At 67.2% G+C, this 57,671-nt stretch carries 33 protein-coding genes (2 of these 33 only partly in view); 17 read left to right on the forward strand and 16 right to left on the reverse strand.

Annotation, left to right across the window (positions count from 1 at the left end; all coding sequences use genetic code 11):
• The 10 genes from ACEN9Q_RS13710 to ACEN9Q_RS13755 all read left to right on the forward strand — a co-directional run.
• Positions 1–1,091, forward strand: partial view of a radical SAM protein gene (locus ACEN9Q_RS13710; RefSeq protein ID WP_495628846.1) — the 3' portion only. The gene continues 409 nt to the left of window position 1, outside the view; only the last 1,091 of its 1,500 coding nucleotides appear in the window; its start codon lies off the left edge, out of view; the stop codon is at positions 1,089–1,091.
• A 28-nt stretch (positions 1,092–1,119) separates the two neighbouring features.
• Positions 1,120–1,839 (forward strand): 2OG-Fe dioxygenase family protein, encoded by a 720-nt coding sequence (locus ACEN9Q_RS13715; protein WP_495628847.1) that lies wholly within the window; start codon positions 1,120–1,122, stop codon positions 1,837–1,839.
• 60 nt (positions 1,840–1,899) lie between these two features.
• Positions 1,900–2,856, forward strand: coding sequence for a TauD/TfdA family dioxygenase (locus ACEN9Q_RS13720; RefSeq protein WP_495628848.1), 957 nt, complete (start codon positions 1,900–1,902; stop codon positions 2,854–2,856).
• A gap of 16 nt (positions 2,857–2,872) precedes the next feature.
• Positions 2,873–4,405, forward strand: coding sequence for a threonine ammonia-lyase, biosynthetic (gene ilvA, locus ACEN9Q_RS13725; protein ID WP_495628849.1), 1,533 nt, complete (start codon positions 2,873–2,875; stop codon positions 4,403–4,405).
• Positions 4,406–4,441: 36 nt separating this feature from the next.
• A complete protein-coding gene (locus tag ACEN9Q_RS13730) occupies positions 4,442–16,303 on the forward strand; it encodes a non-ribosomal peptide synthetase (protein ID WP_495628850.1) in 11,862 nt (3,953 codons plus the stop codon).
• A gap of 11 nt (positions 16,304–16,314) precedes the next feature.
• A complete protein-coding gene (locus ACEN9Q_RS13735; RefSeq protein WP_056435430.1) occupies positions 16,315–16,524 on the forward strand; it encodes an MbtH family protein in 210 nt (69 codons plus the stop codon).
• Between the two features lie 21 nt (positions 16,525–16,545).
• Complete coding sequence (locus ACEN9Q_RS13740; protein WP_495628851.1) at positions 16,546–17,796, forward strand: HlyD family secretion protein; 1,251 nt, start codon at positions 16,546–16,548, stop codon at positions 17,794–17,796.
• A gap of 1 nt (position 17,797) precedes the next feature.
• A complete protein-coding gene (locus ACEN9Q_RS13745) occupies positions 17,798–19,258 on the forward strand; it encodes an MFS transporter (RefSeq protein WP_495628852.1) in 1,461 nt (486 codons plus the stop codon).
• 24 nt (positions 19,259–19,282) lie between these two features.
• On the forward strand, positions 19,283–20,020 hold the full coding sequence (locus tag ACEN9Q_RS13750; RefSeq protein ID WP_495628853.1) for a thioesterase II family protein: 738 nt from the start codon (positions 19,283–19,285) through the stop codon (positions 20,018–20,020).
• Between the two features lie 217 nt (positions 20,021–20,237).
• Complete coding sequence (locus ACEN9Q_RS13755; protein WP_495628854.1) at positions 20,238–21,086, forward strand: universal stress protein; 849 nt, start codon at positions 20,238–20,240, stop codon at positions 21,084–21,086.
• A gap of 6 nt (positions 21,087–21,092) precedes the next feature.
• On the opposite strand, the gene ACEN9Q_RS13760 is transcribed toward ACEN9Q_RS13755, so the two are convergent.
• Positions 21,093–23,606 (reverse strand): phosphoenolpyruvate synthase, encoded by a 2,514-nt coding sequence (locus ACEN9Q_RS13760; RefSeq protein ID WP_495628855.1) that lies wholly within the window; start codon positions 23,604–23,606, stop codon positions 21,093–21,095.
• A 152-nt stretch (positions 23,607–23,758) separates the two neighbouring features.
• Between ACEN9Q_RS13760 and ACEN9Q_RS13765 the strand changes: the two genes are divergently transcribed.
• The 3 genes from ACEN9Q_RS13765 (at position 23,759) to ACEN9Q_RS13775 (ending at position 33,629) form a co-directional block, all read left to right on the forward strand.
• Positions 23,759–24,310 carry a TetR/AcrR family transcriptional regulator gene (locus tag ACEN9Q_RS13765; protein ID WP_056435449.1) on the forward strand — a complete coding sequence of 184 codons (552 nt, stop codon included), beginning with the start codon at positions 23,759–23,761 and terminating at the stop codon, positions 24,308–24,310.
• A gap of 450 nt (positions 24,311–24,760) precedes the next feature.
• Positions 24,761–31,822, forward strand: coding sequence for a hybrid non-ribosomal peptide synthetase/type I polyketide synthase (locus ACEN9Q_RS13770; RefSeq protein ID WP_495628856.1), 7,062 nt, complete (start codon positions 24,761–24,763; stop codon positions 31,820–31,822).
• Positions 31,823–32,195: 373 nt separating this feature from the next.
• The gene (locus ACEN9Q_RS13775; RefSeq protein ID WP_056435455.1) at positions 32,196–33,629 is read left to right on the forward strand and encodes a sugar porter family MFS transporter; all 1,434 of its coding nucleotides are present in this window, start codon (positions 32,196–32,198) and stop codon (positions 33,627–33,629) included.
• A 347-nt stretch (positions 33,630–33,976) separates the two neighbouring features.
• On the opposite strand, the gene ACEN9Q_RS13780 is transcribed toward ACEN9Q_RS13775, so the two are convergent.
• The 4 genes from ACEN9Q_RS13780 to ACEN9Q_RS13795 all read right to left on the reverse strand — a co-directional run bounded on the left by ACEN9Q_RS13780 (position 33,977) and on the right by ACEN9Q_RS13795 (position 38,468).
• Complete coding sequence (locus tag ACEN9Q_RS13780; RefSeq protein WP_495628857.1) at positions 33,977–34,903, reverse strand: hypothetical protein; 927 nt, start codon at positions 34,901–34,903, stop codon at positions 33,977–33,979.
• 166 nt (positions 34,904–35,069) lie between these two features.
• Entirely contained in the window at positions 35,070–35,441 is a 372-nt protein-coding gene (locus tag ACEN9Q_RS13785) for a hypothetical protein (RefSeq protein WP_495628858.1), read from the reverse strand.
• A 38-nt stretch (positions 35,442–35,479) separates the two neighbouring features.
• Positions 35,480–36,925 carry a DUF1593 domain-containing protein gene (locus ACEN9Q_RS13790; RefSeq protein WP_495628859.1) on the reverse strand — a complete coding sequence of 482 codons (1,446 nt, stop codon included), beginning with the start codon at positions 36,923–36,925 and terminating at the stop codon, positions 35,480–35,482.
• 184 nt (positions 36,926–37,109) lie between these two features.
• On the reverse strand, positions 37,110–38,468 hold the full coding sequence (locus tag ACEN9Q_RS13795; RefSeq protein ID WP_495628860.1) for a glycoside hydrolase family 5 protein: 1,359 nt from the start codon (positions 38,466–38,468) through the stop codon (positions 37,110–37,112).
• A gap of 560 nt (positions 38,469–39,028) precedes the next feature.
• On the opposite strand from ACEN9Q_RS13795, the gene ACEN9Q_RS13800 reads away from it, so the two are divergent.
• Both ACEN9Q_RS13800 and ACEN9Q_RS13805 read left to right on the forward strand, forming a co-directional pair.
• Positions 39,029–39,349: a hypothetical protein gene (locus tag ACEN9Q_RS13800; protein WP_495628861.1), complete on the forward strand. Its 321-nt coding sequence runs from the start codon at positions 39,029–39,031 to the stop codon at positions 39,347–39,349.
• A 142-nt stretch (positions 39,350–39,491) separates the two neighbouring features.
• Entirely contained in the window at positions 39,492–42,581 is a 3,090-nt protein-coding gene (locus ACEN9Q_RS13805) for a family 43 glycosylhydrolase (protein WP_495628862.1), read from the forward strand.
• 124 nt (positions 42,582–42,705) lie between these two features.
• On the opposite strand, the gene ACEN9Q_RS13810 is transcribed toward ACEN9Q_RS13805, so the two are convergent.
• From ACEN9Q_RS13810 to guaB, 7 genes are all read right to left on the reverse strand, one after another.
• Positions 42,706–43,959 carry a helix-turn-helix domain-containing protein gene (locus ACEN9Q_RS13810; RefSeq protein ID WP_495628863.1) on the reverse strand — a complete coding sequence of 418 codons (1,254 nt, stop codon included), beginning with the start codon at positions 43,957–43,959 and terminating at the stop codon, positions 42,706–42,708.
• Between the two features lie 562 nt (positions 43,960–44,521).
• A complete protein-coding gene (locus ACEN9Q_RS13815; protein WP_082547674.1) occupies positions 44,522–45,658 on the reverse strand; it encodes an aldose epimerase family protein in 1,137 nt (378 codons plus the stop codon).
• 272 nt (positions 45,659–45,930) lie between these two features.
• Entirely contained in the window at positions 45,931–47,898 is a 1,968-nt protein-coding gene (locus ACEN9Q_RS13820; protein WP_495628864.1) for a PA14 domain-containing protein, read from the reverse strand.
• Between the two features lie 610 nt (positions 47,899–48,508).
• Positions 48,509–49,939: an efflux transporter outer membrane subunit gene (locus ACEN9Q_RS13825; protein ID WP_495628865.1), complete on the reverse strand. Its 1,431-nt coding sequence runs from the start codon at positions 49,937–49,939 to the stop codon at positions 48,509–48,511.
• A 9-nt stretch (positions 49,940–49,948) separates the two neighbouring features.
• Positions 49,949–51,175, reverse strand: coding sequence for an efflux RND transporter periplasmic adaptor subunit (locus tag ACEN9Q_RS13830; RefSeq protein ID WP_495628866.1), 1,227 nt, complete (start codon positions 51,173–51,175; stop codon positions 49,949–49,951).
• A 559-nt stretch (positions 51,176–51,734) separates the two neighbouring features.
• A complete protein-coding gene (guaA, locus tag ACEN9Q_RS13835; protein WP_056435476.1) occupies positions 51,735–53,345 on the reverse strand; it encodes a glutamine-hydrolyzing GMP synthase in 1,611 nt (536 codons plus the stop codon).
• Positions 53,346–53,463: 118 nt separating this feature from the next.
• Entirely contained in the window at positions 53,464–54,924 is a 1,461-nt protein-coding gene (guaB, locus tag ACEN9Q_RS13840) for an IMP dehydrogenase (protein WP_056435479.1), read from the reverse strand.
• Between the two features lie 156 nt (positions 54,925–55,080).
• Here guaB and ACEN9Q_RS13845 point away from each other — a divergent pair, with 156 nt between their 5' ends.
• Complete coding sequence (locus tag ACEN9Q_RS13845) at positions 55,081–55,575, forward strand: DUF4124 domain-containing protein (RefSeq protein ID WP_495628867.1); 495 nt, start codon at positions 55,081–55,083, stop codon at positions 55,573–55,575.
• Positions 55,576–55,745: 170 nt separating this feature from the next.
• Here the strand turns inward: ACEN9Q_RS13845 and ACEN9Q_RS13850 are convergent, their stop codons facing one another.
• Both ACEN9Q_RS13850 and ACEN9Q_RS13855 read right to left on the reverse strand, forming a co-directional pair.
• Positions 55,746–56,060: an RnfH family protein gene (locus tag ACEN9Q_RS13850; protein WP_056435485.1), complete on the reverse strand. Its 315-nt coding sequence runs from the start codon at positions 56,058–56,060 to the stop codon at positions 55,746–55,748.
• Complete coding sequence (locus ACEN9Q_RS13855; protein WP_056435490.1) at positions 56,053–56,484, reverse strand: type II toxin-antitoxin system RatA family toxin; 432 nt, start codon at positions 56,482–56,484, stop codon at positions 56,053–56,055. Before ACEN9Q_RS13855 ends, ACEN9Q_RS13850 begins: the two co-directional genes overlap by 8 nt.
• 108 nt (positions 56,485–56,592) lie before the next feature.
• On the opposite strand from ACEN9Q_RS13855, the gene smpB reads away from it, so the two are divergent.
• The gene (smpB, locus tag ACEN9Q_RS13860; protein WP_056435493.1) at positions 56,593–57,042 is read left to right on the forward strand and encodes an SsrA-binding protein SmpB; all 450 of its coding nucleotides are present in this window, start codon (positions 56,593–56,595) and stop codon (positions 57,040–57,042) included.
• Between the two features lie 37 nt (positions 57,043–57,079).
• On the opposite strand, the gene ACEN9Q_RS13865 is transcribed toward smpB, so the two are convergent.
• Both ACEN9Q_RS13865 and ACEN9Q_RS13870 read right to left on the reverse strand, forming a co-directional pair.
• Positions 57,080–57,568, reverse strand: coding sequence for an SgcJ/EcaC family oxidoreductase (locus tag ACEN9Q_RS13865; protein WP_495628868.1), 489 nt, complete (start codon positions 57,566–57,568; stop codon positions 57,080–57,082).
• 83 nt (positions 57,569–57,651) lie between these two features.
• Positions 57,652–57,671, reverse strand: partial view of a multidrug effflux MFS transporter gene (locus ACEN9Q_RS13870; RefSeq protein WP_495628869.1) — the end only. Its footprint extends 1,177 nt past the window's final position; the window shows 20 of its 1,197 coding nt (coding positions 1,178–1,197); the start codon falls outside the window, past its right edge; the stop codon is at positions 57,652–57,654.

The following is a 57,671-nucleotide window of genomic DNA, read 5'->3' on the forward strand; positions in this document are numbered from 1 at the left end:
ACATCAGCCGGCTGAATTCGCCGAATGAGATCAAGGTCAACATCAACGAATCGATCTATGCGTCGGAAGCCCGCATCGGGCACCAGTACGACCCGAAGAACCGCCTGATGAAGCCGAAGGACGCCATCGCCTACGTCGACAAGGCGCTGGAAATCGCCAAGAGCACGGGCGTGACCGAGGTGATGCTGCAGTTCTTCGGCGGCGAGCCGCTGCTGAACTGGAAAGCCATCAAGGCCGTACTGGACACCTACGGCAACGGCGCCGCGCACGGCATCGTCATCAACTACTCCACCGTCACCAACGGTTCGCTGATTTCCGAGGAAGTGGCCGAGACGTTTGCCCGCCACAAGGTGGCCGTGTGCGTCAGCTTCGACTCGCCCAAGAGCACCAGCCGTCCCCTGAAGAACGGCGGCGACAGCGCGCCGGTGGTGATGGAAGGGCTGCGCATGCTGCAAAAATACCAGAACCGCGTGGCCATCAACTCCGCGCTGACCTCGGATACCTGGGACGAGTTCGACAATTCCATCGTCGACCTGGCGGTTGACTACGGTGCGCGCGAGATCGGCGTGGTGGTCGACTTCGACCCGACCTTCTATTCCAAGTTCGGGGCGCCCGCGATCGTCGAAAAGCTGTGGGGCGTGATCGAATACGGCCGCACGCGCGGCGTGGTACTGACCGGTTACTGGCACCAGATCTTCCAGGTATTGCTGGGCTTCGACGCCGTCAGCCACCGCGGCTTCAAGAACTGCTCCGCCAAGGGCGCCCAGCTGAGCATCGAACCGAACGGCTCGGTGTTCTCGTGCAAGGCCGGCTCCGGCTTGTACGGCAACGTCCTGCAGGGTACCGAACTGCTGGACACCGACATCTACCGCCAGCACGCCAGCCTGCGCCGCCAGAACCCCGCTTTCTGCGGCGGCTGCGAGATCGAGGGTTTCTGCGCCGGTCTTTGCCTGGGACCGCTGGAAAAGAAATTCGGCGACGTGGCGTCGGTCGAGCCGTCCGCCTGCGACATGTACCGCGGCATCACGCGCAAGCTGATCGAAGCGATCGCGCCCTACGAGGTGGCCACGTTCGACCTGGCTCCCAACTGACCCATCCATTCATCACTGAGGCAATGACATGATCGTTCTCGAATCAGCCCCGTCCGCCGCTGTCGACGAAATCGTCCAGACCGGCTATGCCGTCATCCGCACCGCGCCCCTGTCCGACGAGGTGCTCGACTCTTTCAACCGCCTGCCGCGCGACGAGCACAGCCTGTCGCGCCATCGCCGCATCCGCCTGTCGCAGTATTTCGGCTATTGCGAGAACGGCCAGTGGATCTACGCGCTGCTGCCGCGGCGCCGCTACGTGCAGTCGGCCGAATACATCCGCATCGCCGAGGCCGGCGGCGTGGCGCGCCACCGCGAACAGCTCGAGATCGACCCGTCCGAGCTGATCACGTCGGTGATGGAACAGCTGCCGGTCGACCGCGCGCAGCAATACCACATCAACGTCAACCAGATCCGCGTCATCGTCGACGCCGACTACAAAGGCGTGACCGTGCCCGAGGGGCCGCACCGGGACGGCCACGAATTCAGCGTGGTGGGCGTCGCCAGGCGCGCCAACGTGGTCGGCGGCGAAACGCAGGTCATGCTCCCGCACGATCACACGCCGCTGTTCCGCCATACCCTGGCCGAGAACGAAGCGATCGCGATCGACGACGAGCGCTTCGTGCACTACGCCACCAACATCGAGTCGCGTGACGGCGCGCCGGGTTACCGCGACATCTGGGTGATCGAGATCAACCGCTGGGAGAACCGCTGCTACGGCCCGCTGCACGACCAGCGCGCCTTGCGCTGACGCGCCACCCGCGCCGGCGCCTGCCGGCACGGTCCCATCCACAACCATCACCGGGTCACCATGACAACGATTTCCGAACAACAGAACACGGCCGTCCCGCGTCAGGGCCTCGGACTGGTATATACGCTGGACGCCGCCGGGCGCGACGCCCTGCGTGCACGGCTGCAGGCCGCCCCGGCGGGGAGCGCCTGCCGCGAGGCGGTCGAGGCCTCGGCCTTGCCGCTGGAGCGGATCGGCGCCACCCTGTTCGGCGGCGACGTTCCGTTCTGCCTGCTGCGCAACCTGCCCGTCGACGCGCTGGCGCGGGACTGGGCCGTCGGCCCGGCGCCGTTGGCGTCAAGCCTGCTGGTGGGCGTGACCGCCGCGCTGGGGCTGGCCAACTTCGGCTACGTCGAGGAAAAGAACGGCGCCATCCTGCAGGACGTGCATCCGATCGGCGGCGCCGAACAGACCCAGTCGAACGCCGGCCGGGTCGCTTTCCACATGCACGTGGAAAGCCCGTTCCTGCCGCGCGCGGCGCGGCCGGAGGTGGGCGCGCTGATCTGCCTGAACAACGACAGCGCGGCGCCGACCCGCATCGCCACGGTCGACCTGGTCAAGCGCCAACTGTCGGCGGCCCACCTGGTGGCGTTGCGCCAGCCCGATTTCCGCCTGCGCCACGACCAGTCCTTCGACGTCAACGGCTACACCCTGACGGTGGACAGCGCACTGCTCAAGGAGATCGACGGGCGCGACGAGACCCGCTGCGGCGTCTACGTCGACGGCCTGCATCCGGCGGCCCAGGCGGCCGTCGACGCCTGGAAGCGCGCCGCCGACGCGGTGGCGCTGGATCTGGTGCTCGAGCCGGGCGACCTGCTTTTGTTTAACAACTACCGCTGCATGCACGGCCGCGGCGCCGTGGAGGGACGGCGCTGGCTCAAACGGGTCTACAGCACGCGCGACACGCGGCTGCTGTCGGACCGCCTGATCAGCATGTGGCACGCCGTGGGCGCGCGCGACATCGACCACAGTTTCTGAACCCGGAGCCCGCCACATGGACCAGACCGCATTCGACTACCTGAAACGCATCCTCACCGCCCGCGTGTACGAGATCGCCGAGGAAACCGCGCTGACGCAGGCGCCCGCCCTGTCCGCGCGCCTGGGCAATACGCTGCACCTGAAGCGGGAAGACACCCAGAGCGTGTTCAGCTTCAAGCTGCGCGGCGCGTACAACAAGATGGCCGCCCTGCCGCGCGCGCAGCTCGACCAGGGCGTCATCTGCGCCTCGGCCGGCAACCACGCCCAGGGCGTCGCGCTGTGCGCCGCGAAGCTCGGCTGCCGCGCCGTGGTCGTGATGCCGACCACCACGCCGCCGGTCAAGGTGGACGGCGTCCGCGCGCACGGCGCGGAGGTGGTCCTGCACGGCGACTCGTTCAGCGACGCCTACGCCCATGCGCTGGAACTGGAGCAGGCCCAGGGCCTGACCTTCGTGCACCCGTTCGACGATCCCGACGTCATCGCCGGCCAGGGCACCGTCGCCATGGAGATCCTGCGCCAGCATCCGGGCCCCATCCACGCCATCTTTTGCGCGATCGGCGGCGGTGGCCTGATCGCGGGCGTGTCGGCCTACGTCAAGGCGCTGCGGCCCGACATCCGCGTCATCGGCGTGCAGGCCGCCGATTCGGACGCCATGCGGCGCAGCATCGAAGCCGGCGAACGCGTGATGCTGCCCGACGTCGGCCTGTTCGCCGACGGCACCGCCGTCCGCCAGGTCGGCGCGGAGACCCTGCGCCTGGCCCGCATGTACGTCGACGAGATCCTCCTGGTCGACACCGACCAGGTCTGCGCCGCCATCAAGGACGTGTTCCAGGACACGCGCGCCATCGTCGAACCGGCCGGCGCGCTGGCCGTGGCCGGCGCCAAGGCCTACGTCGAGCGCGCCGCCCAGGCGGGCACGCCGCTGCGCGACGAACACCTGGTCGCCGTCACCTGCGGCGCCAACATGAACTTCGACCGCCTGCGCTTCGTTGCCGAGCGCGCGGAGATGGGCGAGCAGCGCGAAGCCCTGCTCGCGGTGTCGATTCCCGAACGGCCGGGCAGCCTGCGCCGCTTTTGCGAGTCGATCGGCACGCGCAGCGTCACCGAATTCGCCTACCGCATGCGCGAGTCCGGCCCCGCCCACGTGCTCGCGGGACTGCAGATCGCGCGCCGGGGCGACGCGGCCGCGCTGGTGCGCCACCTGGCCGAACACGGTTACGAGGCGCGCGACCTCAGCCAGGACGAGCTGGCCAAGCTGCACCTGCGTCACCTGGTCGGCGGCCAGAGCGCGGCCTCGCGCGGCGAACGCCTGTTCCGCTTCGAGTTCCCCGAACGCCCCGGCGCGCTGCTGCGGTTCCTCACGCGCATGGCGCCGGACTGGAACATCAGCCTGTTCCATTACCGCAACCAGGGCGGCGACGTCGGCCAGGTGCTGGCCGGCCTGCACGTGCCGGCCGGCGACGACGCGGCGTTCCAGTCCTTCCTGGAGAGCGGCGGCTTCCGCTACCGGGAAGAGACATCCAACCCGGCTTACCGCTTATTCCTGTAGTCACGTCCATCCACGATCAGCGCACCCGAATCACACATGAGCAAGAGCGTCAACAGTAGTGCCAACTCCAGCGGCCAGCGCAGCATGCGCCGTCACGAACAGACCCTGTCCGGCGACGGCTGGCGCAAGATCGTCGATTACTGCGAGCGCCAGGCCATCCCCGCCGCCCGCTTCCTGAACGTGCTGTGCGGCTTCCTGCTCGCGCGCCATGTCGGCCATCGCGCGCCCTTCGCCATGATGACGGCGGCGGGTCCGCTGCCGATCGACTGCACGGACAACGGCCCGGCCGGCGACATCGGCACCGTGCTGCGCCGCGACGCCGCGCCGGCCATGGATGCGGGCGACGCGAACGCCCGCTTCCACGCGCACGTCGGCGCGGACGGCGTCCGGCTGGAACTGGAGCACGCGGAAAAAGGCCTGGACGGCGACGGCCTCCTGCGGCACATGGAACGGGTCGGGCACCAGATCGTGTCAGGCACCACCCGCTGGGAACACGTGTCGCTGCTGGACGGCGCCGAAGCGCGGCGCCAACTGGTCGAATGGAACGACACGGCCACGACCTATCCGGCGCACCTCGGCGTGCACCAGGCGTTCGAGGCGCAGGCTGCCCGCACGCCCGCGGCCACGGCGCTGGCGTGGGACGGCGGCACGCTCGCCTACGCCGAACTGAACGCCCGCGCCAACCGCCTGGCCCGCCGCCTGCGCGACCACGGCGCCGCGCCGGACACCCAGGTCGCGCTGTGCCTGGACCGCGGGCCGGACCTGATCGTCGCGCTGCTCGCGATCCTCAAGGCCGGCGCGGCGTACGTCCCTCTCGATCCTGCCTATCCCGCCGCGCGCCTTGCTCACATGCTGGCCGATTCGGCGCCCGCGCTGCTGGTGACCGATACGAAGCTGCTGGCCCGGCTGCCGGTCGGGCCGGAACTGCCCGTACTCTGTTTGGACACCCGCCACGACGCGGTGGACGCCGACACTAACCTGGACCTCGCCGTCCATCCCGAGCGACTGTGCTACGTGATCTACACGTCAGGTTCCACCGGCCAGCCCAAGGGCGTGGCCGTCAGCCACCGCAACGTGCTGCGCCTCGTCCACGGCGGCTACTGCGAACTGGGACCGGAACAGCGCGTGCTGCAGTTCGCCCCCGTCAGCTTCGACGCGTCCACGTTCGAGATCTGGAGCACGCTGCTCGGCGGCGCCTGCCTCGTGCTGGCGCCGCCCGGTCCGTGCTCGGTGGCCGACCTGGGCCGGCTCATCGCCGCCCAGCGCATCGACACCGCCTGGTTCACGGCCGCCCTGTTCAACCAGATGGTCGAGCACCAGTTGCCCGCGCTCGCGTCGATGCGCCACATCCTCGCCGGCGGCGAAGCGCTGTCGCCGGGCCACGCGCGGACGCTGCGCGATGCCAACCCATCGATCCTGCTCAGCAACGGCTACGGTCCGACCGAGACCACCACCTTCGCCTGCCACCACCCGGTCACGGCGCGCGACGACTTCAACCTGCCGCTGCCGCTCGGCCGTCCGATCGCCAATACCGCGATCTACATCCTCGACGGCTGGCTCAACCCGGTGCCCGTCGGCGTCGCCGGCGAACTGCACATCGGCGGCGCCGGCGTCGCCCGCGGCTATCTGCGCCGGCCCGGCATGACGGCCGAGAAGTTCATTCCCGACCCGTTCAGCGGCGAGCCCGGCGCGCGCATGTATAAATCCGGCGACCTGGGCCGCCAGCGTCCCGACGGCACCGTCGAATTCCTCGGCCGGATCGACCAGCAGGTCAAGATCCGCGGCTTCCGCATCGAACCGGGAGAAATCGAAACCGCGCTGACCGCGCTGCCCGGCGTGCGCGAAGCGGCCGTGCTGGCGCGCGAGGACGTCCCCGGCGACAAGCGCCTCGTTGCCTACGCCGTGGTCGACGACGGCGCCGCGCTGGATGCGCCCGCGCTGCGCGCGGCACTGGCCGCGACGCTGCCCGAGCACATGGTGCCCGCCCATTACATGCTGCTCGAGCGCATGCCGCTCACGCCCAACGGCAAGACCGACCGCAAGGCGCTGCCCGCGCCCGACCTGAAACGCGGCGACGCCGGCTACGTGGCCCCGGCCGGTGCCACCGCGCAGGCGCTGGCCGCCATCTGGGCCGGCACGCTGGCCCTGGACCGCGTCGGCGCCGACGACAACTTCTTCGCGCTGGGCGGCCATTCGCTGCTGGCCACGCAAGTCATGTCCAAGGTGCGCGCCGCGTTCGGGCTGGAACTGCCCGTGCGCGCGCTGTTCGAGGCGCGCACCGTGGCCGCGCTGGCGGCCCGCGTCGATGCTGCCGTGCGCGACGGCACGGACGCATCCCTCGCGCCGATCCTGCCGGCGCCGCCCGGCGCGCTGCAACTATCGTTCGCCCAGCAGCGGCTGTGGTTCCTGGACCAGTACGAGCCCGGCAGCGCGTTCTACAACATGCCGTTCTCGATCCGCTTCAGCGGCGACCTGGACACCGAACACCTGCGGCGCGCATTGGACACGGTCGTCCAGCGCCACGACGCACTGCGCACCCGCTTCGTCGTCATTGACGGCACGCCGGCGCAGCAGGTCGTGCCGCATGCCGCGGTGACGCTGCCCCCCATCGATCTGTCGATGCTGCATGGCGGGGCGCTCGACGCCGAAGTGCGCCGCCTCGCGCTGGCCGAAGCGGCCGCGCCGTTCGACCTCGCAGCCGACCGCCTGATCCGCTGGACCCTGCTGCGCCTGTCCGCCGCCGAACACGTGCTGCTGCTGACCATGCACCACATCGTCTCCGACGGCTGGTCCATGGGCGTGCTGCTGCGCGAACTCACGGCCGCGTACACCGCGTACGTCCGCGGCCTGCCGTCGCCGCTGGCCGCACTGGCGCTGCAATACACCGACTTCGCCCATTGGCAGCGCCAGTGGCTCGGCGGCGACGTCAAGCGCCGCCTGCTCGACTACTGGACCAGTCAACTGGCCGGCGCGCCGGCGCTGCTCGAACTGCCGACCGACCGTCCGCGCCCGCCCGTACAGCGCCACCACGGCGCTACGTTGGCCTTCGCGGTCGATGCCGACGCCGCCGCCGCGCTGTACGACCTGGGCAAACGCGCCGGCACCACGCTGTACGTCGTGCTCACCGCCGCCTTCCAGGTCCTGCTGCACCGCTACAGCGGCCAGCGCGACATCTGCATCGGCGCCCCGATCGCCAACCGCAACCGCAGCGAGATCGAGGACCTGATCGGCTTCTTCGTCAACACGCTGGTGCTGCGCGCCCGCATCGACCCGGCCGCGCCGTTCAGCGCCCTGCTGGCCCAGGCCCACGCCACGGCGCTGGACGCCTACGCCCACCAGGACCTGCCGCTGGACATGCTGGTCGAAGCCCTCAACCCCGAGCGCCACCTGGGCCACGCGCCGCTGTTCCAGGTCGCGCTGGTGCTGCAGAACGCCCCGACCGGCGACCTCGATCTGCCCGGCGTGCGCATCGACACGACCGCCACCGACACCGGCACCGCGCGCTTCGACCTGCTGCTCAGCGTGACCGAAACCGGCGGCCAGTTCGACTGCGCGTTCGAATACAACACGGACCTGTTCGACGCGACGACCATCGCACGCCTGCGCGACCACTGGCTGCACCTGCTGCGCGCCGTCGCCGCCGACCCGGCCACGCCGGTCGCCCTGCTGCCGCTGCTGGACGACGTTGAACGACGCCGCCAACTGGTCGAATGGAACGACACCGCGACGGTCGAGCCGGGACCGCACACCGTGCACGAGCTGTTCGAACTGCAGGCCCGGCGCACGCCGCAGCGCGTGGCCGTCGTGTGCGACGGCGCCACGCTCACCTACGAAGAACTCAACACCCGCGCCAACCAGCTGGCGCGCCACCTGCGCCAGGCCGGCGCCGGCAACGACGCGCTGGTGGGCCTGTGCGTGGAACGATCGCTGGAGATGATCGTCGGCCTGCTGGGCATTCTGAAATCCGGCGCCGCCTACGTGCCGCTGGACGCCAGCTATCCGCCCGAACGGCTGCGCTACATGCTGGAAGACGCCAGGCCGCTCATGCTGCTGACGCAGGAACGCCTGCTCGAGCGCCTGCCCGCGCTGGACGCGCCTTCCCTTTGCCTCGATACCGCCTGGCCCGCACTGGCAGCCCATTCCGGCGCCGACCTGGCCGCCCCCTGCGACCCGCGGCACCTGTGCTACGTGATCTACACATCCGGCTCCACGGGCCAGCCCAAGGGCGCCGCCGTCGCGCACCAGGGACTGCACAACCTCGTGCGCTGGTACATACGGCACTACGACGTGACGCCCGCGGACAAGGCGCTGATATTCTCGTCGATCAGCTTCGACCTGACCCAGAAGAACATCTTCGCCATGCTCGCGGTGGGGGCCGAAGTACACCTGCCGGCCGAGGGTTACGCGCCGGACCTGGCATTCCGCCAGATCGAGGACGATGGCATCACCATCCTGAACTGCGCCACGCGCGCCTTCTACCCACTGCTGTCCTACCAGACCCCGGAACGCCCGCTGCGACTGCGCCAGGTGCTGATCGGCGGCGAGGTGGTCAACTCGCAGCTGCTGGCCGAGTCGTTCCGCCGTGTGGCGCAGCCCCCCCTGTTCCACAACACCTATGGCCCGACCGAGACGTCGGACATCAACTGCAGCTTCCAGTTCGACCCGCGCGCGGCGCAGGATAACGTGCCGCTCGGCCTCCCCATCGACAATACGCGCTTCTACGTGCTGGACGCCTGGCTCAACCCGGTGCCGATCGGCGTGGCCGGCGAGCTGCACATCGGCGGCGTATGCGTCGGCCGCGGCTACCTGCGCCGCCCCGGCATGACGGCCGAGAAGTTCATCCCCGACCCGTTCAGCGGCGAGCCCGGTGCGCGCATGTACAAGTCCGGCGACCTGGCCCGCCAGCGCCCCGACGGTACCGTCGAATTCCTGGGCCGGATCGACCAGCAGGTCAAGATCCGCGGCTTCCGCATCGAACCGGGCGAGATCGAAACCGCCTTGACCGCGCTGCCCGGCGTGCGCGAAGCGGCCGTGCTGGCGCGCGAGGACGTCCCCGGCGACAAGCGCCTCGTCGCCTACGCCGTGATCGACGACGGCGCCGCGCTGGATGCGGCCGCCCTGCGCGCGGCACTGGCCGCGACGCTGCCCGAGCACATGGTGCCCGCCCATTACGTGCTGCTCGAGCGCATGCCGCTCACGCCCAACGGCAAGACCGACCGCAAGGCCCTGCCCGCGCCCGACCTGAAACGCGGCGACGCCGGCTACGTGGCCCCGGCCGGTGCCACCGCGCAGGCGCTGGCCGCCATCTGGGCCGGCACGCTGGCCCTGGACCGCGTCGGCGCCGACGACAACTTCTTCACGCTTGGCGGCCATTCGCTGCTGGCCACGCAAGTCATGTCCAAGGTTCGCGCCGCGTTCGGGCTGGAACTGCCGGTGCGCGCGCTGTTCGAGGCACCCACCGTCGCTGCGCTGGCGGCCCGCGTGGACGCCGCCGTGCGCGACGGCACGGACGCATCCCTCGCGCCGATCCTGCCCGCGCCGCCGGGCGACCTGCAACTGTCGTTCGCCCAGCAGCGGCTGTGGTTCCTGGACCAGTACGAGCCAGGGAGCCCGTTCTACAACATGCCGTTCTCGATCCGCTTCAGCGGCGAGCTGGATATCGAGCACCTGCGGCGCGCGCTGGACACCGTCGTACAACGCCACGACGCGCTGCGCACCCGCTTCGTCGTCGTCGACGGCACGCCGGTGCAGCAGGTCGTGCCGCATGCCGCCGTGACGCTGCCCGCCATCGATCTGTCGACGCTGGACGGCGAGGCATGCAGCGCCGAAGTGCGCCGCCTCGCGCTGGCCGAAGCGGCCGCGCCGTTCGACCTCGCCGCCGACCGCCTGATCCGCTGGACCCTGCTGCGCCTGTCCGCCGCCGAACACGTGCTGCTGCTGACCATGCACCACATCGTCTCCGACGGCTGGTCCATGGGCGTGCTGCTGCGCGAACTCACGGCCGCGTACACCGCGTACGTCCGCGGCCTGGCCGCGCCACTGGCGCCGCTGACGCTGCAATACACCGACTTCGCCCATTGGCAGCGCCAGTGGCTCGGCGGCGACGTCAAGCGCCGCCTGCTCGACTACTGGACCAGTCAACTGGCCGGCGCGCCGGCGCTGCTCGAACTGCCGACCGACCGTCCCCGCCCGCCGGTGCAGCGCCACCACGGCGCGACGCTGTCGTTCGCGGTCGACGCCGACGCCGCCGCCGCGCTGTACGACCTGGGCAAACAGGCCGGCACCACGCTGTACGTCGTGCTCACCGCCGCGTTCCAGGTCCTGCTGCACCGCTACAGCGGCCAGCGCGACATCTGCATCGGCGCCCCGATCGCCAACCGCAACCGCAGCGAGACCGAGGACCTGATCGGCTTCTTCGTCAACACGCTGGTGCTGCGCGCCCGCATCGATCCGGCGGCGCCGTTCAGCGCCCTGCTGGCCCAGGCCCACGCCACGGCGCTGGACGCCTACGCCCACCAGGACCTGCCGCTGGACATGCTGGTCGAAGCCCTCAAGCCCGAGCGCCACCTGGGCCACGCACCGCTGTTCCAGGTCGCGCTCGTGCTGCAGAACGCCCCGACCGGCGAACTCGATCTGCCCGGCGTACGCATCGACACGACCGCCACCGACACCGGCACCGCGCGCTTCGACCTGCTGCTCAGCGTCACCGAAACCGGCGGCCAGTTCGACTGCGCGTTCGAATACAACACGGACCTGTTCGACGCGACGACCATCGAACGCCTGCGCGACCACTGGCTGCATCTGCTGCGCGCCGTCGGCGCCGACCCGGCCACGCCGGTCGCCCTGCTGCCGCTGCTGGACGACGCCGAAGCGCGGCGCCAACTGGTCGAATGGAACGACACGGCCACGACCTATCCGGCGCACCCCGGCGTGCACCAGGCATTCGAGGCGCAAGCCGCCCGCACGCCCGCAGCCACCGCACTGGCGTGGGACGGCGGCACGCTCGCCTATGCCGAACTGAATGCGCGCGCCAACCGCCTGGCGCGCCGCCTGCGCGACCACGGCGTGGCGCCGGACACCCAGGTCGCGCTGTGCCTGGACCGCGGGCCGGACCTGATCGTCGCCCTGCTCGCCATCCTCAAGGCCGGCGCCGCGTACGTGCCGCTCGATCCCGCCTATCCCGCCGCGCGGCTTGCTCACATGCTGGCCGATTCGGCGCCCGCGCTGCTGGTGACCGATACGAAGCTGCTGGCCCGGCTGCCGGTCGGGCCCGAGCTCCCGGTGCTTCTCCTGGACGCTGGCCACGACGCCGCCACGGACGCCGACCGCTCGACGAATGCCTACGCTTCAGGGCACGCCGACGCCGACGCCGACGCCGACGCCAACCCCGACCTCGCCGTCCACCCCGAGCGACTGTGCTACGTGATCTACACGTCAGGTTCGACCGGCCAGCCCAAGGGCGTGGCCGTCAGCCACCGCAACGTGCTGCGCCTCGTCCACGGCGGCTATTGCGAACTCGGGCCTGAGCAGCGCGTGCTGCAGTTCGCCCCCGTCAGCTTCGACGCGTCCACGTTCGAGATCTGGAGCACACTGCTCGGCGGCGCCTGCCTCGTGCTGGCGCCGCCCGGACCGTGCTCGGTGGCCGACCTGGGCCGCCTCATCGCCGCCCAGCGCATCGACACCGCATGGTTCACGGCCGCCCTGTTCAACCAGATGGTCGAGCACCAGTTGCCCGCGCTCGCGTCGATGCGCCACATCCTCGCCGGCGGCGAAGCGCTGTCGCCCGGCCACGCGCGCACGCTGCGCGACGCCAACCCATCGATCCTGCTCAGCAACGGCTACGGTCCGACCGAGACCACCACCTTCGCCTGCCACCACCCGGTGACGGCACGCGACGACTTCAACCTGCCGCTCCCGCTCGGCCGCCCGATCGCCAATACCGCGATCTACATCCTCGACGCGTGGCTCAACCCCGTGCCCGTCGGCGTCGCCGGCGAACTGCACATCGGCGGCGCCGGCGTCGCGCGCGGCTATCTGCGCCGGCCCGGCATGACGGCCGAGAAGTTCATTCCCGACCCGTTCAGCGGCGAAGCCGGCGCGCGCATGTACAAGTCCGGCGACCTGGCCCGCCAGCGTCCCGACGGCACCGTCGAATTCCTCGGCCGGATCGACCAGCAGGTCAAGATCCGCGGCTTCCGCATCGAACCGGGCGAGATCGAAACCGCGCTGACGGCGCTGCCCGGCGTGCGCGAAGCGGCCGTGCTGGCGCGCGAGGACGTCCCCGGCGACAAGCGCCTCGTTGCCTACGCCGTGGTCGACGACGGCGCCGCGCTGGATGCGCCCGCGCTGCGCGCGGCACTGGCCGCGACGCTGCCCGAGCACATGGTGCCCGCCCATTACATGCTGCTCGAGCGCATGCCGCTCACGCCCAACGGCAAGACCGACCGCAAGGCCCTGCCCGCGCCCGACCTGAAACGCGGCGACACCGGCTACGTGGCCCCGGCCGGTGCCACCGCGCAGGCGCTGGCCGCCATCTGGGCCGGCACGCTGGCCCTGGACCGCGTCGGCGCGGACGACAACTTCTTCACGCTGGGCGGGCATTCGCTGCTGGCCACGCAAGTCATGTCCAAGGTGCGGGCCGCGTTCGGACTGGAACTGCCCGTGCGCGCGCTGTTCGAGGCGCCGACCGTCGCCGCGCTGGCGGCCCGCGTCGATGCTGCCGTGCGCGACGGCACGGACGCATCCCTCGCACCGATCCTGCCGGCGCCGCCGGGCGCACTGCAACTGTCGTTCGCCCAGCAGCGGCTGTGGTTCCTGGACCAGTACGAGCCAGGCAGCCCGTTCTACAACATGCCGTTCTCGATCCGCTTCAGCGGCGACCTGGATATCGAGCACCTGCGGCGCGCGCTGGACACCGTCGTACAACGCCACGACGCGCTGCGCACCCGCTTCGTCGTCGTCGACGGCACGCCGGAGCAGCAGGTCGTGCCGCATGCCGCCGTGACGCTGTCCGCCATCGATCTGTCGACGCTGGACGGCGAGGCATGCAGCGCCGAAGTGCGCCGCCTCGCGCTGGCCGAAGCGGCCGCGCCGTTCGACCTCGCCGCCGACCGCCTGATCCGCTGGACCCTGCTGCGCCTGTCCGCCGCCGAACACGTGCTGCTGCTGACCATGCACCACATCGTCTCCGACGGCTGGTCGATGGGTGTGCTGTTGCGCGAACTCACGGCCGCATACACCGCGTACGTCCGCGCCCTGCCGTCGCCGTTGGCGCCGCTGGCGCTGCAATACACCGACTTCGCCCATTGGCAGCGCCAGTGGCTCGGCGGCGACGTCAAGCGCCGCCTGCTCGACTACTGGACCGGCCAGCTCGCCGGGGCGCCGGCGCTGCTCGAACTGCCGACCGACCGTCCCCGCCCGCCGGTGCAGCGCCACCACGGCGCGACGCTGGCCTTCGCGGTCGATGCCGACGCGGCCGCCGCGCTGTACGACCTGGTCAAGCGGGCCGGCACCACGCTGTACGTCGTGCTCACCGCCGCCTTCCAGGTCCTGCTGCACCGCTACAGCGGCCAGCGCGACATCTGCATCGGCGCCCCGATCGCCAACCGCAACCGCAGCGAGACCGAGGACCTGATCGGCTTCTTCGTCAACACGCTGGTGCTGCGCGCCCGCATCGACCCCGCGGCGCCGTTCAGCGCCCTGCTGGCCCAGGCCCACGCCACGGCGCTGGACGCCTACGCCCACCAGGACCTGCCGCTGGACATGCTGGTCGAAGCCCTCAAGCCCGAGCGCCACCTGGGCCACGCACCGCTGTTCCAGGTCGCGCTCGTGCTGCAGAACGCCCCGACCGGCGAACTCGATCTGCCCGGCGTGCGCATCGACACGACCGCCACCGACACCGGCACCGCGCGCTTCGACCTGCTGCTCAGCGTCACCGAAACCGGCGGCCGCTTCGATTGCGCCTTCGAATACAACACGGACCTGTTCGACGCGACGACCATCGACCGCCTGCGCGACCACTGGCTGCACCTGCTGCGCGCCGTCGCCGCCGACCCGGCCACGCCGGTCGCCCTGCTGCCGCTGCTGGACGACGTTGAACGACGCCGCCAACTGGTCGAATGGAACGACACGGCCACGACCTATCCGGCGCACCCCGGCGTGCACCAGGCATTCGAGGCGCAGGCTGCCCGCACGCCCGCAGCCACCGCACTGGCGTGGGACGGCGGCACGCTCGCCTATGCCGAACTGAATGCGCGCGCCAACCGCCTGGCGCGCCGCCTGCGCCACCAAGGCGTCGCGCCGGACACCCAGGTCGCGCTGTGCCTGGACCGCGGGCCGGACCTGATCGTCGCCCTGCTCGCGATCCTCAAGGCCGGCGCGGCGTACGTGCCACTCGATCCCGCCTATCCCGCCGCGCGCCTGTCTCACATGCTGGCCGATTCGGCCCCGGCGCTGCTGGTGACCGATACGAAGCTGCTGGCCCGGCTGCCGGTCGGGCCGGAACTGCCCGTACTCTGTTTGGACACCCGCCACGACGCGGTGGACGCCGACACTAACCTGGACCTCGCCGTCCATCCCGAGCGACTGTGTTACGTGATCTACACGTCCGGTTCCACCGGCCAGCCCAAGGGCGTGGCCGTCAGCCACCGCAACGTGCTGCGCCTCGTCCACGGCGGCTATTGCGAACTGGGGCCGGAACAGCGCGTGCTGCAGTTCGCCCCCGTCAGCTTCGACGCGTCGACCTTCGAGATCTGGAGCACGCTGCTCGGCGGCGCCTGCCTCGTGCTGGCGCCGCCCGGCCCGTGCTCGGTGGCCGACCTGGGCCGCCTCATCGCCGCCCAGCGCATCGACACCGCATGGTTCACGGCGGCCCTGTTCAACCAGATGGTCGAGCACCAGCTGCCCGCGCTCGCGTCGATGCGCCACATCCTCGCCGGCGGCGAAGCGCTGTCGCCGGGCCACGCGCGCACGCTGCGCGATGCCAACCCATCGATCCTGCTCAGCAACGGCTACGGACCGACCGAGACCACCACCTTCGCCTGCCACCATCCGGTCACGGCGCGCGACGACTTCAACCTGCCGCTGCCGCTCGGCCGTCCGATCGCCAACACCGCGATCTACATCCTCGACGCGTGGCTCAACCCGGTGCCCGTCGGCGTGGCCGGCGAGCTGCACATCGGCGGCGCCGGGGTCGCCCGCGGCTATCTGCGCCGGCCCGGCATGACGGCCGAGAAGTTCATCCCCGATCCGTTCAGCGCGGAACCCGGCGCGCGCATGTATAAATCCGGCGACCTGGCCCGCCAGCGTCCCGACGGCACCATCGAATTCCTCGGCCGGATCGACCAGCAGGTCAAGATCCGCGGCTTCCGCATCGAACCGGGCGAGATCGAAACCGCCCTGACCGCGCTGCCCGGCGTGCGCGAAGCGGCCGTGCTGGCGCGCGAGGACGTCCCCGGCGACAAGCGCCTCGTCGCCTACGCCGTGGTCGACGACGGCGCCGCGCTGGACGCGGCCGCCCTGCGCGCGGCACTGGCCGCGACGCTGCCCGAGCACATGGTGCCCGCCCATTACGTGCTGCTCGAGCGCATGCCGCTCACGCCCAACGGCAAGACCGACCGCAAGGCCCTGCCGGCGCCCGACCTGAGCCGCGGCGACGACGGCTATGCCGCGCCGCGCACGCCGCGGGAGGAGCGCTTCTGCGCCGTCTGGTGCGAGGTGCTGGGACTGCCGCAGGTCGGCATCCACGACAACTTCTTCGCCATCGGCGGCCATTCGCTGCTGGCCGTGAAGCTGCTCGCGGTGCTGGACGGCGGCCCGGACCGCGTCGCCCTGAGCATCAAGGACCTTTACCTTTACCCCACCGTCGCCGAACTGGCGCACCACACAACAGCCGATTGAAGGACACCGCAATGAGCTCCGATAACACCAGCGAAGTACTGTACCGCGTCGTGATCAACCAGGAAGGCCAGTATTCGATCTGGCCCGCCGGCCGCGACGTTCCGTCCGGCTGGACCGCCGCCGGCGAGCCGGACACCCGCGCGAACTGCCTGGCCCGGATCGAGGACGAGTGGACCGACATGCGTCCGCTGTCCCTGCGCGCCGCCGCCAACCTGCACTAGGCCGACGACGAGGAAGTACGCATGAAGCAGGCAGTAACAACGGTATTCAAGAAAGCCCGCCTGGCATTGGCGCTGGCCGGTTGCGCCGCCGCCGTCGCCGGCATCGCCTGGTGGGAGACGCAGCAGGCCGACACCATCCGCACCGACAACGCCTTCGTGTTCGGCCACGTGACCCGTCTCGTCAGCCCGACCAACGGCGCCGTCGACGAACTCGCGCTCGCGCCGCACGCCGCCGCCAGCCGCGACGCCGTGGCGTTCATCCTGAACAAACCCGAATACGAGCTCGCGATCACCAAGGCGTCGACGCAGCTGCGGGCCGCGCTGCGCGACGAACTGCTGCGATGCTCGTCGCGCCAGGCCACGCGCTATCGCATCGAGCAGGCGGACGTCGCGCTCGACCGCTCGCATACCCTGCTGGAACAGGCGAGCAACCTGGTCAGCAACGCCTACCTGCCGAAAGACGCGCTGCTCGAACGCCAGTCCAGTGAAAAACAGGCGCTGTTGAACCAGAAGCTGGCCCAGCTCGAAGGCGCCAACGTCGACTACCAGCTGGTCGCGCCGCTGACCATGCGTTCCAACGTCGCCGCGGCGATCCAGGCATTGAGCGCGGCCCTGGCGACCAAGCAGCGCTCCACGCTGCGCCTCGACGACGACGCCTACATCTACGACGTGTTCGTGACCCGCGGCCAGTCGATCTCGGAAGGCACGCTGCTGGCCACGATGGTCCCGGCGGGCCCCGTCGAAGTGCAGGCGAACGTGCTCGAATCGCAGTATCGCCAGGTCCGCATCGGCCAGCCCGTCGACGTGCGCTTCGATGCCGCCCCCGGACAGAAGACCTACCACGGCCGCGTCAGCGCGCTCGTGCCGGCGGTGGCGGCCGCCTTCTCGCCGGTCCCGCGCGCCAACACCGACTCGAACTGGATCAAGGTCAGCCAGCGCGTGCCCGTCATCATCACGCTCGACGAGACGCTGGCGGCGGGCGACCGCCCGCCGATGGGCTCTTCGGCGGAAGTCGTCATCCATGCGGGCGCGGGGCACGCGCCGGCGCAGGCACCGCGCGCGCCCGCCGCGCCGCGCCGCCGCGCCGACGAGCAGCTGACGCAGGAGCTGGCCCAGCACATGGGACGCATCATGGATGCCGAGCGGCGGCTGGTGCCGGCGTCCCTGCCGCAGGACCTGAAATGCCTCGCCGCGCTCGATGCGAGCCAGCGCAGCGTCCACGTCGTGCCGCGCGCCCCGGCGCAGCGCCTGGCCGTCCAGGCCGATCAGTGACATGGGCCGCTTCGCACTGCTGTACGTGATCCTCTTCCTGCACGTGCTCGACGGCTCCATCGCCAACCTGTCGCTGGTGACGATCGCCCGCGACTTCCACATCGAGCTGTACCAGGGACAGTGGATCGTCACCTCCTTCGGCATCGGCACCGCCATCGCGGTGGCGGTGGGTCCCAGGCTGTCCGGCTGGGCGGGCGAGAAGACCGTCTTCAGCTACGCCCTGCTGGCCTCCGCACTGGCGTCGCTGGGCTGCGGCTGCGCCGGCGGCTTCGCCGAGATGGTGCTCTTTCGCATCGTCCACGGACTCGCCTCGGGCTGCATCATCGTGCTGGGCCAGCGCCTGATCCTGGACGCGGTCGGTCCGGCGCGCCGGGCCTTCGGCTTGTCCATGTGGACCAGCGCGGTGTCCATCGCCCCGGTGGTCGGCCCGCTGGCCGCCGCCGCCATCCTCGAACGGATGTCGTGGCACTGGCTGTTCTGGATGAACGTCCCGATCATCGCGCTCGCCATGCTGATGCTGGGCGACGGCCTGCGCTTCACCGTTGCCGAGGCGGCGGCGGCGGCGCGCCCGCGCCTGGCGCCGTTCGGCCTGCTGGCGATCGCGCTGGTCAGCCTGCAGGTCCTGACCGACGCGGTCTTTGCGCCCGCGCCCGACGCCGCCGCACCGTGGGCGGGCCTGGCCCTGGCGCTCAGCTGCGCGCTGCTGGCGCGGCGCGGCAAGGAGGACCTGTTCCAGTGGCGCCTGCTGGCCAATGCCAATTTCCGGCTCTACACCGCCATCATCACCACCGTCAACGCGTTCCTGATGACGACCATGGTGTGCTATCCGATCTGGCTGCAGACCGGATACGGCCTGTCCATCCCCAACGTGGCGTGGGTCATCGCGGCCGGCGGCCTGATCGCCGGTGTGCTGAGCCCACTGCTCGCCAGGCTCAAGATGCCCGGGCTGTACCCGCTGACGGTCGCCGCGTCGCTGGCGGTGTTCGCCCTGTCCTGCTGGCTGACGGTGCGCCTGCAGCCGTATTCCGGCATGACCGACCTGATGCTGCCGCGTATCGTGCTCGGCTTCGGGCTGGCGCTGTTCTCGCCCGCGACCTTCCTCAGCCTGGCCGACCTGCCGGAATCGGACAGTACCGCGGCCATCAGCATGTCGATGTTCCTGCGCGTCGCCTTCGCCAACCTGATCGTGGCGATCGGCGTGCGCATGTCGCAGCTGCTCAGCGGCCACGCGTCCGAATCGCTGCTGGCGCAGGGCTACGGCAGCACCGACGGCGGCATCGGCACCGACGTCGCCGCCATGGTGGACCAGTTGCAGCGCTACGCCGACACCTCCGCCATGCACGACCTGTTCGCCGGCGCCGGCGTGATCTTCCTGCTGACGATGGGGCTCGCGTGCCACGCGATCCGCGCCCTGGCCGCGGCGCGCCGCGCGGCCGCGCAAGCCGCTTCCTCCTCCACCTGATCGTACCGTTCCAAGGACTCTCCCATGCAACAAACTCCCTGGCTGACAAGGCAATGCGTCGGCACCCCGCGCATGCGGCTCTACTGCCTGCCCTACGCCGGCGGCGGCGCCGAGATCTACGCCGGCTGGCACGCCGCCCTGCCCGGCGTCGAAGTCTGCACGGTGCAACTGCCCGGACGCGGCATCCGCTTTCGCGAAGCGCCACTCGACACGCTGCCGGAACTGCTGGCCGAACTGGCGCAGCTGACGTCGCAGGACCGCGCGCTGCCGTTCGCCCTGTTCGGCCACAGCCTCGGCGCGCTGATCGCGTTCGAACTGGCCCGCTACTGCCGGCGCCACTACCTGCCGCTGCCGCAACGCCTGATCGTCTCGGGCTGCGACGCGCCCAACCAGCGCGAGACCGGCGGCGGCATGCACCGGCTGCCCGACGCGGACCTGATCGCGGCGCTGCGCACCTATAACGGCACGCCGCCGCAGGTGCTGGCGCATGCGGACCTCATGGCCCTCGTGTTGCCGTCCATCCGCGCCGATTTCGCGCTGAGCGAACGCTACGCCTACCGCGTCCAGCCCCCGCTGGCGCTGCCCCTGTCGGTCTACGTCGGCAAGGACGACCCGCTGCTGTCCGCGGCCACGGTCAAGGGCTGGGACGTGGAGACCAGCGCGACCTGCCGCACCCGGTGGTTCAACGGCGATCACTTCTTCGTGCACGGACAGCGCGACGCGGTACTGGCGGCCTTGCGCGACGACCTGGCGTTGCCCTGAAGCGGGGCATCCACCAGGCTCTTCGCGCACATTCGGATATTCACTACACCTTTCTTGATCCGGGTCATATCGAAGCGGCATTCCGAAGGACTAGCATCAATCCGTTACAGGACCCTTCGGCTATCGCGTACCCGATGAACGCGCCGCAACGGCAAATCCTGCAATTCGCCCTCGCCACGCCGCGTTGACAACCGACAAGCATACGAAGGAGCGCATCATGGAATACAAGACGATTCTCGTCCACGTCGACGATTCGCCCGAGGCCCCCGACCTCGTCGCCTCGGCAGTCAGGCTGGCGCAGGCGCAGGGGGCGCACCTGGTCGGAATGACGCAGACGGGCATCTCCCGCGTCATCCGCGAAACCACGCTGCCCGGCGTGGATCTCGGCGATCTGACGGCCCTGCTCCACGACCTGCGCGCGGTCGCCGAGGGACGCGCCGCCAATTTCGACGCGATGGCGCGCCACGCGGGCCTCGCCTCCTTCGAGCACCGGATCGACGACGAGGAGCCGGGGCTGGCGCTGGCGCTCCAGGCCCTGTATGCCGACCTCGTGATCGTCGGGCGCACCCGGCCAGGGACGCCCGCGCTGTCCGGCGTCGCCGGGTTGCCCGAATACGTCGCGATGAACTCGCCCTGCCCCGTGCTCGTGCTGCCACATCCCGGCACGCACGCGGGCGCACACACAGGCGCGTTCGACCGCGTGATGGTGGCCTGGAACGCCAGCCCGGAAGCCGCGCGCGCCGTCCGCGCGGCGCTGCCGCTGCTCGCGCGCGCAAAAGAGGTGGAAGTCGCCGTGTTCGACGACGACGCCTCGAGCGCCGGCTCGCCCGAAGACGCGGCGGAGGTGGCGCGGTTCCTGGCCCGGCACAGCGTCAACGCCACCGTCACCCGCCATCATCCGCGCGGCGAGGTCGGCAACGCGTTGCTGGTCCTGGCCGAGGACCGGAAAGCCGGCCTGCTCGTCATGGGCTGCTACGGCCATTCGCGCTATCGGGAAATCCTGCTCGGCGGCGTCAGCCGCACCGTCCTGCGCCGCCCGACGGTGCCGGTACTGCTGGCACATTGAATCTCCTCAATCCGTGAGGATGGTGACCACGCCGCGCGTGCCATCCAGGCGGATGCGCTGGCCGTCGCCGATCCGCCGCGTGGCGTCATGCACGGCGACGACGGCGGGCAAGCCGTATTCGCGCGCGATGACCGCGCCATGGCTCATTTGCCCGCCGGCCTCCGTGACGAGTCCGGCGACCGTCAGGAACGACGGGGTCCAGCTCGGGTCCGTGTAGGTGGTGACGAGAATATCCCCGCTCGCGATGTCGGCCGCCGCGATGTCGGTGACGACGCGGGCGCGGCCTTCGACGGTGCCTGCCGAGACCGCCAATCCGGCCAGCGCACCGGCAGGCAGGCCGGGGTGGTCGACTGTACCGAACAACCCTTCCCCATCCGACGTGAGCACCCGCGGCGGCACCAGCCGTTCGTGCGCCGCGAATTCGGCGCGGCGGGCCGCGATGCGACCGCGATCGGCCCGCCCGGCCCGCACGACCTCGCGCAGCTCGTCGAAGCGCAGGTAGAAAATATCGTCGGGACGGTCGAGGACACCGCCCCGGACCAGGCGCCCCGCCTCGCGCCACAGCGCCTGTTTGTACACATCGAAGCGGCACATCCAGCCGTACTTCGGGGATTCGCGATAGCCGATGAAAGCGCGCAGGCGGTCGATCGCGTCTTTCGTTTGCGCCGCCCTCGCCTCGCCATCCGGCCCCGCACGCAGCCGCCGCAGGACGTCCCGCTCGGCAGCCCTGGCGCGGGCCAGCCCCGCATCGAAGCGCCGCCGCGCTTCGCCGGGCTCGAACCGGTCCACATTGGCAAGAATCATCGGGACGAGCGCGGCCGGGCGTTCGCGCCAGCGGGGCCGCGTCAGGTCGATCTCGCCGGCGCAGCGCATGCCGTATGTTTCCAGGTAGCCGTCGATTGCGGCGAGCGCGTCGCGGCCGCCCTCGACGCGTTCGAGACCGGCCAGGGTCGCGCCGGCGCCAAGCCGCCGCAGGAACGACACCGCGGCGGGATGCGGCCGGATCGCATCGGCCACGTCGAGCAGGTCCAGTCCCATGCGCGAGGTGACGTTGTTGTCGACCGATTGCGTCAGCACGTCGGCGAGGCCCCGTTCACCGAGCCATTCGCCGAGATGGTCGTCCAGCCACCATAGCGCGTCGATGCCCGCCATCAGCGCCAGCCTGCTCCGGGGCGCCGCCAGCTGCTGCTTGAGTGCGGCCAGGTCCTCGGCAATCAGGTCGACGAGTTGGCTCCCGGATGGGTCCGCGAGCCTGCGCCGCGCTTCCGCGACGGCGTTCCCGCTTTCCCTGATCAGCTCGCCGACGAGCGCCGGGTCCGGTACGTCCGCCGGCGACGGCGCGGGCGCGGACGGCGTGGCATCCCGATCGGGCAGCGTCGCGATGAACCCGCGTTCCAGCAGCGTGTTCACCGCGCTTTTGATCAACGGGTCGCGGTTGAGCGTCTTGAGCAGCGCCGTCCGGCTGGCCGATGAGGCAAGCTGGGCGGTAATGTCGACGAACAGCCGCCCGCCCGCTTCGAACATGGGACGCGCCGCCACCGCCTGCCAGAACGACAGGCCGAGCGGCTTCATCGCGTCGGTCATCATCTGCTGATGGCCGACCGACAGGTAGACGCGGCGTTGCCCGTCGTCCCGGTCGGGGACCGGGAACAGGGTCGTGATCGGCCTGCTTTGTACGATCCAGAACCCGCCGTCGGCGAGACACCATTCGATGTCCTGCGGGCCGCCGAAATGGGCGGCGATGCGCCGGCCCAGCTCGGCGAGCGCGTGCGCCTGCCGGTCGCTCAGCAGCGGCCGGGCGCGGCCTGCCGCTCCGATGACCCGGCCATCGCGCAGCTTGATACTGTCGGGCACGACGACGCCCGCGGCCAGCGCCTCGCCCGTGCCGGCACACGCTTCGATCGCGACCACCGTCCTGTCGCCCGTCACGGGGTCGGCGGTAAACATCACGCCGGACGCGCTGGCGGGCACCATGCGCTGCACGATGACCGCCATCGCGGTGCCGCGGTGCGCGATGCCGTGCCGCTGGCGGTACGCGACGGCACGTTCGGTGAACAGCGAAGCCCAGCAACGACGGACGGCAGCGACCACGGCGTCGACCCCGTGCAGGTCGACGTACGACTCGTGCTGCCCCGCGAACGAGGCCGCGGGCATGTCCTCGGCCGTCGCACTGGAGCGCACGGCCCAGGCCGCCTCGTCCCCGCCCGCGGCCAGGCAGTCGGCAATGGCACGCACGAGCGCATCCGGCACCGGCAGCCGTTCGATGCGCGAGCGGATGTCGGCGCACAGCCCGGCATCCGGGCCGGCTTGCCCCGGCGGCCGGCTCTCCAGCCGGTCCACGGCGGCGGCGATGTCGGGCGCGCTCTCGACGTGCGTCGCGAATGCGCGGGTCGTGACGCAGAATCCCGGCGGCACCGCGACGCCGGGGATGCCGGCCAGTTCGCCCAGGTTGGCCGCCTTGCCGCCAGCCAGCGCGGTCCGGTGCCGATCGACTTCAGCGAGAGGAACGATGACGTTCATGGTATCTCCTCGAACAACTTGACACGTTTAAACGGAGGAATATACTCCGCTTATGAAACATGTCAAGAACGGCCACGGCGGAAACGCGAGGCTTCACAACAGGAGCGCCGCACCCGTATGCTTCGGATCTGGACAGTGGACGAGTGAACACCATGCGGGCTGACGCACTGAAGAATCGACAACGGCTGATCGAGGCCGCGATCGAATTGATCCTCGACGTGGGTGGCGACCCGGCGCGCGACGCCATCGCGGAACGTGCCGGGGTCGGCATCGGCACGCTGTACCGCCATTTCCCGGACCAGCAGTCGCTCCTGCACGCGGCCGTGCGCCATGTGCTGGAAGCGAGCATCGCCGCCGGCGAAACCCTGCTCGCCGAGGTGCCGGACGGGGTCGAGCTGCTGCGCCAGTACATGCACGCGGCGCTGGAAAATGGCATTGGCGTGGTCAACATCGTCCACCCGCTCCTGGAACGGCGCGACTGGCCCGATCTGCGCGCGCGCGCCGGCTCGCTTTTGCAAAGCATGGTGCAACGCGCGGTGCAGACAGGCCGCGTTCGCGGCGACCTCTCGGAGCGGGACGTCGTGTTCGCCATGATCCGCTTTGCGCGACCGCTGGCGGTCGGGCTGCCGGCGGCCGAGGAACGCGCGCTCGCCCATCGGCATCTCGATGTCTATATCGACGGGCTGTGTGCCGCGCGCAGGTGAGCGACAAGGCACCACGGCTGCCGCCATGTATCGTCGTGGTCGCCGACAGCCTTGCGTGCGAGCGCGAAGCCGGCGATCGGATCGGTACGCCAGCGTGTGGCGAAACCGAAACCAACCGCATCCGGCGCCGCGCGAATGTCATCGAAGGGTCATGGAGCGCATGCTAGAATGCCTGCCCGTAATGACGCAAGATCTGCTGCACGTCACTTACTTGCCTGACCACACTTCCCGATAATGCAAAGCCCGGTTCGAGCGCCGCCAAGGTGGCAGGCGCGTTACCGAACCGCGGGCGAATGCCGTGACCAACGCCTTTCCGACACTGCCCTGAGTGAGCCGGCACGATCGCACCGACCGGGCCCGCATGCCGCGCGCCGGCGTGCACGCATCGCACGCCGTTCCTTTCGCAATTTGCACCATCACCTCCCGTCATCCCGACCCATCGGACACACCATGAACAACGGCACCTCATCGACTCATCCTTCGACCACGTCCACCCCGGCCGCAAGCCGGCCCGGACCGCCGCTGTCGCGCGGCCAGCGCGCCATGTGGTTCCTGTGGAACCTGGCGCCCGACGGCGCGGAATACGGCCTGCCGATGGCATGGACCCTGCGCAGCGCGCTCGACGCCGGCGCCCTGCGCGCCGCCCTGCAGGACCTGGTCGACCGCCACCCGGTGCTGCGCACGACGTATGCCGCGCCGGCCGGCGAACCGGCGCAGGTGATCCACGCGCACATGGCGGCGGCGCTCGAACCGGTGGACGCGTCCGGATGGGACGAACACACGCTGGACGCGCGCCTGACCGAGGCCGCCGCGCTGCCGTTCGACCTGGAACATGGGCCGGTGTTCCGCACGCACCTGTTCTCGCGCGGCGAGCAGGAGCACGTGCTGCTGTTTAACAGCCACCACATCGCCACCGATACCTGGTCGCTGATCGTGATGCTGGAGGAACTGGGCATCCTGTACCGCGCCAGGATCGCGAAGCAGGCCGCCGTGCTGGCGCCGCGCGGCCTGGCCTATACCGATTACGTCGCATGGCAGCAAGAGCTGCTGGATTCGCCGCGCGGCGCCGCGCACTGGGCATACTGGCAGGAACAGCTGTCTGCCCCACCCACCCTCGGCCTGCCGACCGACCGTCCGCGCCCCGCGGTCCAGCGCCACGCCGGCGCCGGCATGCCGTTCACGCTCGACGAGGAGCTGACGGCGCTCGTGCGCGCGCTGGCACGCGCGGAAGGCGTCACGTTCTACACCGTGCTGCTGGCGGCCTTCTACGTCCTGCTGCACCGCTATACGGGCCAGGACGACCTGGTGGTCGGCTCGCCGCGCTTCGGGCGCCCGCCGCAAGGCTACGAACGCACGGTCGGGTACTTCGCCAGCCCGTGCGCGTTGCGCACGCGGGTCGACGGCGCGGCGAATTTCTCGGATTTCCTGCAGCAGGTGCGCGAAGTGCTGGTCGGCGCCAAGGCGCACCAGGATTTTCCGTTCCCGCTGGTGGTCGAACGCCTCGGCCTGCCGCGCGACCCGAGCCGCAGCCCGGTATTCCAGGTCGCGTTCACGTACCAGAAGGCGCAGCTGGCGCACATGCAAGGCCTGGCGGCGGCGCGCATGGGCCTGGGCGGCGCACGGCTCGACCTGTCGGGCCTCGCGCTCGAGTCGTATCCGCTCGAGCAGCGCAGCGTCAAGTTCGATCTCGACTTCGTCGTCGAGGAGGTCGACGGTTCCCTGCGCGGCGTGTGCTGGTACGACACCGGCCTCTGGGACCGCGACAGCATCGCCTGGCTGGTCGAGCATTACCAGGTCCTGCTGCGCGCGGCCTTGCGCAGCCCCGCCACCGCGCTGGCGCGCCTGCCCATGCAAACCGCGCGCGAGCAGGAACTCGTCGCGGCCTGGAACGCCACCTGCGCGGCGTTTCCCCAGACCTGCGCCCACCGGCTGTTCGAGCGCCACGCCGCGCAGGCGCCGCACGCCGACGCCCTGCGCCATGCGGGCGGCACGCTGAGCTACGATGCACTGAACCGGCGCGCCAACCAGCTGGCCCGCCACCTGCGCCGGCTCGGCCTGCAACCGGGCCAGATCGTCGGCGTGAGCGTGGCGCGCGGCACGCCCGACCTGGTGATCGGCGCGCTGGCCATCATGAAGGCGGGCGGCGCCTACCTGCCGCTCGATCCCGACTACCCGCACGACCGCCTCGCCTTCATGGTCGAGGACGCCGGCCTGGAACTGCTGCTGACCCAGGCCACGCTGCGCGGCCAGCTGCCGCCGAGCCAGGCGCGCCTCGTGCTGCTGGACGACGAATGGCCCGCCATCGCACAAGAAAGTGCGGACAACCTGCCCGACACCCCGGGGTCGACCGACCTCGCCTACGTCATCTATACCTCGGGTTCGACCGGACGCCCCAAGGGCACCCTCCTCGAGCACCAGGGCCTGACCAACCTGGCGCACCTGATGGCCGCCGCGTTCGCCGTCGGGCCGGACAGCCGCCTGCTGCTGTTCGCGTCGTGCAGCTTCGACGCCTCGGTGGCCGACATCTTTACCGCGCTGTGCGCGGGCGCCTGCCTGTGCCTGGCGTCGAAGATGGCGGTGATCCCGGGCTCGGCCCTGGTCGACACCATCGACACGCACGCGGTCACGGTCGTGATCCTGCCGCCGTCGGTGCTGGCGCTGCTGCGCCCGCAGGATCTGCCGAGCCTGAAGACCGTGGTCACGGCGGGCGAAGCCTGCAGCCTCGAACTGGCGCGGCGCTGGAGCGGAGAAGTCCGCATGATCAACGCCTACGGCCCGACCGAGGCCACCGTGTGCGCCACGCTGCAGGTGCTGCGGCCGGACCTGGAGCGCGTCAGCATCGGCCATCCGGTCGCGAACGCCCGCGCCTACGTGCTGGACAAGCAGTTGCAGCCGGCGCCGCTGGGCGTGCCCGGCGAGCTGCACATCGCCGGCGTCGGTCTGGCGCGCGGCTATCTCGGCCGTCCCGACCTGACCCGCGAACGCTTCATCGTCCATCCGTCCGGCGAGCGCCTGTACAAGACCGGCGACCTCGTGCGTCGCCTCCCCGACGGCAGCCTCGAATTCCTGGGGCGCCTCGACCACCAGGTGAAGATCCGCGGTTTCCGCATCGAATTGGGCGAAGTGGAAGCCGTGATCGCGTCGCACCCGGACGTGCGCGACGCGCTGGTGCTGGCGCGCCCGGACGCGAGCGGGGCCCAGGCCCTGGCGGCCTATGTGATCGCCCGCGACGGCGCCAGCCTCACGCCGGCGGCGCTGCGCGCGCATGCGCACGGCCGCCTGCCCGACTTCATGGTGCCGGCCGGCCTGGTCCTGCTCGACGCCTGGCCGATGACGCCGAACGGCAAGATCGACCGCAACGCCCTGCCCGACCCGGCCGCCGGGCACGCCGGCGCGTCCCGTGAAGCGCCGCGCGACGCACTCGAACAGCAGGTCGCGGCCATCTGGCGCGAGGTGCTGAGCCTGGACGCGGTCGGCATCGACGACAGCTTCTTCGACGTCGGCGGACATTCGCTCAGCCTGGTGCAGGTCGAGGTGGCGCTCGAACGCCAGCTCGGACTCGCCGTGCCGACCATGGACCTGTTCCGCTTCCCGACCATCCGCACCCTGGCACAGCACCTGCGCGGCCTGTCCGGTGCGGACCAGGATGCGCATGCGCCGCCGCCCCCGGCGCCGGCATCCGCGCGCGGCGCCGCCACCACCACCACCGGCATCGCCATCGTCGGCATGGCCGGCCGCTTCCCCGGCGCCGAGGACGTCGACGCGTTCTGGCGCAACCTCAGTGGCGGCGTCGAATCGATCGTCGACCTGAGCGAGCGCCAGCTGCGCGGCGCCGGCGGCGCGCCCGAGATGACGGCGCAGCCGCGCTATGTGCGGCGCAAGGGCATCCTGGACGACGTCGCCCGCTTCGACGCGCCCTTCTTCGGCTATCCGCCGCGCGAAGCCTTGCTGATGGACCCGCAGCAGCGCCTGTTCCTCGAAGTCGGCTGGCAGGCGCTCGAGCACGCCGGCTACGACAGCCAGGCGTACGCCGGCCGGATCGGCGTGGTCGGCGGCACCGGACGCGCCTCGTACATGCTGCACTTGCTGGACACCAACCCGGCCTCGGCGGCCGAGCTGTTCCAGACCACCATCCTGAACGACAAGGACTTCCTGTCCACCCGCCTGGCGCACAAGCTCGACCTGCGCGGGCCGGCGCTGACGGTGCAGACGGCCTGCTCGACCTCGCTGGTGGCGGTGCACGTGGCCTGCCAGCAGCTGCTGCAGGGCGACTGCGACATGGCGCTGGCCGGCGGCGTGTCGATCGAGGCGCCGCACGGCAGCGGCTACCTGTACCAGGAGGGCCACATCCTGTCGCCGGACGGCCGCTGCCGCGCGTTCGACGCCGATGCCGCCGGCACCGTGCGCGGCAGCGGCGGCGCGGTCGTGGTGCTGAAGCGCCTCGATGACGCCGTGCGCGACGGCGACACCGTCTGGGCCGTCATCAAGGGCTCGGCCATCAACAACGATGGCGCGGCCAAGGTCGGCTACACGGCGCCCGGCGTGGACGGCCAGGCCGAGGTGATCGGCCTGGCGCTCGAGCGCGCCGGCGTCGATCCGCGCAGCATCGGCCTGGTCGAGGCGCATGGCACCGCGACCCCGCTGGGCGATCCGATCGAAGTCGCGGCGCTGACCCAGGCCTACCGGAAATACACGGCCGACCGCGGCTATTGCTTCCTCGGCTCGGTCAAGACCAACGTCGGCCACCTCGACGCCGCGGCCGGCGTCACCGGCCTGATCAAGGCGGCGCTGGCGCTGCACCATGGCGTGGTCCCGGCCACCCTGCATTTCCGCTCGGCCAATCCGAAACTGAACCTGGCCGCGAGCCCGTTCACGGTCAACGCCAGCCTGGCGCCGTGGCCGGCGCCGGCCGCGGACATGCCGCGCCGCGCCGCGGTGAGCTCGTTCGGCATCGGCGGCACCAACGCCCACGTGGTGCTGGAGCAGGCCCCGCCGGCCACCGCGCCGGGCGCGCGAGGGGACGGCGCGCCGCAGTTGCTGACGCTGTCGGCCCGCTCGGCCGCCGCGCTGGACGCAATGGGCGCGAACCTGGCGCGCCATCTCGCGGCGCATCCGGACGCCGACCTGGCCGACCTCGCGTACACGCTGCAGGTCGGACGCGCCCAGCTGCCGCATCGCCGGACGGTGGTCGCCGCCAGCTGTGCCGAGGCGGCCGACGCCCTGGCGCGCCCGGCGCAGCCGGTCCCGCCGCACGCGGCGTCGGGCGGCGCGCGCGTCTGCTTCCTGTTCCCGGGCCAGGGCCTGCAACAGGTCGATATGGGACGCGAACTGTACGACGGCGTGCCCGCATTCCGCGCCTGCATCGACGAATGCGCCGCCGCGCTGCAGCCCTTGATCGGATGCGACCTGCGCGCCGTGCTCTACCCCGCGCCCGGCCAGGAGGCGGAAGCGGCGCGCCGGCTGGCGCAGACGGCGCTCACCCAGCCGGCCATGTTCGTGGTCGAGTATGCGCTGGCGCGCCAGCTCATGGCATGGGGCGTGCAGCCGCACGCCATGATGGGGCACAGCCTGGGCGAATATGTCGCGGCCTGCCTGGCCGGCGTGATGTCGCTGCCGGATGCCCTCAAGCTGGTCGCCGTGCGCGGCCAATTGATCCAGCATCTGCCGACCGGCGCCATGCTGGCGGTGCAGGCCGCGCCGGAGGCGTTGCAGCCCTTCGTGGGTGCCGGTGTCGACCTGGCCGTGGTCAACGGCCCGCAGTCGTGCGTGCTGGCCGGCAGCCACGAAGCGATCGCGGCGCTGCAGGACAGGCTGGCGGCGGCCGGCCTGCGCGCCAGGGTCATCCCGACCTCGCACGCGTTCCACTCCGCCATGCTCGACCCGGTGCTGGCGCGCTTCCTGGCGCACGTCGGCGAGGTCGCACTCCACCCGCCGCGCATCCCTTACATCACCAACGTGACCGGCACCTGGGTGACGGCGCAGCAGGCCACCGATCCGGCGCACTGGGTGCGGCACATGCGCCAGACCGTGCGCTGCGCCGAAGGCCTCGACCTGCTGCTCGAGACCCCGGACGGCGCCTATCTCGAAGTCGGCCCGGGCCAGACTTTCAGCGCGATCCTGAAGCGCCATCCGCGCAAGGATGCGTTGCGCCTGGCCCTGCCGACGCTCGCGTCTCCGGCCCACCCTTCCGACCACGCGGCCCTGCTGGCGGCGCTGGGCCAGCTGTGGGCGGCGCACGCGGCCGCCCCGGCGTGGCGCACGCTGCATGCGATTGGGGCGCGCCGCCGCGTCCCGCTGCCGGTCTATCCGTTCGACCGCCATCGCTACTGGCCGCAGGCGGCGCCCGCGCAGCGCAGCGTGGCCGCGGCCCTGGCGGCCGCCCCCGCCGCGAGCGCGGACCACGAGGCGCAGCCGGCGGCGCCCGCGTCCGCGGTTGCCGCGCCGCGCGCCGAGGACGAACTCGAACACCAGGTCGGCCGCGCGTTCGCCGACGCGCTGGGCCTCGATACGGTCGCGCCGGAAGACGATTTCTTCGAGCTCGGCGGCAGTTCGCTGTCGGCGCTCGGCGTGCTGATCGACCTGGAACGGATCACCGGACGCGCGCCGTCCAATGGCCTGCTGCTGGAAAATCCGACGGTCCGCGCCCTGGCCCGGGCCCTGCGCGCGGACGTGCGGGCGGATGCGCGGGCGGACGCGCGCCTGGTCGGCCTGCGTCCGGGGAACGGCGCCGCGCCGATCTTCTGCATCCACCCGTACGGCGGCCATACCGCCGGCTACGTCGAGCTGGCGCGCCACCTCGGCGCGGACCAGCCGGTGTACGGCGTGCAGGCGCGCGGCCTGCAGGGCGAAAGCGCGCCGCTGCGCACCATCGAGGCCATGGCGGAGGACTACATCGCCCTGATCAGGACGCGCCAGCCGTCCGGCCCCTATCGCCTGGCGGGCCACTCGATGGGCGGCTGCATCGCCTACGAAATGGCACAGCAGCTCACCCGCGCCGGCGCCGGCGTCGAGCTGCTCGCCCTGTTCGACTCGCGCGCGCAGAACGCCAGCGAACGCCCGCTGTACCGCAACAGCGCCTACGGCCGCATGGCCAGCCGCGACTGGCTGAGCGACGAGGCGGTGATGCTGGGGATCCTGTTCCCGAAGCTCGAGATGGACTGGGAAGGCCTGCGCGACCGCCCGGCCGGCGAACACCGCGCGCTGGCGCAGGACGCCATCGTCCGGCAAGGCCTGCTGCCGGCCGGCACCGGGCATGCGCAGGTGCGGCACCTGCTGGCCGTGACCGACGCCAACGACGAAGCGCTGCGTTCCTACCGGCCCCAGGTCTACGCCGGCCAGGTCCTGCTGTTCTGCGGCACCGAGGGGTTCGCGCCGCAGTTCGGCGAGCCGGACCTCGGCTGGGGTGCGCTGGCCAAAGGCGGCCTGGAGCTGGTCATGCTGCCGGGTGACCACCACGGCGTGATGACGGGCGCGAGCGCCCAGGCGATGGCGCGGCGCCTGGCGCAGGCTTGACGTCGCGGCGGCGCCCATCGGTATTGGTTGCATCCCGGGTTTGCCGGCATCGCAAACGAAAAAACCCCTGCAGTCAGGGGCTTCTTTTCACTTCTGATGCTCGAGATTGCCGGACTGGCCGGCCCCACCAACGCCGCGGCGGTGCATTTTTACCGGGATTTCTCCATAATTTTCCCCGGCGACGGGCTGGCGTCACGAGCGAACCTTTTGCACCCCGTCGCAATGCATTGACACACGCACGGAAATCAGCCAGACTCGCCAGATATGTTAGCGCTATTTGTTTGATGATACAGGATGTTATGAACCCTCGTTCCCCTGTGGACGAGGAGAAGCAAGCGCGCCGCAGATGCAATGACAAACCAAGGAGACTTTTATGAACAGCAGTGCCGTCGAGAGCACACATACCATCCAGGCGGCGGAAAACACCCGCCTCATCGTCCTGATCAGCTGCGTTGCCACCATCGGTGGCTTCCTGTTCGGCTTTGACAGCGGCGTCATCAACGGCACCGTCGACGGCCTGAAGCAGGCCTTCCATTCGACCTCCGCCGAGCTCGGATTCGAAGTCGCGTCGATGCTGCTGGGCTGCGCACTCGGCGCCTTCTGCGCCGGCCGCCTGGGCGACCTCTGGGGTCGCCGTACCGTGCTGATCATCTCGTCCCTGATGTTCCTGACGTCGGCGCTGGGCGCGGGCTTTGCAACGACCTCGGCCGTCTTCATCGCCGCCCGCGTGCTGGGCGGCTTCGCGGTCGGCGCGGCCAGCGTGATGTCGCCGGCGTACATCGCCGAGGTGGCCTCGGCCCGCTACCGGGGCCGGCTGGCGACGGTCCAGCAGATCGCCATCATCAGCGGCCTGTTCTGCGCCTTCCTGAGCAACTATGCCCTGGCGCACGCGGCCGGCGCATCGACCGGCGTGTTGTGGCTCGGTCAGGAGGCATGGCGCTGGATGTTCTGGATGATGGCGATTCCGTCCGTGCTGTTCTTCCTGCTGCTGCTGACGATCCCGGAAAGCCCGCGCTTCCTCGTCGCCAAGAAGCGCAAGGACGAGGCGCTGGCCGTGCTGGAACGCCTGTACGGCGCGGCCGCGGCGCGCACGAAGTTCGCCGCGATCGACGTGTCGCTGGCCGAAGACCACCACCGTCCGCGCCTGTCGGACCTGGTCAACAAGGCCACCGGCAAGCTGCGCCCGATCGTCTGGGTCGGCATCGGCCTGGCGACGTTCCAGCAGCTGGTCGGCATCAACGTGGTGTTCTATTACGGCGCGGTGCTGTGGCAGGCCGTGGGCTTTTCCGAGAGCGATGCCTTGCTGATCAACGTCCTGTCCGGCGGCCTCAGTATCGGCGCCTGCATCGTGACGGTGTTCCTGATCGACCGCATCGGCCGCAAGCCCCTGCTGTGGATCGGATCGGTCGGCATGGCGGTGACGCTCGGCCTCGTCACCATCGCCTTCGCCAGCGCCAACCTCGACGCCAACGGCAAACTGGCCCTGTCCGGCACGATGGGCGTGCTGGCCCTGGCGGCAGCGAATATCTACGTCATCTTCTTTAACATCTCCTGGGGTCCGGTGATGTGGGTCATGCTGGGCGAGATGTTCCCCAACCAGATCCGCGGTTCGGGCCTCGCGGTCGCCGGCGCGGCCCAGTGGACGGCCAATTTCCTGATCACGGTGACCTTCCCCGTGCTGCTCACGAGCATCGGCCTGGCGGGCGCTTACGGCCTGTACACGCTGGCCGCGCTGATCTCGATCTACTTCGTGCTGCGCTACGTGCATGAAACGCGCGGCAAGGAACTGGAGCAGATGGAAGGCTGAGGGCACGCGAAATCGCGTTGGCCGGGGCGTGCCGCCCTGGCCGCCAGCAAGAAGGTCGTTGATGATGAAATCCACATCATCAACGACCTATCGTTTTTTGACGGTGCGACCTGTAGAGACAATCCCGCGATATCCTGCCCATCGCGCCGGACGACGCCATCGTCCGCGCGCAAGTCAGCAGTAAGCCACGTGCAATCGACGTGCCCGCACAAGTTCCGCCACCGGGCGCGTGAAGAGTGCAATGGCTGCGAACAGCCCGGCGGTGCCGAGACCTGGCAGCGCCCCGGGCGACGGCGGACATCGCAGCCGTGGGCGAACCCGAGCGCGACCGGATGCTGTCGCGCGGCTCACGGCTCGAAACCTTCCCGGAAGTCGATGTAGTCGAGGTTATATACGTTGAAGTTGACGTAGGTCTTGCCGGCACGTTCGACGCGCTCGGGCTTGCCGTACACGAAAAACCAGGCATCCGGGCGGCCTCGCTCGCTCAAGTCCTTGAATTTGCGGTCGAACAGCGTGCGCGAATACGCATTGGCGATACGCTGGTCCGGTACGAACAAGGACGGCCGGTACTTCTTCCCCTTCAACACGACGGCACACTGTGGAACGAACGTAATGGCATAGCCGGTATCCTTGCGGTCGACGAAGGCGCGGCCGAAATACACGCGCCAATGCGATGCCACATCCTCCAGATCCAGATTGGCCAAAGGCACGAACATGTCGCGGTACGACAGTCGAAATCCTCTTATCGACAGCATCTTCACGGCGTCGACACCCTGCTTGCGATATTTGGCAAAGCGGCTGACAAGGCTGCCGACCGAATAGGCCGTGGCCGGACGCGAAGACCCATCACCCGGGCTTCCGGCGCGGCGCTTGCGTTTGGTCTGAACCGCCCCATCCGGCCCCACCGGCACCGCCTGGACTTTCACCTCGTGCGAAGGCGGACGGGTCAGCACAAACTGGTCGGGCAGCGTCTCGTCCTTCCTGCCGCGCTCGCGTCGTGCTTCCTCATCGCGCGCGGACGCTATCTCTTCACAGCCGCCGTGATCGTCGCACTCGGCCGTATGCTCGTCGCCGACGCGGCGGAAATATGGGTCGACGGCCATGTCCTGGCGCAGCTTGTCGAGGTTGGCTGCCGTGATGTCGCCCGCGCAGCCCGGGTACAAGCAGAAAAAATTGTGCTTGTCGAGGATGCGTCCGGCCGTGAACAGTTCGTAAGCCGTGTCGATGTCGACGATTTCCTCGAGGTCGCTGCTGAAAGCGTGTTCGATTTTCATGAATGCGCTGCTGTACGGTTGTTAGAGATACAAGTAGTGTAGCCATTTAATTTCCATACAACAACTAAATGCAGGCGCTCGATCGCCCTCTCTTGACCTTGACCGGCAAGCGCGTGACGACTTCACCAGGCGCGTCGTGTCAGGTTCCCGCGCTCATGGTTTCCACTTACCCTGCGTCATCGCCAGACGTGGCGGCGTGGGCATGCGTCCGCGGCGCGGCGATCGGGATCACGCGGTGCGGCTCGTCTTCCTCGGTCAGGAAGACGAACCGCTCCTCGCCGAAGGCTTCAGGGCAGCCCGGCAAAGCGATCGTGCCAGTGGCGGCGACGGGAAAGCGCTGGTCCTTTTCGATACCAACATCTTCGTCGACATGCTCAACGGCGTCCCCGAACCGACGTCCGAGCCAGGCAGCTACGATCAATCCGCCGCCACCGCTTGAGCCTGTGGCACTCCCGTCGTAACCCACAACCCGAGAGACTTCAGCTGGAACGGCAGCGACGTTCATTTCCTTACGATTACGGCTCCATTCGATCGTCACCGGCTGCACCTCGTTTTACGGTGAGATTATCTGCATGCTCAGGGCGCAGACGGCACGACAGTGACGATAACGCGTCCGTAACGCGTCAGTGCCGGACTGCCCTTGTCAGTCACCTTGACGATGAAGTGGGCGGTCTCCGTCTTGCTTACCACGGGCGCCTGCCCCCAAACGGTATGATGGTTTTCGGCATACCCCAGCTTGATCTCCTCCCTGTAGCTGCCAGCTTCGGGATACTGAAACCACAGGTAGCTCAAGCTATCTCCATCGGGGTCGGAGCTGCCGGCCGCGCTCAGCATGAAGCCCTCTCCCGATTTGACGGTCAGCCGATCGCCAGGGGTAAGCTTTACGACTGGCGGATGATTCGCCCCCTTGTATGGCTTGGTGCTCCACTCCATTCGCGCTGCGAAATCGTTCTGGAAGTCTTTGCGCCAGCGCCAGATGGTGGTCCTGTACCCAGTGGAGACCTTGTCGCCGGCGTGCACGGCGCGGCCGAAGTCGCTGTGGACCATCGGCCTGTAACGATCCACTGCGTTGGTCCAGATGGCATGAGGCTCTTGCAATACAGGTACGTTGCCGGTGAAGCCTTCCGGATTCGTATCCTTCAACGCAGGCGTGTAGAACTCGTAGCGCCCACCCCAGCCGCCCCAGTCCGGATGCTCGGGTGCGTTCAGGCCGTTCGGTATCAAGGACAGGAAGGATGGCGTATCGCCCTCAACGCCAAAGGAAACATCCGGATACACCGCACCCAGCGGCCCATGCCCCTGTTGAATATGCGCGGCGATCCAGCCGTTGCTCACTTCCGTGTTGTCGAAGCCAGGCTCGGTCGCGTGCATGCCAGTCCAGGTGCCATTGCCATAGCCGCCGGGGCTGACGATATAAAACAGATCGGGAAAGTGGGTGCGTATCCAGAAACCGGAATCGTCCTGATCGGAGATCGTGTAGACGCGCAACTTCTTCACCAGGCGAGCGGCCTGCTCCGGTGTTCTGTCGTGGCTGATCCGATACAACGCTTGAGCAAGCGTATTGGCACCGCCCCAGACCGAAACCCATAGGGGACGCGTATCATTTTTCTCCAGGGCCTTGATGATGGCGTCCGATCCCGGCGAGTCCTTGCCGTCGCCGACACCTTGCATGCCGTAGACTTGCGAGCCGGAGCGCACCACCGCTTTGAGCGCCTGCGCTTTCGGAAACCCCGGTTCGTGCTTCAACAAGTTGGGTTGTACCCGGCCGTAGGCGTCGATGATCGCACGGATGGATTCCGGGGCGATGCGCGACTTCTGATGGGTGGAGGTCGTGGCGACGAGGCCTTCGATATCGATCTGGTTCGCGTAGAGAAGCAGGCGCACGAGCGACTGGCTGTCATCGGGATCGGCCTCGATATCGGTGAGGACAATCAGGCGGTGTTTGGGTTCGGCGACGCCAAGGGCAGGCACGCAAACCAGTAAGGCCGCCAGCATCGCTGTAGTTGAAAGTAGTCGCATCATTATCTCTGTATTGAATTGGGGGGCCTGTCTCGCGGGCCGGGGTCATGCGCACGACCGGCGACTGAACCCGGCCAAACGAAACGGCTCGGCGAGGAACGCGCCGAGCCGGACCGCATCCGCTGCAAGCCACTGACGATGCGGTGAACTGCCGCGCAGTCTGTCATGCGATTGCGGGTGCGCCAGCCTACGGAGTCGCGCCTTTCACGAGCGCATCGAGGAGGTTCGGATCGAGGACTGCATTATCGTTGCCCCGGTCGATCAGGCCGCCCACGTCCCAATAGAACGGTAGCACACCGTTGGCCACTGCCGACTTGGTGACGTAGTTTATATAGTAGACACGCGACTTCTTATGCAGGGCCAGTGCATCGCCCGTCAGATTGATACGCAGCATCGCGGCGTACTCGCCGAGCACCACCGGAATGCCTTTGTCGACAAACTGCTGCCTGATCGACGAAAACTGCTGATCGACATAGGCCTCTTCCTGCTTGTCGGGGTTATGGGCGGTGTCCGTGGTCGAATGATTATCCTTGCCCCAGTAATAGAATGCATTGCCATACCATTCATCTTTATCCAGCAGGGTAAATTGCCAGGGGTAAAAGTGCACCTCATACATCAGCTTGTTGCTGACGGTGTCGGTCGGCATGGCCGTCCACATCGTCGCTGATTTATCGATGTCCACGGACGGTCCTTGCACCACCAGGACGCGGTAGGCATTCTTGCCGCCGGTGGCCCGCACCGCGTCGATGAAGGTCTGGTGGTAGGACATGAGCACCGGCATTTGGTCGGCCGTCTTGACAGCCGGCTCGTTGGCGCCGGCAAACATCAAATGCTCGTCGAAGTCGCGCATTTGCGTGGCGATCTGGGTCCAGAACGCCTTCTGCTTCTGATTGACCGCTATTTGCTTGTCGGGCACGACGTTGTTTTCGAGCCAGCCGCCGTCCCAATGGATGTTCAGGAGCACATACATCTGGTTGTCGACGCAGTATTTGACGACTTGCTTGACGCGGTCCATCCAGGCCTGGTCGATCTTGCCGGTCTGCTGGTTGGCGTACTGGTCCCAGGCAACAGGCAGCCGGATGGCGTTGAATCCGTCCGCCTTGGCCGCCTTGATCATCGCCTCGGTGATCCTGGGATTGCCCCACGCGGTTTCTCCGCCGATCGCCTCCATCGTGTTGCCAATATTCAACCCCAAACGAATCTTGCTGGCGAGCTGGACAGCGGTGCTGCCCATGCCGGCAGCATCGGGCGCGATCGGATTCTGGTTGTAGTCCGGATAGAGACCCGCGGCCGGCGTCGTTGGAGCCGGTGTCGTCGGGACTGGCGTCGGCTGGGCTGGCGTGCTTGGCGCTGGCGTCGTCGCGGTTGGCGTCGTTGACGCGGGCGCCGCAGGCTTCGTGCCGGCCGTGCCGCCGCCACAGCCAACGTTTAATGACAGAATTCCAACTAATATGAGTACACGGCTGAGCTTCAAAGTAACCCCGAAATATTCATGCTGACAAATTACCCGTTGGCCTCGAATATTTTTTCGGCCAAGCGCCAACATTACCGAGGTCCCCGCCACGGCCGTTATCGCTTCCCCCGAAATTGCTTGCAATATGCGAAAAATTGCACAACTTGGGGATTTACAGCTACGGCTTGGGCGAGCGGATCGTCATGCTGCGTAAGCCCGATAACACGACGCGATCGATTACGCGTGTCCGCGCAAGCCGCGCCTGCATCCGTTCCGTCACAGATTGCCGCCGTCGCCGCAGGTCGCATGCAAGGAAGTGCAGTATCAATGCAATTATCTGCACCTTGTAAATGTCTTCACCGCTAGCGTAATTTCGATCCTTACTGTTCCCGAATCCCTGGGATAGACTTCGCCGGATTGCTGGACCGGCGGGCCTGGTCCCCGTTCCGCAAGCCTGAGCTCGCCCGCACTGCCAGCGGGCCGCGCCCTGTCCGCTTCCGGAACACGTAATGACAAAGAGACACTCTCCACGCAGCCAGCGCTCCGCGGTGGGCCCGTCCCGAGGTTGTCCATACGCCGCGCTGGCCGTCATACCCGGCGCCGAAGGCGACGTGCGGCCGGCCGACGGACACAGCTTTAATGGATACGACTGCATGAACATCATCAAACACAGCCTCGCCGTTCTCGGCCTGATCCTCGGCCACGATGGATGCGCACAACACGTTCCAGAATCCGCAGGTCATCAAGCCGGCGGCGTTCAGCGCGCGTGCCGCGGGCGGCAAGCTGTCGATCAAGGTGCCCGCAAAGGCCGTGATGGTGGTCGCTTTGGAGGAGTAAACGCCGCGCGCAGGCGCCTGGCGATCACCTTCATGTCCGATGGCACCGATGTGGCCCATCCTGAACAGGAGCGGCGGCTCACCGCTGCTGCAGCGGACCCCGCAAGGGCGCCAAGCCTCAATGAATTAACCTTGTAATTTGCCGCGCAGCCTGATAGGGCGGCCGCCTGCCGGCACGCTGCCGCCGATCCACCCGAAGGAGTGATCGGCGCCACCGGTTGGCGGGCCAGGCATCAATCGCCTGTCCCGCTCCACTTCCACACCTCGTTTTCTGACCTTCATGAAAAAGACACACCGCTCCGCTCTCGTTCTCTTGTCCGTACTGGCTTCGCTGCCCGCGGCGTCATTCGCGCTCAACCCGGTTATTCAGACGATGTATACCGCCGATCCGGCGCCCATGGTCAATAAGGGCACGCTCTACCTGTTTTCCAGCCACGATCAGGATGTCGGCGAAAAAAACAACTTCAACATGAAGGACTGGGTGCTCGCCACGACGACGGACATGGTGAACTGGACCCAGCATGGCGCGATCGCCTCCCTCCGGGATTTCGCCTGGGCCGCCAAGGAGATTTCCGGCTGGGACGGTTTTGACAACGGCGCCTGGGCTCCGCAAGTGATAGAGAGGGATGGCAAATGGTATCTCTACGCCCCGGTGCAAGGCCGGGGCATTGGCGTGCTGGTGGCCGACAATCCCCTCGGCCCCTACACCGATCCCATCAAGAAACCACTGATCGCCGGCCACGCCGGAGGCCTGTACGACAGCATCGATCCGACCGTCTACATCGACGACAAGGGCCAGGCCTATCTCGCCTGGGGCAATCCCAACCTGTGGTCGGTGAAGCTGAACAAGGACATGATTTCCTACGACACGAGCGTCGGGGAGAATGGCATCATTCGCCATCCGATGACCGTCAAGGCGTTGGGCGAGCGCAATCCTCCGGACACACAAGGCACGACGCTCCCGAAGCCCGCTTTGCGCGGCACGTCCTACGAAGAAGGTCCCTGGCTCTATAAGCGCAAGAATCTCAATTACCTGTTTTTTGCAGGTGGTCCCATCCCTGAACATCTCGGCTACTCCACCGGACCCACGCCCGAAGGCCCATGGACCTACGGCGGCGTCGTCATGAACCCGCAAAGCGCGTTCACCAATCACCCGGGCGTGGTCGATTTCAAGGGCAAGACCTACCTCTTCTACCACAACGCCGCGCTTCCGGGAGGCGACGGCTTCAAGCGTTCCGTGGCCGTCGATGAGTTGAAGTTCAACCCGGATGGCTCGGTCCGGACGGTCCAGCCGACCAGGGAAGGCCCGGCACCGGTCGCCACCCTCGATCCCTACCAGCGCGTCGAAGCCGAGACCATTGCGTGGTCTTCCGGTGTCAAAATCGAACCCAGCAGCGCCGGCGGCCAGAATGTGCGAGACATCCACGACGGGGCCTACATCCAGGTGCGCAATGTCGATTTCGGCGCAGCCGGCGCGCGCGCCTTCATGGCCAGCCTCTCCAGCACGGCCAAGCCGAAGCAGGCCACCGGGGCGAAGATCGAGATCCGTTTGGGCAAGCTCGACGGCCAGCTGATCGGCACGCTGCCGGTCGCGGGAACCGGCGGCCAATGGAAGCCGCAGTCTGTCCGGGTCTCCGGCGCCTCCGGCGTCCAGGATGTCTTCTTCGTGTTCCGCGGTGCGGCCGGCGAGGAACTGTTCAAGTTCGATTACTGGCAATTCTCCCATCATGACCTGCCCGCGGACCGCGCCTTCGGCGCGTTTCGGTCCGTTCCGGCGGCACGGGCGAATCGTGCCCATAATCCCCTGATCTGGGCCGACGTCCCGGACATCGCAATCATCCGGGTAGGGAAAACCTACTACATGAGCAGCACGACGATGCACATGAGCCCGGGCCTGCCGATCATGAAGTCGACGGACCTGGTCAACTGGAGCATGGCCTCCTACGCCTATGACACCCTGGCCGACAACGAAGCGTTCCGCCTCGAAAACGGCAAGAACGCTTACGGTCAGGGCTCCTGGGCCAGCAGCCTGCGTTACCACGACGGCATGTTCTATGCCTCGACTTTCTCCGCCACCGCCGGAGGACGCACCTACATCTTCGCCACGCGCGATCCCGGGCGCGGCCAGTGGAAAGAGACGAGTTTCGAGCCTGCGCTGGGTGACCACAGCCTGTTTTTCGACGACGACGGTCGTGTCTACATGGTTTTCGGGGGCGGTCGCATCTCGCTCATCGAGCTGAAACCCGATCTCTCCGGATTCAAGCCCGGCGGCGTGAACAAGGTCATCATCGAAAACGTCAACGCCCTCTTCGGCGCCGACCAGGGCGGGCTCAAAGCCGAGGGCTCGCAGCTCTCCAAGATCAACGGCCGCTACTACCTCTTCAACATCGCCTCGCCCAAGACCCGCTGGGCACGCACCGTCATCGTCCACCGCGCCGACACCATCGACGGTCCCTACGAGGGCCGCATCGCGCTCGATGATCGCGGTATCGCCCAGGGTGGCCTCATCGACACCCCGGAAGGTAAATGGTATGCCTATCTTTTCAAGGACAACGGCGCGGTCGGCCGCGTCCCCTACCTCGTGCCCGTGACCTGGAAGGACGGCTGGCCCGTGCTCGGCAAAGACGGCGAGGTGCCCATGTCGCTCGACATCCCCGCCGGCGGACAGGGCCCCTCGGGCGCGTCCGGCATCGTCGCGTCCGACGAATTCGACCGCTCGCCCGGTGCCCCGGCCCTGCCCCTCGCCTGGCAATGGAATCACAATCCCGACCCGCGTCACTGGTCGCTCACCAAGCGCCCTGGCTACCTGAGCCTGGTCACCGGCCGGGTCGATTCCAGCCTGCTCGAGGCCAGGAATACCCTCACCCAGCGCACCTTTGGCCCTGACAGTTTCGCCACGACCAGCATCGACGTGAGCGGCATGAAAGACGGCGACTGGGCCGGCGTGGCAGCTTTTCAGAAAATGTATGGTTTTGTTGGTGTAAAGATGAGCGCCGGCGCCAGATCTCTCGTCATGGTGAGCGCCGACTCCGGCCAGCCCGAGGAGGTCGCCGCCCTTCCCCTCTCCGGCACAACCGTTCACCTCAAGGTCGAATGCGTATTTCAGTCTGCGCCTGAAGAAGCCCGTTTCAGCCTCGGCGAGGGGGGCGCCAAGATCTACGGCATACCAGGGGCGCCTGAAGTCGCCCGCTTCTCCTACAGCCTCGACGGCAAATCCTGGACCCCGATCGGGCGTCCCTCGCGCCTTGTCTATACTTTCCCGCACTTCATGGGTTACCGCTACGCGCTCTTCTATTATTCGACGAAGACCGCAGGCGGCCGCGTCGACTTTGACTACTACCGGATCGGTCAAAGCGGCGTCTCCCGCTGACCGCCGCCCGCCTCTTCGCCTCACGCTGGACTGAATGCGCGCCCCGCCGGCGAAGACGCCTGTGGATGGCGCGCAGTGCTTCGAGAAAGCGGCCGCGCTCGGCGCCGCCAGCGGAAAATGGCCTTTACGGCGCCGGCTCGCGCGCGTCCTTTTTGCATGCATCCCGGAATGCCTTGGGCGTGCATTGGTAGGCTTCCTTGAAGAGCTTGATGAAATACGAGGAATTTTTGTAGCCGACCGAATAGGCAATTTCCGCAATACTGGCACCGGTGTTTTCCACCAACAGGCGCGATGCTTCGGTCAATCTGAGCTTGTTCAAGTAACCGATAAAGGTGTACCCCATTTCCGCCTTTAATATGTCGTTGACCTTATTGCGGTTGACGCCGGTTTCCGTCACCACGGTCTCCAGATCCAGTTCCGGATCCGCATAACGTGTCGCCAGCAATCGCAGAATGACGGATTTTCCTTTTTCCCGATGCGTCTCCAGCGCCAACTGCTGGTACGCCACCAGCGGCAAGTCTTTCTGCATCCGCGCATGAAGGTCATTGGCCAGGGTCACCGCGTACTGCCTGACGAACCACAACCCGAAACCCGCCCAGGCTACCGCCAGGAACGCGGCGAGAAAATACAGGTAGCCATATTTCCGCTCGTGCATTTCGATGTCCGCGATTTCGATACGCGACGGGATGCCGACGCGGCTGGCAGTGCTGGTGCCCACTTCGATCTGCGCAACCTTGGCCAGCGAGTAGCTCAGGTCGGATGGGTTGAGCTTGTTGAAGTCGACCCACCATTGCGGAACAGTCAAATGCGCCAGATCGAGTTCGGCATGAGCCCCGTCCTGATCGCAGTTAATGTATGCCGACGGCGAGCGGTAGGTCATCAGCTCATCCAGTTTGGACAGCTTGTCATCGAAGGTGGTCAGACTGACCCGAATGGTACCGGCGGGGAAGCAGCGTGCCTCGAAACTGATCTTGCCGAATCTGGACCAGTCGAGCAATGCCGGTTTGCCGTTCCTGTCTCTGAAGAGCAGGCCGCTCGATACATAGGGTCTGGAATTGCTGCCCGACAGGACGAATTCCATGATCAGACGCGCGCCATCGACTCTCGCATTCAGGCTGGTTGTCGCGTCGTTGCCTTTGTGCGTTCGCAACTGCCAGGAAAAATCTTCCTGCCCAAACAACGGGACGCGGTGATAGCTGCGGCTGACGCAAAAATACCCGGTCAGTATGCTCATACCGAGAAGCAGGATCAGCCGGACCAATGCTTTTGAATATAGCGAACGCATGTCAATGAAAATTGGCGGGTCCGACAGCGGCGAACCGACGCACGGGTTCTGTCGCATCGTTGAGCGCCAGACGTATTTTTCCGTGCCGGGCATGGCCCCGGCTTATGCTCGACTGACCAGTCCCGCCAGCGCGTAAAATCGGCCGGCAACCGACGTGCCGACGCCGCCGATCGTGCACTGGCATGCCTCGCTGTTCCATGAGCTTCTCGTCGTGTCGGTAGCTTAGCGGTCAAGCCGCGTACCAGCGAATATGGAACTCTTGCATATAGGTCGGGTATTAAACTGCCGCCGCGCACACCTGTTGATGGCTACGGTCCCGGCATCATAACAGGCGGGATATGGACGATCCCAGGGATTTTTGCAGCGGATCAACCGGAATCCGGCAGGCTGCCGATCTTCCGGTGTCATACAAATCTGTTCTCAGGACAGCCAATCCCTGCCGACGTTCACCACGACTGGAACAAGCAAGCCCTGATCGGTACGCCAAGCGGCGCAGGACATGGTATGGCATGTGAACGATGATACCGCCCTGAAGTCGCGCCATGGCCGATACCATCAGAAGGCCGTGCCGGATGGTGCCAGCCATTGCCGGACCATGCCGCCCGAGAAAAGGAAAAAGCCCCTGGAATCAGGGACTTGGGTTACGTCACGACGTTCAGCCCACCGAGAAGCGGAAGCGCATCTCCGTCTCGTACACCTGGCCCGGGCGCAGGATCGTGGTCGGATAGTCCGGACGGTTGGGCGAGTCCGGGAAGTGTTCGGGTTCGATCGCGAAGCCGCTGCGGTACGCATAGGTGTGGCCCTTGCCGTGGAGCGAACCGTCGAGGAAATTCCCGCTGTAGAACTGCACGCCGGGCTCCTGGGTGAACAGCTCCAGTACCCGGCCGGAGTGTGGCTCGCGCACACGCACCGCGCGCGCGAGGCTGCGGTCGCCGCCTGCCCGGTTCAGCACGAAGCAGTGATCGTACCCTTTGCCGTTGCGCAGTTGCTGATCCGCCTCGCCGATGAACTTACCGATCGGATGCGCCTGGCGGAAGTCGAACGGCGTACCCGCCACGGGGGCGAGCGGGCCGAGCGGAATCAGGCCGGCGTCGACCGGCAGGTAGCGGTCGGCGGCTATCGTCATGTCGTGGCCGAGAATATCCCCGTTGCCCGCGCCGCGCAGGTTGAAGTAGCTGTGCTGAGTCAGGTTGACCGGGGTCGCCTTGTCAGTCACGGCATGGAATCGCACGACGATTTCGTTGGCGTCCGTCAGGCTGTAGATCACCGTAGTGTCCAGGTTGCCGGGATAGCCCTCCTCGCCGTCCGGGCTGCGGTAACGCAGCGCCAGGCTGTCGCCCTCGATGGCCGCCGTCCATAACCGCTTGTCGAAACCTTGCTTGCCGCCGTGGAGGTGGTGATCGCCATCGTTGGTCGCCAGCACGTAGTCCTTGCCGTCCAGCGCGAAACGTCCATGTGCGATGCGGTTGCCGTAACGTCCGATCAGGGCGCCGAAATAGGGGCCTTTCACGAGGTAGGGTTCGAGCGTATCGAAGCCCAGCGCCACGTCGGTGAAGCGGCCGGCGCGATCGGGGACGTGGATCTCGGTGATGATGCCGCCAAAATCCAGGATTTTGACCAGCACGCCGTTCTTGTTCTTGAGCGTGTACTGGGTGACATGCCTGCCGTCGGGCAAAGTGCCGAACGGCGCGTGCGTGATCCCGGCGAGTGTCCGCGCGGTGCTTAGCGAGGAAATTGCCGCCACGGCGGTGCCGGCTGTTGCGCCCAGGAAGGCGCGGCGAGTGAGCGTCATACATGTCTCCATTGTTTACGTGAAACCGTTGAGTTCATAGGCCTGACAGGTGTACGTCCGGTGAATTGGTGACCGGGCAGGAGACGGGGGTACGTCATACGTTCTGATTTTCACGCAGTCATCCCTTACCTGATCCGCCAACCACGGTTCGTCATCCACGCAGTCGGAACATCATCTTCATTCGTGCCGCGGAACAGAAAATGCCCCTTTAGGTGTCGAGCGTTTTCGTGCGCAAGCTGCTGTCGTGTGGCGCGGTTTGAGCGCGCCCGAAACTAGTCCGGCACCACCGTCACCGGCTGGCGCGGCATGCCGGCCGAGGCCCAGCTCAGATGCATGCTGGACGGCCCGCTGGCGTGAACGTACTCGACGCGGATCGGATAGCCGCGGCCCGCCTTCAGCGCGATGCGCCCGTCGACCGTCGCGCGGCCGGCGGCAGTCTTGTTCAGCACCAGCACCTCGTTGATCCAGACCCGGGCCACGTTGTCACTGTCGACGTAGACGGTGTACACCCCGCCTGCCGGCGGCGCCAGCGTGCCGCGCCATCGGATCGCGTAATTGGTCTCGCTGACACCGGCCGATGCGTCGGGCGAGGCCGTGCCGCGCTCCGTGTTCAGGTCGAAATCCACGAGCGGCGTGACCGAGGTTTTTTTCAGCGTGTCGAAGTTGCCGTTGTAGTACTCGACCTTAAACACCGGCATCCTGGCAACCGGCCCATTGAGCGCTTCCACGTCGGCGATCGCCCACGGGTGGCCGTCCGGATAGACCAGTCCATGGAAGGGCGTGGCCGGCTCCGGCGCACCGTCCGGATTGTTCCAGGCGAAGCGTGTGTTGCTGCGGCCGATGCCGAACTCCCAGATGACGAAGCCGGTCCTGGTGGCGCCGTAGTGGGCGACGATGCCGGGCACCGTCTGCGTGCCGCGGTTCATGCTCTCCGAATTGAATACCGTCGGGCCGAAAGGTCCCGGATAGGCGGCGTCGTAGGAATGGAAGGAGAAGAAATCAGAAAAATACCAGGGCTCCCACTGCTGCACCGACGGGGAGCCGACCGGTATCGTGCTGCCGGTGTCCTTGATGGCGATGCGCGCGTCGTTCATCAGCACCACGTTCATCGCGCGCTCGCGGTTGGCCGAATTGCATCCCGCTTCGTTCATCTGCTCCCACGTCAGGATGCGCGGGTCGTCGCGGTGCGCCCGCACGATGTCCTGCACGTAGGCGCGCACCTTGTCCTTGTAGACTTTGTAGTAGTTATTCTTGACGTAGGCGCCGGGCGACTGCACCCAGCGGCTGTTGTGCCGGCCGGGTATCGGCGCACCCTGCTCGCCCAGATGCGGATTCGGGTCCCAGCAATCGTCGAAGAAGATTGGCGCCACGCGCATGCCGTGCGCGGCCGCGCTGGCGACGAAGTTCTCGAATTTTGCGAGCAGACCGACGCGGTCGCGCTCCCATTCCAGATAGTGCAGATACACGGCCAGGGTGTTGATGCCGTAGACTTGAGCGTAGCGCAGCTCGCGGTCGACGATGGCGGCGTCATAGTTCTGCCACCACTCCAGGTAGTTGACCACGTTCGTCGGCACGTACACCGCGCCCTTGACGTGCGAGAAGTCGTAGACGGGCACGGGCACCGTGCCCAGGTCGCGCAACGCGACATGGCTGAACCTGGCCGCGGCGCCGTCCGCCCGCAGGCCGGCGCCGCCGTTCATGTACATGTCGTCTCCGGCGCTGAGCATGTGGCTGCCGTCGACGTACACATCGATGCTCTTGCCCGATGAGACCAGTTTGAGGTGGTAGGACTTGCCGGCCTCCAGTTCCAGCGGATAGGCGATCATCTCGGTCCAGCTCTTGCCCTCAGCCTGCGGGTCGGTCTTGTCCTTGTACTGCCCTGAGCCGAGGCGGGCCAGCACCACGCTGTTGCGCGCCGTGCTCAATCCGACATAGTAGCCGTGGTAGCCAGCCGGATTGGCGTCGCCGCCGTCCGCCTTGCCGCTGGTGCGGAACTCGAAGCCGGCATCGCCGCCGGCGCCGACTTCCACATCGGCCTCCATGCTCAGGCTCTGGTAGACGGCGCCGTCGAGCAGCGTCCTGGAGACCGCGCCGGCGGCGACGCCGTGGCGGTCGCCTTCATGGGTCCATGACGCGCCACGGTCGGTCCAATGCGAGTCCGGAGCGGCGGCGGCAGGGAACGCTCCCGCCAATAGAAGCAGGGTTACAGTCAGCGCATTCGCGGCGCATCGTTTCATCATCGATATCATTGGTCAGTTCCTCAAGGTGCGCGCCTGCAAGTGCGGCTGCTAAAACGCCTGGTAACTTGACAATACTGATGGGTTTTCTTGTTTATATCAACATTAATTGTTATAAATAGGTATATGCCTTTGGAATGGCTGGGGCACGAACACGTTCGGGTCGCCACCATGCACAACATTCCAACAACTATTATTGTGAGTAATTAAAATCTTTGCGTGCGCGAAGCGCCCCGCCCAGCCCTGCCCGGTCAACGTCAGCAACCCATCAATCCCAACCTGGGCTCAAGCCGATCGCGCCGAGGGACCTGACCGTGTCGCTGTGGAAGGGCATTGATCCGCAGCTGGCAATAACAGGTATTTCGCAATGTCCGGCTTAGTGTTCCGCACTTTGTTGCGCTGTGAGGTATCCTGTCGAACCCCCACCTGATCGCCACCGTGCCCGAGGGCTACGCGCGCGAAGGTATGGCGCCGTTCAAACTGCGTTATCTGCCGCATCCGGTGCATGCGAAGTAACACAACGAGCCGGGGAACCAGTGGCTCAGGAGCGTGATCGCCGAGCTGGCGATCGACGAGGGTGTCAGTCCTGGCCAGGCGTCCCGGCCGTCCTTGATCAAGTTCTTGCGGCAGGCGAATTGCCTGGGCGTTGATCGTCCTTCCAACCGCCGCCGAGTGCCTTATACAAAGACACCGTCGCCTGCAGGCGCTTCAGTTTCAATTTCCCCATATCGTCCTGCACGTCCGATAATGCGCGCTGCGTATCGAGAACCGTCATCAAATCTTCGGCGCCCGACTTGTATCGGATTTCCGCCAGGTCGTACGCCCGGCGCGCCTGCTCCAGTTGGGCTGTCTTCAAGCGCCACTGCTCATCCAGGCTGCGGATCTGGCCCAGCGCCGTATCCACTTCCGACAGGGCGGCGATCACGGTCGCGCGATACACCTGGACCAGTTCCTGTTTTCGGGCGATGGCGAGGTCGCGTTCCCGCTTCAGCCGGCCGCCATCGAAAATCGGCGCCATCAACGAGGCACTGACATTGGCGAGCAGATTCGGGGCATTGAGCAGCGACAGCAAGGCGCTGCTTTGCGCGCCCATCGCCCCGGTGAGGTTAATGCTGGGGAACAGGTTCGCCCGAGCGACGGCGACGTTGGCATCGGCGGCAGCCAGGTTGGCCTCGGCGCGGCGGACATCGGGCCGGCGCGACAGGAGCTCGGACGGCAAGCCCGGGGACACCTCGGGCAAGGTAATCGTGTCCAGTCCATACTGGCCGACGGAGAATGTCTGCGGCGTTTTACCGAGCAGGATTGCCAGCGCCGACTGCGCTTCGCGCTCCTGCTGCATCAAGTCCGGTATTTCCGATTTTTGCTGCGCCACGGCGGACCGCTGGCGCGCGAGATCGAGCGTCGAGGCGGCACCCGCGCTTTGTTGTACCTCGACCAGCTTCAGGACATGTTCGGCGTTCGCAACGTGCTCGCGCGCGACGGCAAGCCGGTCATGCAGCGACAACACCTGCAGATAGGTCGAAACGATGCCGCTGGTGACCGTCAATGCCACGGTTTGACGGTCGAAACGATTCGCCTCGAGCGACGCTTCCGCGGATGCCACGCTCGCCTTGTTCTTGCCCCAGAAATCGACTTCGTAGGACACCTGCAGCGAACCGCCGGCGGAAGTACTCGCGCTGCCGCTTCCGATCGGCATGGCGCGGCTGGCGTCGCCGTAAAAATTTGCGGTCGGCAGCAAAGACACGCCGGCAATGCGCGCCTCGGCCTCGGCCTGCTTCACGCGTGCCAGTGCGCCCGCGAGTTCCAGATTGCTGGACTGGCCTTCATCGACAAGATGCGTCAGTTCAGGACTACCAAACCGCTGCCACCAATTCTTGTCAGGCCACTCCTGATGGTCCGGCGCTCCGGCGGCCGGCGCTCCGGCGAGGGTCCAACCGGCAGGCAGGTCGACCTTGGGCGGCGGCTCGGCGATTGGTGCATGGCTGGCACATCCCGTCAGCACGGAGCAAGCCAACAACGTCAGCGTCAAGGCGCGGTGTGTCATCGGCATGCCTCAGGAGCCCGATGCCGTAGCGGACTTCGTGCCGGCATCCGCTGCGGCCGCCGCCGGAAACACGTCGGGCACGGGGCCGACCAGTACCTTGTCGCCTGCGGCCAAGCCGGACAGGATCTGCACCTGCTGCGCATTGCGCAATCCGACCTTCACCGTGCGGGCGCCGACGTGTTGGCCGGCGTCGAGCACATTGACCTTGTACTGGCCGTCCCCGTCCTGCGCACCGAGGCCGTTCGCCGGCAGCAGCAATGTATCGCGCGCCTGCGCGACGACGAACTGCACCTGCGCACTCATGCCGCTCATCAGTTCATGATCCGGATTCCTGACCTCGAACAGGACGGTATAAAAGGCCTGCTTGCCCTGCTCGCCCGTGCCGTCGGTCGGGATGGGAATAACTTGGCGCAGCTTTCCCGACCAGTGTCTTCCTGGATAGCCAGGGGTCGTGAAACTCGCTGCCATGCCGGGCCGCAAGCGCGTCACATCGTTTTCCGCAACGCGCGCGGCGACCGTCATGTCCGACAGGTCGGCAATCCGGAGCAGCGGTGCGGCGGGTTGCGCGGCAGCCAGCATTTGTCCCGTGCGAACCGCCATCGACACCACGGTGCCGGAAATCGGCGACCTTACCAGCGTTTTCTGACGCGCTTCCTCGTCGATTTTCAATGTTGCTTCGAGTTCGTGGATCTGCGCCGTGATCGCATCGACGCGCGCGGTTGCCGATGACGCGTTCATCCGCGCCGATTCGAAGGCCTCCTCGCGGGTCGCGTTTTGCGCTTTCAACTGGGTCTGGCGCTTGAACTGAAGCTGGGCGAATTCAAGTTGCGCGCGCTGGTCAGCCAGATCCGCCTGCAGTCGGGCCATCTGGGCACGATTGCTTTCGACTTTGGCGGGTTGTTGGATCGGCGTGATTTCGAGCAGGGGCTGGTCGGCCTGGACCGTGTCACCGACGGCGACCAACACCTCTTTCACCTGTCCGCCAATCTGGGCGTACGCGTCGGCCCATTTGTGGAGCTGAACCTTGCCGGCCGCGTCGACCGTTTGCTGGATGTCGCCGCGGCGCGCCGTGACGGTGTCGAGCTTGACGGGTGCGGGTGCGGATGCGGCTGTGGCCGCTGGCGGTGACGGTTTGGTTGCTTGCGCCAACACGGGACTGGCGCCGAGCACAGCAGCCAGGGAAAGCAGAGCCGCTGCCACGTCGCGGGAAGACACGCGCCGGGCGCGGCTGGCCAAGGGCGATGTTCTGTCTTGTTGATCAGCAGGCATGGGACCACATCAGAAAAATTCCGAGTATACACACATTCCGGGAGCCGCTGACCGCCTTGCAAAACTTATCCCGTCCTCTCGACGGCGATCGACAACGACTTCAGCACCATTCACGATACCATGCCGAGGTCATCGATCCTTGAGCCGGCAACCAGGGCCATTATCTCGCTGATCCCCACTGTTCCGGCCGTTGAGCCGTACGTTGGATCGCGGACGATCTGTTGCCGGCCAGGCGCACATAGCCGCCTCCACGAAAGCCGGGGCGGTTCACCGGTGATGTCTGATTAGGCTTTCAGCAAGAACACGTTCTCATCCATCTCGATGATTGCTAGCTCGATGCAACGACCCGGTCAACTCGACCGTCTCAACGTGTGAGGCGAATTTTAATTCATATGCTTAAAGCCGAGACGCCGTCCTTTGCGGACCATACTCAAAAGTGGAAATAAAAAGGCCGTTGATCATTTGGTTCAAAAGATCAACGGCCCGCTTATTTCCACCTAAAAATCAACTACTTACAAACATCCCTTCATTCCCACTCGATCGTCGCCGGCGGTTTGCCGGAAATGTCGTACACGACGCGATTAATCCCGCGCACTTCGTTGATGATGCGATTCGACACCTTCCCGAGCAGTTCGTGCGGCAGATGCGCCCACTGCGCCGTCATGAAGTCCAGCGTCTGCACGGCGCGCAGCGCCACGACGTATTCGTAGGTGCGGCCATCGCCCATCACGCCCACCGATTTCACCGGCAGGAACACGGCAAAGGCCTGCGACGTGGCTTCGTACCAGTTCACCGGTGCCTTGCCCGCGTCGATGCCCGGCACGCGTGGCGATTCGAACGGGGTGTTGCGCAGTTCTTCGATGAAGATCGCGTCGGCTTCGCGCAGCAGGTCGGCGAACTCGCGCTTCACTTCGCCAAGGATGCGCACGCCCAGGCCCGGGCCCGGGAACGGGTGGCGGTACACCATGTCGTGCGGCAGGCCCAGGGCGACGCCCAGCTTGCGCACTTCGTCCTTGAACAGTTCGCGCAGCGGTTCCAGCAACTTCAGGTTCAGCGTTTCCGGCAGGCCGCCTACGTTGTGGTGGCTCTTGATCGTCTGGCCTTTCTTGCCTTTGCCGGCCGATTCGATCACGTCCGGGTAGATCGTGCCCTGCGCCAGCCAGCGGGCCGCAGTCAGTTGCTTGGCCTGCTCCTGGAACACTTCGACGAATTCGCGGCCGATGATCTTGCGCTTCTGCTCCGGATCGTTGACGCCAGCCAGGTGGCCCATGAACTGGTCGGACGCGTCGATGCGCAGCACCTTCACGCCGAGGTTCTTCGAGAACATGTCCATGACCATCTTGCCCTCGTCCTTGCGCAGCAGGCCGTGGTCGACGAAAACGCAGGTCAGCTGGTCGCCGATGGCGCGATGGATCAGGGCTGCCGCGACACTGCTGTCGACGCCGCCGGACAGGCCGAGGATGACTTCATCGCTGCCAACCTGGGCGCGGATCTTTTCGACGGCTTCGCCGATGTAGTCCGGCATGTTCCAGTCGCTCTTGCAGCCGCAGATCTCGTGCACGAAGCGGCCGATGATGGCTTCGCCCTGCGTCGTGTGCGTCACTTCCGGGTGGAATTGCAGCGCGTAGAAACGGCGTTCCTCGTCGGCCATCGCGGCGACCGGGCAGGAATCGGTGCTGCCCATCAGCTTGAAGCCTGCCGGCATTTCCAGGACCTTGTCGCCGTGGCTCATCCAGACCTTCAGCATGCCGTGGCCTTCGCTGGTCACGAAGTCGTTGATGCCGTTCAGCAGTTGCGTGTGGCCGCGGGCGCGCACCTCGGCGTAGCCGAATTCGCGGACCTTTCCGTTCTCGACCTTGCCGCCCAGTTGCGCGGCCATCGTCTGCATGCCGTAGCAGATGCCCAGCACGGGCACGCCCAGTTCGAACACGGCTTGCGGGGCGCGCGGCGAATCGCCTTCGAGCGTCGAGTTGTGGCTGCCGGACAGGATCACGCCGGACGCGCCGTAGTTGCGCACGAAGTCGTCGCCGATGTCGTAGGGATAGACCTCGGAGAACACGCCGGCGTCGCGCACGCGGCGGGCGATCAGTTGGGTAACCTGGGAACCGAAGTCGAGGATGAGGATCTTGGAATGCATGTAATGGTGATGGTTGAATGGTGGGCACCGGGTGCCCACCCTACGTCAGATGGTATTCGTAGGGTGGGCATTTGAGGCCAGTGGCCTCAAATGAAACGTGCCCACCTTGGCCGATCGATTATTCCGTACGGTAGTTCGGCGCTTCTTTGGTGATCTGCACGTCGTGCACGTGCGATTCGCGCATGCCGGCCGACGTGATCTCGACGAACTCCGCCTTCTCGCGCAGTTCTTCGATCGTCGCGCAACCGCAGTAGCCCATCGACTGGCGCACGCCGCCGACCAGTTGGTAGATGATCGCCAGCACGCTGCCCTTGTAGGCGACGCGGCCTTCGATGCCTTCCGGGACGAACTTGTCGGCCTTGCTCGACGCTTCCTGGAAGTAGCGGTCGGCCGAGCCTTCGGCCATCGCGCCCAGCGAACCCATGCCGCGGTAGTCCTTGTAGCTGCGACCCTGGTAAAGGATCACTTCACCCGGCGCTTCCTCGGTGCCGGCGAACATGGAGCCCATCATGACGGTGTGCGCACCCGCGGCCAGCGCCTTCGAGATGTCGCCCGAGTAGCGGATGCCGCCGTCGGCGATGCAGGGCACGCCCGTGCCGGCCAGTGCTTCCACGACGTTCGAGATCGCGGTGATCTGCGGCACGCCCACGCCGGCCACGATACGCGTCGTGCAGATCGAGCCCGGGCCGATGCCGACTTTCACGGCATCCGCGCCGGCTTCCACCAGCGCGAGTGCGGCGGCGGCCGTCGCGATGTTGCCGCCGATGACGTCGACGTGCGGATACGTGTCCTTGATCCATTTAACGCGGTCGAGGATGCCTTGCGAGTGGCCGTGCGCCGTATCGACCACCAGCACGTCGACACCGGCTTTCACCAGCAGGTCCACGCGTTCCTTGTCCTTGTCGCCCACGCCGACCGCTGCGCCGACGATCAGCTTGCCCTGCGCGTCCTTCGACGCGTTCGGGTGCTCGTGCGACTTCAGGATGTCCTTGACGGTGATGAGGCCGCGCAGTTCGAAATCGTCGTCGACGACCAGCACGCGCTCCAGGCGGTACTTGTTCATCAGGCGCTTCGCTTCTTCCGTGCCGGCGTCTTCCTTGACGTACACGAGCTTGTCGCGCGGGGTCATCTTGGCGCGCGCCTCGGCGTCCAGGTCTTCTTCGAAGCGCAGGTCACGGTTGGTGATGATGCCGACCACCTGCTTGCCCTCCACCACCGGGAACCCGCTGATGCCGTGCTGCTGGGCCAGGGCCAGGACTTCGCGGATCTTCATCGTCGGCGGAATCGTGATCGGGTCGCGCAGCACGCCGGCTTCGAAACGCTTGACGCGCGCCACTTCACGCGCCTGGTCGGCCGGACGAAGGTTCTTGTGGATGATGCCGATACCGCCTTCCTGCGCCATCGCGATCGCGAGGCGGGCTTCGGTCACGGTGTCCATGGCGGCGGACAGCAGCGGAATGTTCAGCGAGATATTCCGGGTCAGCTTGGTGCGCAGGGACGTATTGGCCGGGAGGACGTTGGAGTAGGCCGGGACGAGCAGCACGTCATCGAACGTGAGTGCTTTCTGGAGAAGACGCATAGTTGATTTCCTATAGGCGCAAAAGCGAATTATACAGAAACTCCAGGAAAACGTCGCCGCCTTGCCTAAAAACGACCGGAACCGCGAGGAATCCGGCGATTGACAGCAGCCGCCAGCCGTGGCGAAATCAGGTGTATGACGTAAGGAAACAGACCGATGGATTCGAAACGCTTATTATTCCCGCTGCTGGCCGCGCTCACCGTGCAGGCGCCCGCGCATGCCCAGTACTCGTGGATCGACGACCACGGCACGCGCGTGTTCTCCGACCGCCCGCCGCCGCCCGGCACGCCGCCGTCGCGCATCCTCAAGGCGCCGCATCCGCCGGCCTCCGCCTCGTCGTATGCCCTGCCCGCGCCGGCAGCGCCGGCCGAGCCCGCGAAACCCACACCGCCCTCGCTGGCCGAGCGCGACGCCGACTTCCGCAAGCGCGCGGCGCAGCGCGACGCGGACGAACACAAGGCGGCCGAGGATGCACGGCGCAAGGCCGACCTGGCCGGGCAATGCGCGTCGGCGCGACGCGTGGAAGCGAATCTGAATTCGGGCAGGCGCCTGACGGACGTGGACGACCAGGGCGAACGCGTCGTCGTGACGGAAGAGGAAAAGGCGCGCCGGCTGGCGCAGGCCAGGCGCGTGCTGGCCGATTGCCGGTAGGGCGGGCATTCGAGGCCGGCGGCCTCGAATGAAACGTACCCGCGCGTAATGCCAACGCGCCGCACATGTCACTGTGCGCGCCGGTAACGCCAACACACTGCATACGTCACCATGCCCGCGAGTAACGCCAACACGCTGCACACGTCACGCGTGGGCACGGGGTGCCCACCCTACGCGACCGGCGCCGCCTGCCCGGACTGCTTCTTGGCCGCGCGCTTGCGCCGCGAATCCTTCGGATCGGCCACGAGCGGGCGATAGATCTCGACGCGGTCGCCGTCGCGCAGCACGGTGTCCAGCGACTTTTTCTTGGCGTAGATGCCGACCGGCTGCGTCACCAGGTTGATGTCGGGGAAGCTGGCGAGCACGCCGCTCCGCTCGATCGCCTGGCCGACGGTCGTGCCGGGCGCCACGCGCAGCGGACGGATGAATTCCTGCTGCGGCAGCGCATACATCACGGCGACCTGCAATTCCGCCGGCTCAGCCATAAATCACCTCGGCGCGCTTGCAGAACGAATCGACCATCGTGTTGGCGATCATGCCGAACACGGGCCCGACGAGTTGTTCGAGGATAATGCTCGAGAACTCGTACTGCATGTCGAAGTCGATCTTGCAGGCGTCGGCGCGCAGCGCCTTGAAACTCCACGTGGCCTCCAGCATCTTGAAGGGACCGTCGACGAGGTGCATCTTCATCTGGCCCGGACGCTGGTTGTGGTTGGACGTCGTGAAGCTCTGCTTAACGCCATGGAAATTGATCTGCAGGCAGGCCACCAGCTTGTCGTCGCCGCGTTCGAGCAATTTCACGCCGCTGCACCAGGGGAGGAATTTCGGATAGTCCTCGACTTTTGCGACCAGATCGAACATCTGTTCGGCGCTATACCCGAGGAAAACTGATTTGTGCACTACTGCCATTGGTCAACCGTTTGTTATGATGTTGGTTACGTTGCATTTTGCGCTCGCGGAATCCTTTCAAGAGCGCGACAACGGTAGTTTAACCGACGCGCGGAAATTAGCGATTTCATGAGTATTATTGACAATAAAAAAGCCTTTTTCGACTACTTCATCGAGGACCGCTACGAGGCCGGCCTCGTGCTGGAAGGGTGGGAAGTGAAGGCGATCCGCGACGGCCGCGTGCAGATCAAGGAAGCGTACGTCGTCGTGCGCAACGGCGAGCTGTACCTGTTCGGCGCCCACATCAGCGCGCTCACGACCGCCTCCGCCTGGAGCCATCCGGAAGCCCTGCGCACCCGCAAGCTGCTGCTGCACAAGGCGGAAATCGACAAGCTGGTCGGCAAGGTCGAACGTTCCGGCTACACCCTCGTCCCCCTCAACCTGCACTTCAAGGGCGGCCGCGTGAAATGCGAAGTCGGCCTCGCCAAGGGCAAGAAGCAGCACGACAAGCGCGATACCGAGCGCGACCGCGATGCCAAGCGCGAGGTCGACAAGGCGATGAAGCAGCATCGCCGTTGAGGCCGGCTTAGCGCGACTCAGTGCGGCTTAGTGCGGCTCAGTGCGGCGCAGTCTCCGGCATGGCTGACGAATGGTGGCTCGTGATGAGCCACTTGCCGCCGCCCGATGCGGGCTCCCAGCGATACGTGAAGGTGTAGCGGGCGTGCACGACCTGTCCCGTCGCGCCGAACGTGAATGTGTAGAGGCCGGCGTCCACCGCCGTGTCGCAGGCCGTGTCCACGAAGCGGAGGTCGATCTTGCCGGACGGCCGGCTTTGCAGGAAGTGCTCGAAATACGCTTCCTTGTCCGCCGGCGTCAGGCGCGGCCGGTTCGACACGGTGGGCAACAAGATCGACCGCTCGGCATAATTGGCGACGACCTGGTGCGGATCGCCCGTCTGCAGCGAGGCGTTCCAGCGGTCGAACAGGGCCGCGACATCCTGCTCGCTGGCGCGCCGGCACGCGCCCCCGGGCGCCTGCGTCGCGCAGCCCGCCAACGCGAGACCAAGCCCTGCCGCCAACGCCTTCCACGGTGCGAACGAACGCATTTGCGCCTCCTGTCGCCGGACGAACCGGCACGCGATGATCGTCAGACCACGCGCGCGCTGATCCGTTCCGTGCGCGGCGCCGGTCAGGCCGCGGCCACCCTGC

The organism is Massilia sp. Masssp93, assembly GCF_059491295.1.

What these genes read in the sequence shown, in the direction of transcription:
- ilvA (WP_495628849.1), top strand. Translation starts at nt 2,873, where the DNA reads ATGGACCAGACCGCATTCGACTACCTGAAACGCATCCTCACCGCCCGC.
- ACEN9Q_RS13740 (WP_495628851.1), top strand. Translation starts at nt 16,546, where the DNA reads ATGAAGCAGGCAGTAACAACGGTATTCAAGAAAGCCCGCCTGGCATTG.
- ACEN9Q_RS13810 (WP_495628863.1), bottom strand. Translation starts at nt 43,959, where the DNA reads ATGCCCGGCACGGAAAAATACGTCTGGCGCTCAACGATGCGACAGAAC.
- ACEN9Q_RS13820 (WP_495628864.1), bottom strand. Translation starts at nt 47,898, where the DNA reads ATGATGAAACGATGCGCCGCGAATGCGCTGACTGTAACCCTGCTTCTA.
- ACEN9Q_RS13715 (WP_495628847.1), top strand. Translation starts at nt 1,120, where the DNA reads ATGATCGTTCTCGAATCAGCCCCGTCCGCCGCTGTCGACGAAATCGTC.
- ACEN9Q_RS13735 (WP_056435430.1), top strand. Translation starts at nt 16,315, where the DNA reads ATGAGCTCCGATAACACCAGCGAAGTACTGTACCGCGTCGTGATCAAC.
- ACEN9Q_RS13730 (WP_495628850.1), top strand. Translation starts at nt 4,442, where the DNA reads ATGAGCAAGAGCGTCAACAGTAGTGCCAACTCCAGCGGCCAGCGCAGC.
- guaB (WP_056435479.1), bottom strand. Translation starts at nt 54,924, where the DNA reads ATGCGTCTTCTCCAGAAAGCACTCACGTTCGATGACGTGCTGCTCGTC.
- ACEN9Q_RS13790 (WP_495628859.1), bottom strand. Translation starts at nt 36,925, where the DNA reads ATGATGCGACTACTTTCAACTACAGCGATGCTGGCGGCCTTACTGGTT.
- ACEN9Q_RS13845 (WP_495628867.1), top strand. Translation starts at nt 55,081, where the DNA reads ATGGATTCGAAACGCTTATTATTCCCGCTGCTGGCCGCGCTCACCGTG.
- ACEN9Q_RS13765 (WP_056435449.1), top strand. Translation starts at nt 23,759, where the DNA reads ATGCGGGCTGACGCACTGAAGAATCGACAACGGCTGATCGAGGCCGCG.
- ACEN9Q_RS13825 (WP_495628865.1), bottom strand. Translation starts at nt 49,939, where the DNA reads ATGACACACCGCGCCTTGACGCTGACGTTGTTGGCTTGCTCCGTGCTG.
- ACEN9Q_RS13805 (WP_495628862.1), top strand. Translation starts at nt 39,492, where the DNA reads ATGAAAAAGACACACCGCTCCGCTCTCGTTCTCTTGTCCGTACTGGCT.
- ACEN9Q_RS13795 (WP_495628860.1), bottom strand. Translation starts at nt 38,468, where the DNA reads ATGTTGGCGCTTGGCCGAAAAAATATTCGAGGCCAACGGGTAATTTGT.
- ACEN9Q_RS13855 (WP_056435490.1), bottom strand. Translation starts at nt 56,484, where the DNA reads ATGGCAGTAGTGCACAAATCAGTTTTCCTCGGGTATAGCGCCGAACAG.
- ACEN9Q_RS13750 (WP_495628853.1), top strand. Translation starts at nt 19,283, where the DNA reads ATGCAACAAACTCCCTGGCTGACAAGGCAATGCGTCGGCACCCCGCGC.
- guaA (WP_056435476.1), bottom strand. Translation starts at nt 53,345, where the DNA reads ATGCATTCCAAGATCCTCATCCTCGACTTCGGTTCCCAGGTTACCCAA.
- ACEN9Q_RS13850 (WP_056435485.1), bottom strand. Translation starts at nt 56,060, where the DNA reads ATGGCTGAGCCGGCGGAATTGCAGGTCGCCGTGATGTATGCGCTGCCG.
- ACEN9Q_RS13780 (WP_495628857.1), bottom strand. Translation starts at nt 34,903, where the DNA reads ATGAAAATCGAACACGCTTTCAGCAGCGACCTCGAGGAAATCGTCGAC.
- ACEN9Q_RS13775 (WP_056435455.1), top strand. Translation starts at nt 32,196, where the DNA reads ATGAACAGCAGTGCCGTCGAGAGCACACATACCATCCAGGCGGCGGAA.
- ACEN9Q_RS13720 (WP_495628848.1), top strand. Translation starts at nt 1,900, where the DNA reads ATGACAACGATTTCCGAACAACAGAACACGGCCGTCCCGCGTCAGGGC.
- ACEN9Q_RS13770 (WP_495628856.1), top strand. Translation starts at nt 24,761, where the DNA reads ATGAACAACGGCACCTCATCGACTCATCCTTCGACCACGTCCACCCCG.
- ACEN9Q_RS13760 (WP_495628855.1), bottom strand. Translation starts at nt 23,606, where the DNA reads ATGAACGTCATCGTTCCTCTCGCTGAAGTCGATCGGCACCGGACCGCG.
- smpB (WP_056435493.1), top strand. Translation starts at nt 56,593, where the DNA reads ATGAGTATTATTGACAATAAAAAAGCCTTTTTCGACTACTTCATCGAG.
- ACEN9Q_RS13745 (WP_495628852.1), top strand. Translation starts at nt 17,798, where the DNA reads ATGGGCCGCTTCGCACTGCTGTACGTGATCCTCTTCCTGCACGTGCTC.
- ACEN9Q_RS13815 (WP_082547674.1), bottom strand. Translation starts at nt 45,658, where the DNA reads ATGACGCTCACTCGCCGCGCCTTCCTGGGCGCAACAGCCGGCACCGCC.
- ACEN9Q_RS13800 (WP_495628861.1), top strand. Translation starts at nt 39,029, where the DNA reads ATGAACATCATCAAACACAGCCTCGCCGTTCTCGGCCTGATCCTCGGC.
- ACEN9Q_RS13865 (WP_495628868.1), bottom strand. Translation starts at nt 57,568, where the DNA reads ATGCGTTCGTTCGCACCGTGGAAGGCGTTGGCGGCAGGGCTTGGTCTC.
- ACEN9Q_RS13755 (WP_495628854.1), top strand. Translation starts at nt 20,238, where the DNA reads ATGGAATACAAGACGATTCTCGTCCACGTCGACGATTCGCCCGAGGCC.